This window comes from Streptosporangium sp. LJ11 (genome assembly GCF_051918945.1).
Classification (GTDB): domain Bacteria; phylum Actinomycetota; class Actinomycetes; order Streptosporangiales; family Streptosporangiaceae; genus Streptosporangium.
In genome coordinates this window covers 1-54,997 of sequence record NZ_JBPXMB010000038.1, presented here as the reverse complement: position 1 = coordinate 54,997, position 54,997 = coordinate 1, and the positions used below count along the sequence as shown (strand labels likewise).

At 71.6% G+C, this 54,997-nt stretch carries 56 protein-coding genes and 1 pseudogene (1 of these 57 cut by a window edge); 16 read left to right on the top strand and 41 right to left on the bottom strand.

Features of this window, described 5'->3' with window-relative positions:
* The 3 genes in view from ACTOQ3_RS38785 to ACTOQ3_RS38775 are tightly spaced (at most 53 nt apart) and all read right to left on the bottom strand, a layout consistent with a single transcriptional unit that may run on beyond the window.
* Positions 1–69, bottom strand: partial view of a hypothetical protein gene (locus ACTOQ3_RS38785; protein WP_440088686.1) — the 5' portion only. It extends 1,962 nt beyond the left edge of the window; the window shows 69 of its 2,031 coding nt (coding positions 1–69); it begins with the start codon at positions 67–69; its stop codon lies off the left edge, out of view.
* Positions 66–911: a hypothetical protein gene (locus ACTOQ3_RS38780; protein ID WP_440088684.1), complete on the bottom strand. Its 846-nt coding sequence runs from the start codon at positions 909–911 to the stop codon at positions 66–68. Before ACTOQ3_RS38780 ends, ACTOQ3_RS38785 begins: the two co-directional genes overlap by 4 nt.
* A gap of 53 nt (positions 912–964) precedes the next feature.
* On the bottom strand, positions 965–1,477 hold the full coding sequence (locus tag ACTOQ3_RS38775) for a hypothetical protein (RefSeq protein ID WP_440088683.1): 513 nt from the start codon (positions 1,475–1,477) through the stop codon (positions 965–967).
* A 160-nt stretch (positions 1,478–1,637) separates the two neighbouring features.
* Between ACTOQ3_RS38775 and ACTOQ3_RS38770 the strand changes: the two genes are divergently transcribed.
* Entirely contained in the window at positions 1,638–2,714 is a 1,077-nt protein-coding gene (locus ACTOQ3_RS38770; RefSeq protein WP_440088681.1) for a helix-turn-helix transcriptional regulator, read from the top strand.
* 140 nt (positions 2,715–2,854) lie between these two features.
* Here ACTOQ3_RS38770 and ACTOQ3_RS38765 read toward each other — a convergent pair whose 3' ends face one another.
* From ACTOQ3_RS38765 to zwf, 7 genes are all read right to left on the bottom strand, one after another.
* Positions 2,855–3,181 (bottom strand): cupin, encoded by a 327-nt coding sequence (locus ACTOQ3_RS38765; RefSeq protein ID WP_440088680.1) that lies wholly within the window; start codon positions 3,179–3,181, stop codon positions 2,855–2,857.
* 67 nt (positions 3,182–3,248) lie between these two features.
* Complete coding sequence (locus tag ACTOQ3_RS38760) at positions 3,249–3,869, bottom strand: AAA family ATPase (RefSeq protein WP_440088678.1); 621 nt, start codon at positions 3,867–3,869, stop codon at positions 3,249–3,251.
* Between the two features lie 1,116 nt (positions 3,870–4,985).
* On the bottom strand, positions 4,986–6,221 hold the full coding sequence (locus ACTOQ3_RS38755) for a TIGR03118 family protein (protein ID WP_440088677.1): 1,236 nt from the start codon (positions 6,219–6,221) through the stop codon (positions 4,986–4,988).
* Between the two features lie 262 nt (positions 6,222–6,483).
* Positions 6,484–7,095 (bottom strand): bifunctional 4-hydroxy-2-oxoglutarate aldolase/2-dehydro-3-deoxy-phosphogluconate aldolase, encoded by a 612-nt coding sequence (gene eda, locus ACTOQ3_RS38750; protein WP_440088675.1) that lies wholly within the window; start codon positions 7,093–7,095, stop codon positions 6,484–6,486.
* On the bottom strand, positions 7,092–8,048 hold the full coding sequence (locus tag ACTOQ3_RS38745; RefSeq protein ID WP_440088674.1) for a glucokinase: 957 nt from the start codon (positions 8,046–8,048) through the stop codon (positions 7,092–7,094). The genes eda and ACTOQ3_RS38745 overlap by 4 nt, the downstream gene beginning before the upstream one ends.
* Positions 8,049–8,277: 229 nt before the next feature.
* A complete protein-coding gene (gene edd, locus ACTOQ3_RS38740; protein ID WP_440088672.1) occupies positions 8,278–10,173 on the bottom strand; it encodes a phosphogluconate dehydratase in 1,896 nt (631 codons plus the stop codon).
* A 77-nt stretch (positions 10,174–10,250) separates the two neighbouring features.
* Positions 10,251–11,726: a glucose-6-phosphate dehydrogenase gene (gene zwf, locus ACTOQ3_RS38735; protein WP_440088670.1), complete on the bottom strand. Its 1,476-nt coding sequence runs from the start codon at positions 11,724–11,726 to the stop codon at positions 10,251–10,253.
* Positions 11,727–11,886: 160 nt separating this feature from the next.
* On the opposite strand from zwf, the gene ACTOQ3_RS38730 reads away from it, so the two are divergent.
* The 3 genes from ACTOQ3_RS38730 (at position 11,887) to ACTOQ3_RS38720 (ending at position 14,090) form a co-directional block, all read left to right on the top strand.
* Positions 11,887–13,089 (top strand): ROK family transcriptional regulator, encoded by a 1,203-nt coding sequence (locus ACTOQ3_RS38730; protein ID WP_440088669.1) that lies wholly within the window; start codon positions 11,887–11,889, stop codon positions 13,087–13,089.
* Between the two features lie 114 nt (positions 13,090–13,203).
* Complete coding sequence (locus tag ACTOQ3_RS38725; protein ID WP_440088668.1) at positions 13,204–13,497, top strand: hypothetical protein; 294 nt, start codon at positions 13,204–13,206, stop codon at positions 13,495–13,497.
* Entirely contained in the window at positions 13,494–14,090 is a 597-nt protein-coding gene (locus ACTOQ3_RS38720) for a DUF1349 domain-containing protein (RefSeq protein ID WP_440088667.1), read from the top strand. The genes ACTOQ3_RS38725 and ACTOQ3_RS38720 overlap by 4 nt, the downstream gene beginning before the upstream one ends.
* 65 nt (positions 14,091–14,155) lie before the next feature.
* On the opposite strand, the gene ACTOQ3_RS38715 is transcribed toward ACTOQ3_RS38720, so the two are convergent.
* The gene (locus ACTOQ3_RS38715; protein ID WP_440088666.1) at positions 14,156–14,809 is read right to left on the bottom strand and encodes a MarR family winged helix-turn-helix transcriptional regulator; all 654 of its coding nucleotides are present in this window, start codon (positions 14,807–14,809) and stop codon (positions 14,156–14,158) included.
* Between the two features lie 72 nt (positions 14,810–14,881).
* Between ACTOQ3_RS38715 and ACTOQ3_RS38710 the strand changes: the two genes are divergently transcribed.
* The 3 genes from ACTOQ3_RS38710 (at position 14,882) to ACTOQ3_RS38700 (ending at position 18,237) form a co-directional block, all read left to right on the top strand.
* The gene (locus ACTOQ3_RS38710; protein ID WP_440088664.1) at positions 14,882–16,051 is read left to right on the top strand and encodes a flavin-dependent oxidoreductase; all 1,170 of its coding nucleotides are present in this window, start codon (positions 14,882–14,884) and stop codon (positions 16,049–16,051) included.
* Between the two features lie 48 nt (positions 16,052–16,099).
* Positions 16,100–16,549 (top strand): DUF3237 domain-containing protein, encoded by a 450-nt coding sequence (locus ACTOQ3_RS38705; protein ID WP_440088663.1) that lies wholly within the window; start codon positions 16,100–16,102, stop codon positions 16,547–16,549.
* A gap of 92 nt (positions 16,550–16,641) precedes the next feature.
* Positions 16,642–18,237 (top strand): CocE/NonD family hydrolase, encoded by a 1,596-nt coding sequence (locus ACTOQ3_RS38700; protein WP_440088662.1) that lies wholly within the window; start codon positions 16,642–16,644, stop codon positions 18,235–18,237.
* On the opposite strand, the gene ACTOQ3_RS38695 is transcribed toward ACTOQ3_RS38700, so the two are convergent.
* Together ACTOQ3_RS38695 and ACTOQ3_RS38690 are read right to left on the bottom strand one after the other, a co-directional pair.
* A complete protein-coding gene (locus tag ACTOQ3_RS38695; RefSeq protein ID WP_440088660.1) occupies positions 18,212–18,427 on the bottom strand; it encodes a hypothetical protein in 216 nt (71 codons plus the stop codon). The genes ACTOQ3_RS38700 and ACTOQ3_RS38695 overlap by 26 nt on opposite strands.
* Positions 18,428–18,513: 86 nt before the next feature.
* Positions 18,514–18,963 carry a carboxymuconolactone decarboxylase family protein gene (locus ACTOQ3_RS38690; RefSeq protein WP_440088659.1) on the bottom strand — a complete coding sequence of 150 codons (450 nt, stop codon included), beginning with the start codon at positions 18,961–18,963 and terminating at the stop codon, positions 18,514–18,516.
* An 83-nt stretch (positions 18,964–19,046) separates the two neighbouring features.
* Between ACTOQ3_RS38690 and ACTOQ3_RS38685 the strand changes: the two genes are divergently transcribed.
* Positions 19,047–19,931, top strand: coding sequence for a sigma-70 family RNA polymerase sigma factor (locus ACTOQ3_RS38685; RefSeq protein ID WP_440088658.1), 885 nt, complete (start codon positions 19,047–19,049; stop codon positions 19,929–19,931).
* A 370-nt stretch (positions 19,932–20,301) separates the two neighbouring features.
* Here the strand turns inward: ACTOQ3_RS38685 and ACTOQ3_RS38680 are convergent, their stop codons facing one another.
* The 8 genes from ACTOQ3_RS38680 to ACTOQ3_RS38645 all read right to left on the bottom strand — a co-directional run bounded on the left by ACTOQ3_RS38680 (position 20,302) and on the right by ACTOQ3_RS38645 (position 27,298).
* Complete coding sequence (locus ACTOQ3_RS38680; protein ID WP_440088657.1) at positions 20,302–20,610, bottom strand: MiAMP1 family antimicrobial peptide; 309 nt, start codon at positions 20,608–20,610, stop codon at positions 20,302–20,304.
* A 335-nt stretch (positions 20,611–20,945) separates the two neighbouring features.
* Complete coding sequence (locus tag ACTOQ3_RS38675) at positions 20,946–22,166, bottom strand: cytochrome P450 (protein ID WP_440088655.1); 1,221 nt, start codon at positions 22,164–22,166, stop codon at positions 20,946–20,948.
* 186 nt (positions 22,167–22,352) lie between these two features.
* A complete protein-coding gene (locus ACTOQ3_RS38670) occupies positions 22,353–22,817 on the bottom strand; it encodes a cupin domain-containing protein (protein ID WP_440088653.1) in 465 nt (154 codons plus the stop codon).
* Positions 22,818–23,046: 229 nt separating this feature from the next.
* On the bottom strand, positions 23,047–23,970 hold the full coding sequence (locus ACTOQ3_RS38665; RefSeq protein WP_440088651.1) for an NADP-dependent oxidoreductase: 924 nt from the start codon (positions 23,968–23,970) through the stop codon (positions 23,047–23,049).
* A gap of 147 nt (positions 23,971–24,117) precedes the next feature.
* Positions 24,118–25,854, bottom strand: coding sequence for a hypothetical protein (locus tag ACTOQ3_RS38660; RefSeq protein ID WP_440088650.1), 1,737 nt, complete (start codon positions 25,852–25,854; stop codon positions 24,118–24,120).
* Between the two features lie 233 nt (positions 25,855–26,087).
* Complete coding sequence (locus ACTOQ3_RS38655; protein WP_440088649.1) at positions 26,088–26,417, bottom strand: DUF3140 domain-containing protein; 330 nt, start codon at positions 26,415–26,417, stop codon at positions 26,088–26,090.
* A complete protein-coding gene (locus ACTOQ3_RS38650; protein WP_440088648.1) occupies positions 26,410–26,646 on the bottom strand; it encodes a DUF2945 domain-containing protein in 237 nt (78 codons plus the stop codon). The genes ACTOQ3_RS38655 and ACTOQ3_RS38650 overlap by 8 nt, the downstream gene beginning before the upstream one ends.
* Positions 26,647–26,827: 181 nt before the next feature.
* Entirely contained in the window at positions 26,828–27,298 is a 471-nt protein-coding gene (locus ACTOQ3_RS38645) for a hypothetical protein (RefSeq protein ID WP_440088647.1), read from the bottom strand.
* A gap of 456 nt (positions 27,299–27,754) precedes the next feature.
* Between ACTOQ3_RS38645 and metG the strand changes: the two genes are divergently transcribed.
* A complete protein-coding gene (gene metG / locus ACTOQ3_RS38640; protein WP_440088646.1) occupies positions 27,755–29,314 on the top strand; it encodes a methionine--tRNA ligase in 1,560 nt (519 codons plus the stop codon).
* 107 nt (positions 29,315–29,421) lie between these two features.
* Here metG and egtD read toward each other — a convergent pair whose 3' ends face one another.
* The 10 genes from egtD to ACTOQ3_RS38590 form a co-directional block, all read right to left on the bottom strand.
* Positions 29,422–30,402 (bottom strand): L-histidine N(alpha)-methyltransferase, encoded by a 981-nt coding sequence (gene egtD / locus ACTOQ3_RS38635; RefSeq protein WP_440088645.1) that lies wholly within the window; start codon positions 30,400–30,402, stop codon positions 29,422–29,424.
* Between the two features lie 83 nt (positions 30,403–30,485).
* On the bottom strand, positions 30,486–31,202 hold the full coding sequence (egtC, locus tag ACTOQ3_RS38630; RefSeq protein WP_440088643.1) for an ergothioneine biosynthesis protein EgtC: 717 nt from the start codon (positions 31,200–31,202) through the stop codon (positions 30,486–30,488).
* Positions 31,203–32,582, bottom strand: a complete 1,380-nt coding sequence (gene egtB / locus ACTOQ3_RS38625) for an ergothioneine biosynthesis protein EgtB (protein WP_440088641.1) — start codon at positions 32,580–32,582, stop codon at positions 31,203–31,205. It abuts the gene before it with no gap.
* Between the two features lie 143 nt (positions 32,583–32,725).
* Positions 32,726–33,970 carry a glutamate-cysteine ligase family protein gene (locus ACTOQ3_RS38620; protein ID WP_440088640.1) on the bottom strand — a complete coding sequence of 415 codons (1,245 nt, stop codon included), beginning with the start codon at positions 33,968–33,970 and terminating at the stop codon, positions 32,726–32,728.
* A 159-nt stretch (positions 33,971–34,129) separates the two neighbouring features.
* On the bottom strand, positions 34,130–34,504 hold the full coding sequence (locus ACTOQ3_RS38615) for an anti-sigma factor family protein (protein WP_440088638.1): 375 nt from the start codon (positions 34,502–34,504) through the stop codon (positions 34,130–34,132).
* Positions 34,505–34,568: 64 nt separating this feature from the next.
* Positions 34,569–35,219, bottom strand: a complete 651-nt coding sequence (locus ACTOQ3_RS38610; RefSeq protein WP_362682747.1) for an RNA polymerase sigma factor — start codon at positions 35,217–35,219, stop codon at positions 34,569–34,571.
* A 309-nt stretch (positions 35,220–35,528) separates the two neighbouring features.
* Positions 35,529–37,334, bottom strand: a complete 1,806-nt coding sequence (locus ACTOQ3_RS38605; protein WP_440088637.1) for a DUF2264 domain-containing protein — start codon at positions 37,332–37,334, stop codon at positions 35,529–35,531.
* A 62-nt stretch (positions 37,335–37,396) separates the two neighbouring features.
* A complete protein-coding gene (locus ACTOQ3_RS38600) occupies positions 37,397–38,245 on the bottom strand; it encodes a carbohydrate ABC transporter permease (RefSeq protein WP_440088635.1) in 849 nt (282 codons plus the stop codon).
* Positions 38,242–39,210 (bottom strand): carbohydrate ABC transporter permease, encoded by a 969-nt coding sequence (locus ACTOQ3_RS38595; RefSeq protein ID WP_440088633.1) that lies wholly within the window; start codon positions 39,208–39,210, stop codon positions 38,242–38,244. The genes ACTOQ3_RS38600 and ACTOQ3_RS38595 overlap by 4 nt, the downstream gene beginning before the upstream one ends.
* A gap of 18 nt (positions 39,211–39,228) precedes the next feature.
* Positions 39,229–40,446: an ABC transporter substrate-binding protein gene (locus tag ACTOQ3_RS38590; RefSeq protein ID WP_440088631.1), complete on the bottom strand. Its 1,218-nt coding sequence runs from the start codon at positions 40,444–40,446 to the stop codon at positions 39,229–39,231.
* Between the two features lie 185 nt (positions 40,447–40,631).
* Between ACTOQ3_RS38590 and ACTOQ3_RS38585 the strand changes: the two genes are divergently transcribed.
* The 3 genes and pseudogenes from ACTOQ3_RS38585 to ACTOQ3_RS38575 all read left to right on the top strand — a co-directional run bounded on the left by ACTOQ3_RS38585 (position 40,632) and on the right by ACTOQ3_RS38575 (position 43,159).
* A complete protein-coding gene (locus ACTOQ3_RS38585) occupies positions 40,632–41,984 on the top strand; it encodes an ROK family protein (protein WP_440088630.1) in 1,353 nt (450 codons plus the stop codon).
* 170 nt (positions 41,985–42,154) lie between these two features.
* A pseudogene (locus tag ACTOQ3_RS38580) lies at positions 42,155–42,592 on the top strand (helix-turn-helix domain-containing protein); the annotation flags it as partial.
* Positions 42,593–42,904: 312 nt separating this feature from the next.
* Positions 42,905–43,159: a hypothetical protein gene (locus ACTOQ3_RS38575; protein WP_440088629.1), complete on the top strand. Its 255-nt coding sequence runs from the start codon at positions 42,905–42,907 to the stop codon at positions 43,157–43,159.
* 79 nt (positions 43,160–43,238) lie between these two features.
* Here the strand turns inward: ACTOQ3_RS38575 and ACTOQ3_RS38570 are convergent, their stop codons facing one another.
* The 4 genes from ACTOQ3_RS38570 to ACTOQ3_RS38555 form a co-directional block, all read right to left on the bottom strand.
* Positions 43,239–43,895, bottom strand: a complete 657-nt coding sequence (locus ACTOQ3_RS38570; RefSeq protein WP_440088628.1) for a hypothetical protein — start codon at positions 43,893–43,895, stop codon at positions 43,239–43,241.
* Between the two features lie 312 nt (positions 43,896–44,207).
* Positions 44,208–44,474 carry a hypothetical protein gene (locus tag ACTOQ3_RS38565; RefSeq protein ID WP_362845834.1) on the bottom strand — a complete coding sequence of 89 codons (267 nt, stop codon included), beginning with the start codon at positions 44,472–44,474 and terminating at the stop codon, positions 44,208–44,210.
* Between the two features lie 61 nt (positions 44,475–44,535).
* Positions 44,536–44,925, bottom strand: coding sequence for a hypothetical protein (locus tag ACTOQ3_RS38560; protein WP_440088626.1), 390 nt, complete (start codon positions 44,923–44,925; stop codon positions 44,536–44,538).
* 4 nt (positions 44,926–44,929) lie between these two features.
* Positions 44,930–45,295, bottom strand: coding sequence for a hypothetical protein (locus ACTOQ3_RS38555; protein WP_440088625.1), 366 nt, complete (start codon positions 45,293–45,295; stop codon positions 44,930–44,932).
* A gap of 113 nt (positions 45,296–45,408) precedes the next feature.
* On the opposite strand from ACTOQ3_RS38555, the gene ACTOQ3_RS38550 reads away from it, so the two are divergent.
* A complete protein-coding gene (locus tag ACTOQ3_RS38550) occupies positions 45,409–45,774 on the top strand; it encodes a hypothetical protein (protein ID WP_440088623.1) in 366 nt (121 codons plus the stop codon).
* Between the two features lie 183 nt (positions 45,775–45,957).
* Here ACTOQ3_RS38550 and ACTOQ3_RS38545 read toward each other — a convergent pair whose 3' ends face one another.
* On the bottom strand, positions 45,958–46,152 hold the full coding sequence (locus ACTOQ3_RS38545) for a CsbD family protein (RefSeq protein ID WP_440088622.1): 195 nt from the start codon (positions 46,150–46,152) through the stop codon (positions 45,958–45,960).
* Positions 46,153–46,661: 509 nt separating this feature from the next.
* On the opposite strand from ACTOQ3_RS38545, the gene ACTOQ3_RS38540 reads away from it, so the two are divergent.
* A complete protein-coding gene (locus ACTOQ3_RS38540) occupies positions 46,662–47,240 on the top strand; it encodes a ClpP family protease (RefSeq protein ID WP_440088621.1) in 579 nt (192 codons plus the stop codon).
* A 311-nt stretch (positions 47,241–47,551) separates the two neighbouring features.
* Here the strand turns inward: ACTOQ3_RS38540 and ACTOQ3_RS38535 are convergent, their stop codons facing one another.
* Complete coding sequence (locus ACTOQ3_RS38535; RefSeq protein ID WP_440088620.1) at positions 47,552–48,277, bottom strand: DUF2470 domain-containing protein; 726 nt, start codon at positions 48,275–48,277, stop codon at positions 47,552–47,554.
* 94 nt (positions 48,278–48,371) lie between these two features.
* Between ACTOQ3_RS38535 and rpsD the strand changes: the two genes are divergently transcribed.
* Positions 48,372–48,986 carry a 30S ribosomal protein S4 gene (gene rpsD / locus ACTOQ3_RS38530; protein WP_440071607.1) on the top strand — a complete coding sequence of 205 codons (615 nt, stop codon included), beginning with the start codon at positions 48,372–48,374 and terminating at the stop codon, positions 48,984–48,986.
* Here the strand turns inward: rpsD and ACTOQ3_RS38525 are convergent.
* The 4 genes from ACTOQ3_RS38525 to ACTOQ3_RS38510 all read right to left on the bottom strand — a co-directional run bounded on the left by ACTOQ3_RS38525 (position 48,974) and on the right by ACTOQ3_RS38510 (position 51,831).
* Positions 48,974–50,083 carry an ion transporter gene (locus ACTOQ3_RS38525; RefSeq protein WP_440088619.1) on the bottom strand — a complete coding sequence of 370 codons (1,110 nt, stop codon included), beginning with the start codon at positions 50,081–50,083 and terminating at the stop codon, positions 48,974–48,976. The genes rpsD and ACTOQ3_RS38525 overlap by 13 nt on opposite strands.
* Positions 50,084–50,305: 222 nt before the next feature.
* On the bottom strand, positions 50,306–50,818 hold the full coding sequence (locus ACTOQ3_RS38520) for a pyridoxamine 5'-phosphate oxidase family protein (RefSeq protein WP_440088618.1): 513 nt from the start codon (positions 50,816–50,818) through the stop codon (positions 50,306–50,308).
* A gap of 46 nt (positions 50,819–50,864) precedes the next feature.
* Entirely contained in the window at positions 50,865–51,482 is a 618-nt protein-coding gene (locus ACTOQ3_RS38515; protein ID WP_440088617.1) for a glyoxalase, read from the bottom strand.
* A 16-nt stretch (positions 51,483–51,498) separates the two neighbouring features.
* A complete protein-coding gene (locus tag ACTOQ3_RS38510) occupies positions 51,499–51,831 on the bottom strand; it encodes a VOC family protein (RefSeq protein ID WP_440088615.1) in 333 nt (110 codons plus the stop codon).
* Positions 51,832–52,004: 173 nt separating this feature from the next.
* Between ACTOQ3_RS38510 and ACTOQ3_RS38505 the strand changes: the two genes are divergently transcribed.
* Positions 52,005–54,785, top strand: a complete 2,781-nt coding sequence (locus tag ACTOQ3_RS38505; protein WP_440088613.1) for an ATP-binding protein — start codon at positions 52,005–52,007, stop codon at positions 54,783–54,785.
* Positions 54,786–54,997 lie beyond the last annotated feature (212 nt).

The window sequence follows — 54,997 nt, the reverse complement described above, 5'->3', positions numbered from 1 at the left end:
CATCGTGAGCGCGAGCCCGCGCTTGAACGGGGTGTCGAACTCCTCCGTCGTACCGGGTCCCTCCGTCATACCGGGGCCAGGGAGAGCCACAGGGCCAGGACGGTGAGCAGCCCGTACCCGCCGAGGGAGGCTCGCAGGAGCCGGTCGCGCCGCGGCGGCGCGACGAGGCGGGCGACGGTCAGCAGGAGCACGATCGCGAGGGTGCCGCCGACGGTGAGGGTGAGATGGCCGACCCGGTCGTGCAGGGCGTCGGCGCGTCGCGCGGTCCGGGCGGGCTGGTCGCCCGGAACCGTGAAGATCTCGTAGTTGCGGATCACGGCGGCCTCGCTCATCTCGTAGTCCCACTTGGCGGAGGCACCCGCGCCGGGAAGGTGGCGGCGGTCGATGTACTGGTCGACGAGGAAGCCGTCGGCGACCTCGCGAAGGGTCCTGGCCTCGTCGGGGTCGACGGCCTCGATCGCGTCGGCCTGGGCGTGGAGGGCCCGGTAGTGCACGACCTGGCCGCCCCTCGACCGGCTGCTCATGTGCGCCACCACGCCCGCCGTCCGCACCTGGATGGTCTCCACCACGGCCTGCCGGTCGGTGTCGATGGCCTGCGAGTTCAGCCGCACCGCCGCGTACGAGGCGGCCGCCCCGGTGATCGTGGACAGGCCGATCGCGATCGCGATGATCCGCTCGTACGGCCGGGCCCCGCCCCGCTCCCCGCCGCCCCGCCTCGGGAAGCGGAAGCGCCGTTTGCGGAGCGGCTTCCTCGGCTCCGCCGCACCGGCCCTGCGGAGGGTCGTGATCCTTGCCCGCAACGACCGGACGGCGCCGTGCTGGGGGCGGCCGTTCCGGTCACCCGCGGGGACGCCGCCCGAGCGCTCGGCGTGGCCGGGATCGGGCGCGTTCCCTTCGGCTTCGGGGGGCATGCGAGACCTCCGGCTCAGGGGCCGGCAGGCGCGGTCACCGTGCCGGTCCGTGGTCAGTTGATGACGATAACGGCATCGAACCACGGAGTCGACAGGGACGACAGCGGGCTGCGCAGTTTCTCCACGCCCAGCCGGTAGGTGCCGGGGTTCAGCCCGCCGAGCGGCAGGTAGCGGCCGGTGAGGTTGGAGGCGCTGCCGGTCCAGAAGCCGTGCTGCAGCGAGCGGAGGACCGTCACGGGTCCCGACGCCAGGCGCGGGTGGACGGCGGAGAGGTTGCCCGACAGCCGGAAGCGGGCGCCCGCCGCCGAGTTCCGAGCGGCGGTGCGAACGGTGGAGAAGATGAAGTAACGGTGGTTGTACCCGGCGCCCGACGTCAGCGGCGGGCAGCCCACCGCCACGACGGTGCCGCGGACGGTGCCCAGCCGCAGCGGATCGGAGTAGGAGCCCGAGCCGGCCAGGGAGCGGCAGCTCACCGTGGTCACCGTGGTGGCCGTGGTGGCCGGGGCGCCGGCGGTCTCCGCCGACGCGTGGGCCGCCGGCCACTGCGCCGACGTGAGAATCAGCAACGCGGTCGCTCCCAGGCGTGCGAAGCCCGTTCTTTTCATTATTCCCCCATTTGTACTATTTGGTGCGAGTGTCTGTGTGACCAGATGTATCGGGGAAAGGGAGCCGCCGTATATCCCAACTTTCTGGGATGGGCGGTGGATCGGCTTTATGATTTGCGGCATGCTCCCTGATTCGGCCGGTTTCGAGCAGCGGCTTGCCCGGCAGCACAGCGCTCTCGACGTGCTCGACGTCACCGCTTCCGCGGTCCTGAGGCGGGTGCCCGCTGACGTGTGGTGCACGGTCCTGATCGATCCGTCCACCCTGCTGGACACCGGCGGGCAGAACGAGGCGGGATTTTCCCCGGAATATCTCCCTCGCCTGTTCGAGATCGAACATGTCGAGGCTGACGATCCGGGTAATCTTCGCGAGCTGGCGAATGGCGCGTCCACCACGAGTCTTCTCAGTCGCGCAACAGTCGGAAATATCCACTCTAGTAAGTATTATCAGGACATTTTGCGCCCGCAGGGACTTGGCGACGAACTACGGGTCGCCCTTCGTGACGGCCCGCACGTCTGGGGCCTGCTGGTGATGTGCAGAGAGCACGGTGCCGCGCCGTTCACCGACGCCGACGAAGCGGCCGCCGCGCGGCTGGGCCGCCCGGCGACGGCCGCGCTGCGGCGCTCGCTGCTCCTGTCCGGAGTGGACACCGGCGCGGTCCCTGACGCGCCCGGCCTGGTCGTCGTCGACCGGGAGGGGGCCACCCGGTCGATGTCGCCGACGGCGCGCACCTGGCTGGAACTCCTCCAGGACGGATCGCCGGAGCACGCCCGGCCGCTGCGCGCGGTGGCCGCCGCCGCGCTCTCGTCGGGAACGGCACGTTCCCGCGCGCTCACCCGGTCCGGCCGATGGGTGGCTCTCCAGGCGTGGTCGATGGGGCAGGAGGAGGAAGGGCTCGTCGCCGTCTCCCTCGGCCCTCCCGAGCCGGGAGAGCTGACCGCGGTCATCCTCGGCGCCTACGGTCTGAGCGAGCGCGAGCGGCAGATCACCCAGCACGTCATGCGCGGCCACTCCACGACACAGATCGCGGGCCGGCTGAACATCAGCCCCCACACGGTCCAGGACCATCTCAAGAGCGTCTTCGCCAAGACCGGCCTGGGCAGCCGGCGCGCGCTCGTCGCGGACATCTTCTTCCGCCACTACCTGCCGCATTTCGGCGAGGGACCGTTGTCGACGGACGGGCGCCGCCTCGCGGGATAGACGGTCCGGACCGTCACGCCGTCGCGCGGGTGCCGGAACCCGCCCGCGCGGGACGCGACGGGCCGCCCGTGACCGCCTCGGCCGCGCCCTGGCCGTTCCGGACCGCCCCACGTCAGGTGGGGCGGTCCGCGCCGGCGCTCTCAGCCGCCGATGTTGACGACGCTGGTGAGGATGACCACCGACTCCTCGTCGGCCTCCAGCGAGTGCCGCCGCTGCGGGATCGGAGCGGTCTGGCCCGCGCCGAGCGCGACGGTCCGCTCGTCGTCGATGAGCCGGACCCGCCCCGACAGGACGTGCAGGCTCGCGGCCGGTGGGGCGTCGTGGTCACCGAGGGCCGTCCCCGCGGTCAGCGCGATGATCGCCTGACGCAGCGTGCCCTCGTTGAGGTAGGTGTGGGCGCTGCGGCCGTGCAAGCTCGCCCTGGCGAGGGCGAGATGCTCCGCGGCGAGAGCCAGTACGTCGATCATTCGGTTCCTCCTGGTCGCTCTGAACCTGCCCTGGGCGGGCGAGGCGCAGAGCCAGGTGAAGGTAAAGTCATCCGTCCCGCCGTGCGGCGGGCCGCTCGTCGAAGCGTATGGCCCTGAGCAGGTTCGCGGCGGGGCGGTCGAGGATCGTGACGCTCGCGGCCGGGGGGAACGAGCCGCCCCGGGCCCGGTCGATGATCACTCGCCAGCGGCGGCAGTGCCGGGCGAAGGTCGCGCTCGTGACGACCCGGCCGCGCGAGAGCTGTCCCTCGCGGGCCGTCCTCGGCTCCACGTCGAGCAGGATCAGGTGGACCTCGCTGCCGACCCTGCGGGCCAGCCAGGCGAACCCGTACAGGATGTGCGGCCACGTGCCGCGGGTGTGCGCGACGACGGCGTGCCCCTTCAGCAGGGCGCGGGCGATCCGCACCACGTGGGTGGTGTGCACGAGCGGGATGCGGGCTCTCGGAGGGACCGGGCCCAGGTAGCGGGCCCACCAGTTGCGGGACTGGCGCGAGTCGATGACGCGGGCCTCACCGGCGCGCACCGGCTCCCTCTCGTCGCCGCGCAACCCGTACAGCCGGTCGAGCAGGGTGCTCTTGCCCGCGCCGGGGAGCCCCGCGAGGAGCACCAGCGATCCCGCCGGGTAGTGCAGATCGTCGACGGAGGACCGGCTGGCCGGTGTGGTGGCCATCACGTGCACCTCGCTGGTATGGGGAACTTCTCTCATAGTGCGTCTCGCAGCCTTCCAGTGGCGGGATCGAGTTCGCCGTCGGTCCGGCGGGCACCGGAGGGGACGAACCTGGCGAAGATCGGACCGAGGGCTACTCGTGAGGCGCGTCCGGAGATGACGGCGGACGACGGCCGGGACGGTACGGGCCGGCCACGGCCACGGGGCGGGTCGCGGTGGGGATGTGGCGGGAGGGGGCGTCGCGCCGGACGGCCAGGAAGGCCCCGGAGACCCTGGAGACTCCGGAAATCCGGGAAACCCGGGAAACCCGGGAAACACGGCTCCGGAGGGGGGACGCCGGTGAGGTGGTGCCCGGAGGGGGAGGGGACTGTCAGGGGCATGCTCGCTCCTCGAATGCGCTCGGCCATTCGAGGTCTCCTTCACCCGCACCTCACGGGCGACCGTCCGGGGACGCCACAGGGCGTCCGTATTGACCGGGCCGGTTCTTGGGAAGTACTCCCCTCGTTCGTTCAAGGTTAAAGGAAACCGGGCGGTGGCGCGGTCACCGACGGGTGACTCTCCCGGGCGGCGTCGTGCCGGGGCGCCCGCGGAGGGAGCCGGGAGCCCGGGAGCCCGGGTCCCCGACCCCCGTTCCGATCCCCGGTTCCGGTCCTCGGCCCCGGTTCTTGGTCCCCGGTCCTCGGTTTCCGGTCCGGACGCGCCGCGGCGCCGGCACCCCTCCGGCGCTCCGCGCGGGCCGGCCTGTCGGCTCGGCCTCGCGGTCCGCTGGGGTGGGGGTGCCGGCGCCGCCGGAGAAACCTCGGGCACTGGCGCCCGCCGGTGGTCCGTCAGTGGTTTTGACGCGCTCCTCGGCATGAATTCCGAGGATTCAGCCCGTGTCGCTCTCGGGACACCTCCGCGGCTTCCTGCTTCACCGACCCGAGCCATCGAGATGGTCCTACCGGGTCTCCACAGGCTTTCGAGCCCTCACGAACTCCGTTCCCGCCCGCCCGGCGGTACCCGGCGCGAGCGCCTTACCGAGCGCCGGTCCGCAAGGAGGGCGAATCGGCGCCCCTTGCCCCGCTACGAGGGAGAGTCCACATCACCTCCGGCGTGAACACCGGAACACCACGGACGAACTCAGTAGCCGGAGTTGTTGGACCCGGAGTTGTTGGATCCGGAGTTGTGGGAACTCGGGTGCGAGGAGGAGGGGGAGGGGGACGCGTTGCCCGTGGGGGAGCCCGTCGAGGTGGCCGCTCCCGAAGGCCGGATCAGGCCGAGCAGGCCGTGCGTGCCGCCGTCGCTGCCCGCGCTGAACCACAGGGCGTTCGTGCCGCCGACGGTCTCGGTGCCGGGCTCCAGGTCCCACAGGCCGCCCAGGGTGATGGCCCTGCCGTCGGAGGAGCGCAGCGGGCCGAGCGGGCGGCCGTTGCGCGGGTTGTAGGCGTTGATCCGGCCGTCGCCGAAGTTGCCGACCAGCAGGGCTCCGGAGTGGGCGCCGAACCCCTTCGGAGCCAGCGTCATCGCCCAGGGGGCGTTGAGGGCTCCGCGCGCGGCGAAGCGGCCGACGAACCGGCCCGAGCCGTTGAACTGGCTGACGAACCCCTTGCCCTGCCCGGCCACCGACTTGCCGGTCTCGGGGTCGCGCTTGGCGTACGCGACGAGGATGGAGTTGCCCACGACCTCCACGTTGAACGGCGCGTAGTCCTCCGGCAGGCCGGGGTCCCGGAACGCGCGGCGGCCGAAAGAGATCCGGTCGAAGTCGCCGTCGAAGACGTGGACCCGGTTGTGGGCGAAGTCGGCGGCGAGCAGCATCGGCCCCCGGTTCGTCTGGGCGAGGGCCAGGCCCTTGAAGTCGGCGCCCTTGACGAACGCGCTGATGATCGCGTCGTCCGGGTCGGCCTCGGCGTTCCAGCCGGTGATCGCCCCGCTGGGGCTGGCGAAGATGAACGTCGCCGGCCCGGCACCGCCGGGGCCCTTGACGACGAACTCCTCGCCCGTGTTGACGACCTGCCCGGTGGGCCTGCCGCCGGGGACGCGTACCTGCGTCTTCTCCTGCTTCACGGTGCCCGCGCCGCCGGAGTAGACCGTGGCCAGGCCGGTGCCCGCGGCCGAGACCCACAGGGTCTTGCCCATGGCCAGTCCCCATGGGTTGACCAGCGTGGGGTCGGTGACCGCGGCCCGTCCGCTGACGTCCGAGACGAGGTTGGTGACCGCGAAATGGTTTCGCAGGGTCTGCCGACCGGCTTTCTCCGGGCCGCTGCCGGTCTTGGTCTGTTTCGCTCCGGCCTGCGCCTGATGGGTTCCGGCGGACGCCGTACCGGCGACGCCCATGACCAGGACCGTGGCGCAGATCGTGACGATGCGTACTCGCATTCATGGCTCCTCTGTGAGGGAGTGCCTTTCGCCGCGAGATACGCGTGGGGTTCGTGCGCGGTTCAGTCCGTTTCGGAAAGGTCCGGACCTGGGAGGAGCCGGGCGGGCGGAAAAAGGGCGGCCCGCGACCGCCGGGTGGGGCGGCCACGGGCCTGATCCCATGAGCGTCACACCGGGTCACGGCGACTCATGGCCGCGGCGCGCGCCAAGGGAGGAGGAGGCGCGCTCGCGGGGTCTTCGAGGCCCCGCCGGGCGGGAGGGGTCAGCGGAGGGCGGCCGCCTCGGTGGCCAGTTTCTCGATCCTGGCGTAGTCGCCGCTGGCGAGCGCGTCGGCCGGGGTGAGCCAGGTCCCGCCTACGCAGCCGACGTTCGGCAGCGCGAGGTAGTCGGGGGCCGTCGCGAGCTTGATGCCGCCCGTCGGGCAGAACCTGACCTGCGGCAGCGGGCCGCCGAGCGCCTTCAGGTACGGCAGGCCGCCGGCCGCCTCGGCGGGGAAGAACTTCATCTCGGTCACCCCGCGCTCGGCGAGGGCCATGACCTCCGACGCGGTCGCCACGCCGGGCAGGAACGGCACCCCGCTGACCTCCATGGCGTCGACCAGCCCCGGCGTGGTCCCCGGGCTGACCAGGAACTTGGAACCGGCCGCCACGGCGGCCGCCACGTCGGCCGGGGTGCGGATGGTGCCCGCGCCGATCACCGCCTCCGGGACCTCGGCGGCGATGCGCGCGATGGCGTCCAGGGCGGCGGGGGTGCGAAGGGTCACCTCGATGACCGGCAGGCCGCCCGCGACCAGGGCGCGGGCCAGGGGGACCGCGGTCTCCGGATCGTCGATCACGACGACCGGGACGACCGGGGCGATGTCGAGCAGACTCATACGAACTCCATGGTGGACAGGCGCTGGTTCAGCCAGGCCGCCGCGCCGGTCAGGGCGGGCTGGGGGGCCACGATCAGCGCCGTGGCGATGCCGGAAAGGTAGTCGTTCAGGGTCGGGGTGGCCTCGAAGCGACGGCGGAAGTCGCTGGAGCGGACCCGGTCCACGATACGCGGAAGCACGCCGCCGCCCAGGTAGACACCGCCCCGCGCGCCGAGGGTGAGGGCGACGTTCCCGGCGAAGGTGCCGAGCATGGCGCAGAAGACCTCGACGGTCTCCGCGCACAGCGAGTCGTCCATCCGGGTCACGATGTCGGAGGCGGACAGCCTCGGCGCGTCCGTCCCGTGGACGAGCGCGAGCCCCCGGTGCAGGCGCGACAGGCCCGGCCCTGACAGCAGGTGCTCGGCCACCACGTGCTCCAGGCCGTCCGCGCGCAGTGCCCGGACGATCTCGTGGTCCCGCCGGTCGAGGACGGGCGCGGTGACGTGCCCTCCCTCCCCGGGGATCGGCACCCACCCCTCGGCGGCGGGCACCAGGCCGCCCACGCCGAGACCGGTTCCGGGTCCGAGGACGGCCTTGACGCCGTGCGAGGGCTCGGGGCCGCCCAGGGAGACCAGGTCGGCGCCCCGCAGGTGCGGCAGGGACGCGGCCAGGGCCTCGAAGTCATTGAGCAGCCAGGCGTTCGGGATGCCGAGATCGCGTACCGACCCCGTCCACCCGGCGTTGGTGAGCCGGTAGCGGTCGCCCTCCACGGGCCCCGCGATCGCGACGCACGCGGCTCCCGGCTGAACTCCGCCCGCATGATCTGCGATATAGGCGGCTACGGCTTCGGGTAGGCCATCGTGTTCCGCGCCCGCGAGCACGGCCACCGCCTCGGGCTGTCCACCGGGCTCGGTGACCAGCCCGAACCGGGCGTTGGTGCCGCCGATGTCGGCGACGAGCCAGGGAAGGCTCACGAGATCTCCTTCGCGGGTCGGGCGGCCGTGGCGGGCCTCCCGAGGTTCACCGGCCGTGCGACCCCCGCGGGCCGTGCGACCGGCACGGACGGAGACCGTACGACCTCCACGTGCCGCGCGCCCCGCGCGACCGGCGTGACCCGCGCGGACGTGGGCCGCGCGGAGGGAGGCCGTACGAATGTGGATCGTGCGAATCCGGATCGTGCGAAGGAGACGGTGGTGTGTTCCCTCACGCACGGATTCCGCTCTGGGCGGTCGCCAGGCGCGTGCCGTTCGCGACGGCCTCGGCGTGGCCGTTCAGGGCGAAGACGCCCGCGCCGCGCTCGGCGGGGCCCGCCGCGCGGCGGAAGGCGCCGAACAGCTCGCGGCCGGTGCCCACCCACTGGGCGTCGGTGAGCGGCGCGCCCTGAACGGGCCTGGCGGCCAGTTCCGCGGCGGGGACCAGCAGCTCCAGGGTTCCGGCGGCGGCGTCGAGGCGGATCGGGTCGCCGTCCCGCACCAGCGCGATGGGGCCGCCGTCGGCGGCCTCGGGCGACAGGTGGATGGCGGCCGGGACCTTGCCGGACGCGCCGGACATGCGGCCGTCGGTGACGATCGCCACCCGCTGGCCCCTGTCCAGCAGCACCGCCATCGGCGGGGTGAGCTTGTGCAGCTCGGGCATGCCGTTCGCGCTCGGCCCCTGGTAGCGGATGACCGCCACGAAGTCCTGCCCGTCCAGCTCTCCCGCGTCGAAGGCGCGCAGCAGCTGCAGCTGGTCGTCGAAGACCTTGGCCGGGGCCTCGATGACCAGGTGCTCGTCCTTGACCGCGGAGACCTTGCTGACCGCGCGTCCCAGGTTGCCGTCGAGCATGTGGATGCCGCTGTCGGCGGAGAACGCGTCGGAGACCGGGCGCAGCACGTCGAGGTCGGTGCTGCCCTCGGTGCGCTCCTGCCAGACCAGCTCGCCCTCCTTCAGCTCGACGGCCGAGCGGTAGTGGTCCAGCCCGCGCCCGGCGACCGTCAGCACGTCGCCGTGCAGCAGCCCGGCGTCCAGCAGGTCGCCGATGAGCACCTGCATGCCGCCCGCGGCCTGGAAGTGGTTCACGTCCGCCTGGCCGTTGGGGTACATGCGGGTGAGCAGCGGCACGGCCTTCGACAGCGCGGCCAGGTCGTCCCAGAGGAGCTCGATGCCGGCCGCCGCGGCGATGGCGACGATGTGCATGGTGTGGTTGGTCGAGCCGCCGGTCGCCAGCAGTGCCACGCAGGCGTTGACGATCGCCTTCTCGTCGACGACCTCGCCGACGGGGGTGTACTCGGGGCCGTGCGCGGTCAGCTCGACCGCGCGCCTGCCCGCCGCCTTCGTCAGGGCCTCGCGTAGCTCGGTGCGCGGGTTGACGAACGTCGAGCCGGGCAGGTGCAGGCCCATGACCTCGATCATGACCTGGTTGGAGTTGGCGGTGCCGTAGAAGGTGCAGGTGCCGGGGGAGTGGTACGACTTCGCCTCGGCGTCGAGCAGCTCGTCCTTGCCGACCTTGCCCTCGGCGAACAGCTGCCGGGTGCGTGCCTTGACCTTGTTGGGCAGGCCGGAGGTCATCGGCCCGGCGGGGACGAACACCGTGGGCAGGTGGCCGAAGTGCAGCGCCCCGATCAGCAGGCCTGGAACGATCTTGTCGCAGACGCCGAGCATGAGGGAGGCGTCGAACATGTCGTGCGAGAGCGCGATCGCGGTGGCCATCGCGATGACCTCGCGGCTGTAGAGCGACAGCTCCATGCCCGCCCGGCCCTGGGTGACGCCGTCGCACATCGCGGGCACGCCCCCGGCGAACTGCGCGACGCCGCCCGCCTTCCTGACGGCCGCCTTGAGGATCGCCGGGTAGGCCTCGTACGGCTGGTGCGCCGACAGCATGTCGTTGTAGCTCGACACGATCGCCACGCCCGGCTTGACGTTGGCGCGCAGGTCCCGCTTGTCGCTCTCGCCCACGGCGGCGAAGCCGTGCGCCAGGTTGGCGCAGCCCAGGCTCGCCCTGGCGGGCCCGCGCAGGCGGGCCGCCTCGGCCTCGGCGTGCAGACGGTTCAGGTACGCGGTGCGGCTGGGACGGCTGCGCTCGACCAGACGGTCGGTCACCTCCTGGATCACGGGATGCATCCGGCCTCCTCGGTCGTGGTATGCGTCGTCGTTTCCGGTGTCGTGGTCGTTCTGGTGAGGGTGCCCGGCTCGCGCGCTCACGCCTGCCCCTCCTCGTGCCAGACGCGCCCGCTGCGGCCGACGAGCTCGTGGGCCGTGGCGGGGCCCGCGCTGCCCGCCGGGTACGGCTCGGGCGGGGTGCCCTGGGAGTCCCACTCGTCGAGGATCGGGTCGATCCACCGCCAGGCGGCCTCGACCTCGTCGCGTCGCATGAACAGGGTCGGGTTGCCGGTGAGGACGTCCATGAGCAGCCGCTCGTAGGCCTCGGGCACCCGGCCGGTGAAGGTCTCGGCGAAGCTGAGGCTCAGCGGGACCGGCTTGAGCGCCACCTCGCCCGCGCCCGGCTCCTTGGCCATGATGTTCAGCTGGATGCCCTCGCTCGGCTGCAGCCGCAGCACCAGCCGGTTGGGCGTGCTGCCGGGGAAGATCGAGTGGGGCACGTCCTTGAACTGCACCACGATCTCCGAGCAGCGGTTCGGCATGCGCTTGCCCGTCCGCAGGTAGAACGGCACCCCGGCCCAGCGCCAGTTCTTCACCTCGGCGCGGATCGCGGCGAAGGTCTCCACCCGGCGGGAGTCCTCGGTGGGCGCGGTGCTGTCGGGCTCGTCGAGGTAGCCGGGCACTCGGACGCCGCCGGACTCGCCCGCCGTGTACTGGCCGCGCACCGTGAAACGGTCCACCTCGCCGCCGGTGACGGGCCGCAGCGACTGGAGGACCTTGACCTTCTCGTCGCGGATCGACTCGCGGTCGTTGCGCGACGGCGGCTCCATCGCCACCAGGCACAGCAGCTGGAGCAGGTGGTTCTGCACCATGTCGCGCAGCGCGCCCGCGTGGTCGTAGTAGCCGCGGCGGCCGGGGGTGCCCACGGTCTCGGCGACGGTGATCTGGACGTGGTCGATCCAGAGGGAGTTCCAGATCGGCTCCAGGAACGCGTTGGCGAACCGGAGCACGAGGAGGTTCTGGACCGTCTCCTTGCCGAGGTAGTGGTCGATGCGGTAGATCTGCCGCTCCTCGAAGATGGCGCCGACCTCGTCGTTGATGCGCAACGCGCTGGCCAGGTCGCGGCCGAGGGGCTTCTCCAGCACCACCCGCGAGGCGGGGGTGACCAGGCCGGCGCGGTGCGCCTCCCGGCAGAACGGGCCGAACGTCATGGGCGGGCTGGCCAGGTAGAACACCCGGTCGCGCTGCTCGTACCCGCCGAGCATCCCGGTGAGCCTCGCCCACCCGGTCGGGTCCTCGCCGCCGATGTCGACGGTGACGTGGTGCAGGCGGCCGAGGAAGCGCTGCCAGGTGTCGAGGTCGTCCACCGGCACCGAGCCGCGCACCTCGGCGTCCACCTTGCCGCGGAAGTCGGCGTCGTCGAGCCCGCCGCGGGACATCGCGATCACGCGGGTCTCGGGGGCGAGACGCCCGTCGCGGTCGGCGTGGTAGAGGGCGGGGAGGAGTTTCCGCATGGAGAGGTCGCCTGTGCCGCCGAAGACGATGAGGTCGGCGGGTTGAGGGGTCTCAGACATGGGGCGGCGCTCCGTAGTGATCTACCAGTAGTGATCTACCAAAATTGGGTATAGATCGGACACTAGCTACATCTTGCGCTCTACACAAGCGGAGTTTTGTAATTTGAGATGAGAAAGTAGGAAGTTTTCATTTCCTAAGTGGGTGTGATTCACTTGGCGGATGCCTCGACGTCCCGCTGCCGCGCTGGCCACCAGCGGTGAGGTGCTGCGCCTCATCCGCTCCGGTGAGGCCGTCACCCGCGCGGACATAGGGCGTGTCACAGGCCTGTCCAGACCCGCCGTCTCCCTGCGCGTCACCGAGCTGCTGGACCGGCGCCTCGTCGTGGAGGACAGCGAGGGCCCCTCCACCGGAGGCCGCCCGCCCACCCGCCTGGCCTTCAACGCCTCCGGCGGGGTCGTCCTGGTCGGCTCCCTGGGTGCGAGCCGCGCGCAGATCGCCGTCTGCGACCTCGCGGGCGAGGTACTGGCCAGTGCCGCCCTGGCCGTGGACGTGGAGGAGGGGCCGGACGTCGTCCTGCCCCTGGTCATGCAGACCTGGAGCGAGCTGCTCGGCGACCGCCCCGTCTCCCTGGTCCGCGGGGTCGGCCTGGGGGTCCCCGCCACGGTGGAGTTCGCGGCCGGCCGCACCGAGAGCGCCCGGATCATGGCCAGCTGGACCGGCGTGGCCATCCCGCCGATCATCGCCGAGCGCTTCCCCGTCCCCGTCTTCCTCGACAACGACGTGAACGTCATCGCGATCGGCGAGCACCGCGAGATCTACGCGGGCGAGGCCGACGACCTGCTGTTCATCAAGGTCTCCACCCGGATCGGCTCCGGGGTCATCGCCGGGGGCGAGATCCTGCGGGGGGCCCTGGGCGCCGCGGGGGAGATCGGGCACATCCCGGTCCGCGACGGCGGGGGAGTCCTCTGCCGCTGCGGCAACATCGACTGCGTCGACTCCATCGCCAGCGGCACCGCGATCCTGCGCCGGCTCCGCGACCTGGGGCACGAGGTCGACACCCTGGCCGACGTGGTGAGCCTGGTCAGGGCCGGGGACGCGGAGACCATGACCGTGGTCCGCAACGCCGCCCGGATGCTCGGCGAGGTCGTCGCCAGTGCGGTCAACCTGCTCAACCCCTCGGTGGTGGTCCTCGGCGGCGACGTCGCGGAGACCTTCCAGCCGATGGTCTCGGGGGTGCGCGAGGTCATCCACCGCCGCTCGACGGCCCTGGCCACCCGCAACCTGCGCATCGAGCGCAGCCGGCTCGGCCCGAGCGCCGGGATCATCGGCTGCGCCCACATGGTCCTGGACCACATCCTGTCGCCCGAGGCCGTCGACTCCGCCGGCTGGCAGCCGCTCCGCTCCGTCCGCTCCCTCGCCTGAGCGGTTCTCGTGCCTGGGCCGGTCTCGTTCCCGAACCGCTCCTTCGTCTGGCCGGTTCCGGCCCGACGCCGCGCTTTTCCAGACTCCGCCCCCTAAAACGCTTAAGATCGCCATATGTCCAGACCGGGACTGAGACGGGGGATCGCCGTATCCGGTGACATCGTCAGCGGGAAGGCCCTGCTCGCCCTGCTCGCCCTGCCGCCTCCGGGCGAGACCGTTGCCTGTACGCGGGGCAGGGACGCCGCGCGGGTCCCGCCGGAGAGCCCGTCTCTCTCCCTCATGGCCGACTTCGCCCGTAGCGTCAGGGGCGGGAGCGATCCGGTCTGTCCCGTCCGCGACACCGAGGTCGTCGACCGTCTCATCACGGACGCCCACGCGTTCGCAACCCGTCCGGAGGAACATCCGTGAGCGAAACCGTCTCCCTGCCCGCCTTCCCCACGCCGCTGCGCTGGCTGAACCGGCCCGAGGACTGGAGCGCCGACGGCGACGCGCTCTCCATCGTCGCGGGAGCGGGCACCGACCTCTTCTCCGACCCCGGGGAGCCGAACCGCTACGCCAACGCCCCCGCCCTCGTCGGCCGTCTGGACGGAGACTTCACGCTCAGCGCGCGGGTCAGGCTCGACCTGCTGTCCACCTACGACGCGGCCGTGCTGCTGCTGTACGCCGACGACGACCGGTGGGCCAAGTTCTGCCTCGAACTCTCCCCGCAGGGCAGGCCCACGATCGTCTCGGTGGTCACCCGCGGGGTGTCCGACGACTGCAACTCCGTGACCATGGACGGCCGGGACATCCGGCTGCGGATCTCCCGCATCGGCTCGGCCTTCGCCTTCCACGCCGCCGACGAGTCCGGGTTCTGGAACCTCATCAGATACTTCGCGCTCGACGGGGACCCCGAGGTCGGCTTCCTCGCGCAGAGCCCCACCGGCGAGGGCTGCACCGTGCGCTTCGAGGACATCGAGTACTCGCCCAAGCGCCTGTCCGACCTGCGCGGCGGGGAGTAGCCCGCTCTCCCGCCGGCCCGGGCGAGCGGTGCGCGGGAGCTCCACGGAGTGCCGGCCGGGCGACCCTACGGAGTGTCGGCCGGGCGGGCGGTGAGGATGCGGGCGAGCAGACCGCTGAGATCGGCCTGCTCGCGCGGGTCCAGGGGGGAGAACCACTCCTGCTCCCTGCGGGCCTGCTCGGCGAACGTCTCGCGGACGGCGGCCTCCCCCTTGCCGGACAGCGCGACCACCACCGCGCGCCGGTCGCCGGGCATCGGGCGACGCTCGACCAGGGCGTCGCGCTCCAGGGTGTTGACCACGTTCGTCACCGCCGAGCGGGACATGGCGGAGATCTCGGCGAGCCGGGCGGGCTGGGTCGGGCCGAGGATCCAGAGCTTGAACATCAGCCGGAAACCGGGCAGCGTCCAGCCGCGCGGGCGGTGGATCCGTGTCTCCAGGTCCGTCACCAGCAGGTAGGCCAGCTGCAGCAGGTTGTAGGCGAGCTCGAATCCCTCCGGGTCGGCGGGCGGCGGCATGCCGGCCAGGCGTTCCCGCGCGTAGGCGGCATACCGGAGATCCGCCCTGCCCGCCGGCTCCACCCGCGGCGTCCCGCCGTCCCCGGCCGCGCTCGGCTCGTCCCCGGCCGCGCTCGGCGCCGCGGCCCTTCCCCGGTCTCCGGCGCGACGGCCGGAACCCGCGCGCGTCGGTCCTCCGCCCGCGGGCTCCACTGATGGTTCCACCGCACAAGTCTTGCGCAGGAGCACCCTCACCGTGAATATTGTTATGGCCATAACAATCGGCGGGAGGCACCCGTGGACATCGTCATCGCCGGTGGCGGTATCGGCGGCCTCGCCACCGCGCTCAGCCTGCACGCGGCGGGCTTCGAGAACCTCACCGTCCACGAGGCCGCCCGCGAGATCCGCCCCCTGGGCGTGGGCATCAACCTGCTGCCCCATGCCGTACGGGAACTGACGGAGCTCGGCCTCGCCGACCGGCTGGCGGCGATCGGCGTCGCCACCGCCGAACTCGCCTACTTCGACCGGTACGGCTCCGCGATCTGGTCCGAGCCCCGGGGCGTCGACGCGGGGTACAGGTGGCCGCAGTACTCCGTCCACCGGGGACGGCTGCAGATGATGCTGCTGGACGCCGTGGTCGAGCGGCTCGGCCCGCGGTCGGTCGTGACCGGCAGCCGCGTCACCGGCCCGGGCACCGAGGACCTGCTGATCGGGGCGGACGGCATCCACTCGGCGATCCGCGCGCGCCTGTTCCCCGACGAGGGGCCCCCTCCGTGGAACGGGCTGATCCTGTGGCGTGGCACAACGTACGGCGCGCCGTTCCTGACCGGACGATCCATGATCATGGTCGGTGACGGGACGCAGAAGTTCGTGGCCTACCCGATCGAGACCGGCGAGCGGACACTGGTCAACTGGATCGCGGAGAAGCCCTCCGGTGGCGCGGCTCCCGGCCGGGGCGACTGGAACCGGCCGGCGGACCTGGCCGAGGTCGAGGAGCACTTCGCGGACTGGCGGTTCGACTGGCTGGACGTGCCGCGGATCATCGCCGGAGCCGAGACGGCCTACGAGTATCCGATGGTGGACCGCGATCCGCTGCCGCACTGGACCGAGGGGAACGTCACGCTGCTGGGCGACGCCGCCCACGCGATGTACCCGATCGGTTCCAACGGCGCCTCCCAGGCGATAATCGACGCCCGGGTGCTGGCCCACTCCCTCGCGCACGGCGACCTGGCGGCGTACGAGGCCGTGCGGCGGCCCGCCACGACCACCCTGCAGCTGGCCAACCGGCGGATGGGCCCCGAGATCGTGATGAAACTCGCCCACGAGCGCGCCCCCGGCGGGTTCGACGACATCGAGCAGGTCATCCCCTACGCGGAGCGGGCCGAGATCGCCGCCTCCTACAAGCGCACGGCGGGGTTCGACCCGGCTTCGCTGAACGGCTCCCCCTCCTGGAGCGTCGTCCGCTGACATCCTCCCCGGGGCTGAAGCCCGGGGTCCCCACGCCGGAGGTATCCGATGGACCTCGAACACCTCGCCACGTTCACCGTGAAGCTGGACCCGATCCTCGAACTCGGCGGCACCCACTGGGGCCGGCGACGGGTGATCAACATCGTGGGCGGATCGTTCGAGGGCCCGCGGTTCTCCGGCGTCGTCCTGCCGGGCGGGGCCGACTGGCAGATCGTGCACGCCGACGGCATGGCCAGCGTCGACACCCGTTACACCCTGCGCACCCACGACGGCGCGCATCTCTACCTCTCCACCTCCGGCGTACGGCACGGCCCCGCCGAGGTCATGGCCCGCCTCGCCCGAGGCGAGCCGGTGGACCCGTCGGAGTACTACTTCCGGCTGTTCTGCCGCTTCGAGACCGGTGACGAGCGCTACCTGTGGCTCAACAGAACCCTCGCCGTGGGAAAGGCCGGCCGGCTGCCGGACGCCGTCCGCTACGACGCCTACACCCTGACCTGACCCCTCCCGAACCGGACCACCGCACTCCGGGCGCCCACACCACGGCCCCGGCGTGACCCCCGAGGTCCGACGGACACCCTGAGGAACTCGCGATGCCGAAGCTGAACCGCCTCCCGCTCCCCATCGTCGCCGAGCACGACACCCCGATGCCGGTGCGCGACGGCACGATCCTGCGCGGCGACGTCTACCGCCCCGCCTCGGGCGGGCCGTTCCCGGCCCTGCTCGTCCGCACGCCGTACGGCGAGGGCTCGTTCCCGACGGCGCCGAAGATCCCCGCGCTGGAGGCCGGCTTCGCGGTGGTGCTCCAGCACTGCCGGGGGCGCGGAAGCAGCGACGGGGAGTTCCGGCCGTGGCTGGACGAGGGCGACGACGGCTACGACACCGTCGAGTGGATCACCTCCCAGCCGTGGTCGAACGGCGAGGTCGTGGCCTTCGGGGTGTCCTACCTCGCCGGATGCGCGCTCCAGGCCGCCGCGACGCGCCCGCCGGGGCTCAAGGCCGTGGTCGCCTCGATGACCCCGCACGACTTCCACGACGGGCTGAAGTACCACGGCGGCGCTCTCGCGCTCGGCTCGGCGCTGAACTGGGGCCTGCTGCAGGCGATGCTCGGTCTCATGCACGCGATGGAGGCCGGTGAGGACGTGGGCGCCGGCTTCGGCGCGCTCCTGCCCGTACTGGGCGACCAGGCCACCGCCGTGCGGACGCTGCCGCTGCGCGACATCCCCGGGGTGCCGTGGTGGAGTGACTGGATCTCTCACCCGGCCCGCGACGCCTACTGGGAGGGACTGGCCGAGACCCTGCGGCACGACCGGATCGAGGTGCCCGTGATGCACGTCGCGGGCTGGTTCGACCTGTTCCTCGCCGGAACCCTGGAGAACCACCGGCGGCTGGGCGGCCCGCTGGTCATCGGCCCCTGGTCGCACGGTTCCGGCGCGACGGGCACCGGCCACCTGGACTTCGGGTTCGCCGCCTCGGCGCAGGCGGCCATGCTGCCGCAGCGGCAGCTGGACTTCCTGCGCGGCGAGGACACCGGCCCGGCCGTGAAGATCTTCGTCATGGGCGACAACGTCTGGCGGGACGAGGAGGAATGGCCACTGTCCCGCGCGGTCGGCACCCGCTACCACCTGCACACCGGCGGCCTGCTCTCCGTCGAGCCCCCCTCGGACGCCGCGCCGTCCACCTTCACCTTCGACCCCCGCGACCCCGTGCCCACGACCGGTGGCCCTCTCCTGCTTCCCGACGTGACGAACATCGGCCCTCAGGACCAGCGCGACGTCGAGCTCCGCCCCGACGTGCTCTGCTTCACCACCGAGGCGCTCGCCTCCGACGTCGAGGTGACCGGCCCCCTCTCCGTCACCCTGCACGCCGAGACCTCGGCGGTCTCCACCGACTGGACGGCCAAGCTCGTCGACGTCCACCCCGACGGCCGGGCGATGAGCGTGACCGACGGCATCGTGCGGACCTCCGTCCCGTCCGGGGTGCACGAGATCGACCTCGTCGCCACCAGCCAGGTCTTCAGGACCGGCCACCGCATCCGCGTCGAGATCTCCAGCTCCAACTTCCCCCGCTTCGACCGCAACCCCGGCAACGGCCGGACCTCCGCCGACTCCACCGAGGCCGACCTGGTCGTCCAGCACCAGACCGTCTTCCCCGACTCCTACGTCACCCTCCCGATCGTCCCCCGGTGACAACCCCGGGCCGGACGACCACCTGCCGCACCCGTACCCGCGCCCGTAACCTCCCCTCGGCACCGGTTCCGGAGCGTTCCCGGACGAGGTGGTGGGCGCGGGCCGCGGTGGAGTCCACGCCGGCCAGGGCGAGGTCGACCTGGCCGCGAGCAGCGGCGCAGGCGAATCCCCTGATCTCCGTTCCGTGCATGGGTCGTGCTTCCGACGTCTTGCCGCCGGGACGTCGTCCCTCGCCTCGGGAGGCGCGGTCTCCGGATGGACGACGCCCCGCCCAGCTCACCGGGTCTTGCCGGCCTGCTCGCGAATCGTACGGTTGATCCGGTTGAAGAAGTTGGTCAGCGCGATCTCCAGGTTGAGCGCGGACAGTTGCTTGTTGTCGAAGTGGGCGGCGGCGCCGTCCCAGATCTCGTCGGTCACACCCGGCGCGCCGTCCTGGATCCGGGTGGCGGCCTCGGCCAGCGCGAGCGCCGACCGCTCCGCCTCGGTGAAGAACGGCGTCTCGCGCCAGGCGACCACGTTGTGCAGCCGCTCGTCGGTCTCCCCGTGCTTCCTGGCCGCCGTGACCCCGGCGAAGACACACGGGCTGCAGCCGTTGATCTGACTGGCGCGCACGTGGACCAGCCCGAGGAGGCGCGGATCGACGCCACCGGCGTGAATCGCCTTGTAGAGGTGCTGGACCGCCGTCATCACGTCGGCGTTCGCCTGGCTCTTCATGCGTGCTTCCATCGGTCTTGCTCCTTCATCGGTTACCTGTGCCCGTCCGGGCCCGTCATGACCTATGACGGAGCAGATCCGAGGAAGGTAACAACATGTCCGACACCATCCCGGCGGACCCGGTGGGCGAGGCGTTCGAGGCTCAGCGCGACCGGTTGCGCGCGGTCGCCCACCGGATGCTCGGCTCGCATGCCGACGCCGAGGACGTGGTCCAGGAGGCCTGGCTGCGGCTCTCCCGTCAGGACACGGCGACCATCCACAACCTCGCCGGCTGGCTGACCACGGTGGTCGGCCGGATCAGTCTCGACGTCCTGCGATCACGCCAGGCCCGCCCTGAGGCGTCCTACGACGACCGGTTGCCCGAACTCGTCGTGACGGTCGACGACAGCCTCGCGCCGGAGGACGACGTGGCGCTCGCCGACTCGGTCGGGCTCGCGCTCCTGGTCGTCCTGGAGTCGCTCGGACCGAGCGAGCGGCTGGCGTTCGTGCTGCACGACCTGTTCGCGGTGCCGTTCGACGAGATCGGCCAGATCCTCGGCAGGTCCACCGACGCCACCAAGATGCTCGCCAGCCGCGCGCGCAGGAAGGTACGGGCGACCGAGCGGCCGGCGGTCGCCGGACGGGAGCAGCGACAGGTGATCCAGGCCTTCCTGGCGGCGGCCCGCCGCGGCGACTTCGAGGGGTTGCTGCGGGTGCTCGACCCGGAGGTGAGGCTGACCGTCGACACCCCCGGCGGCGTGGTCGTCATCCTCGGCGCCACCAAGGTCGCCACCGGCGCGTCCGCGCGAGTCGCCGCCGGCGCGGCCGCGCGAGGGCGGGCGGTGCTCGTCGACGGCCTTCCCGGGTTCGTCTCCTGGCGCGAGGACGGAACCCCGCTCTCGGTCATGGTGTTCACCGTCGTCGACGGCCGGATCGTCGCCATCGCGACCGTGATCGACCCGGCCAGGCTCGCGTCGATGGACCTGCCGGATCCGGGGTGAGTCACCGCCGGGCATGAGATCGCGGCACCGCAGGCCACCCGCGCCCTCATCTGCGCGAAGCCATCTTGCGGAGCCGAGGCCTTTGGCCTGTCCCGGGTTCTGCGGAGGCTGTGATGTGCCCCGGTTTCGTGGAATCACCTTGGTCGACCTACCTGCCTACCCCCTCACCGACCCTCACCGATCAGATCGGGACTTGTCGCGAAGATCGTGAAGATCTCCCTGCCGGCCGGAGGTCGTCTTCCCGAGGCTCCCCTGGACGGCAGGTACCGCTGCTGGGCATGGCTCCGCGCGATGATGGCCTGGACCCGTCATGGCAAGCGCGTGACCGGAAGGCGGACGGGCTCCGGCTTCCGGCCACGCCTTCCGGGCGTCAGCACACGATGAAGATGCTCTTCCAGCCGACGGGCGTCCTCTGCTCCGCGTTGCGGTCGGCCGCCAGCTCGAAGTGCGTCACCCCCTGCGCGTCGGGCTGGTTGTACATCCGGCCGCTCTGGCCGTCGCCGTACCACTTGTACGACCCGTGGAAGGGGATGTTGGACGGGCCGCACCGGTCGATGACCACCGACCGGCCGGTGAAGCCCGGCCCCTCGTAGGCCACGTACTGCGAGGCATAGGCGGCACCGCCCATGAACACGACCATGGCGGCGGAGATGGCGGGGACGAGGGCGATTCGCTTCACGATGATCCTCTCGATGACCTCAGCGCTCTACTGAGAGTGGTTAAAACATTACCCTCGGTAGGCAAAGTGTGCCGCGTATGGTCTGGATCGCTCACGGAAAGTGTCGCCGGGGCGATGCGTCAGGGCGGGTGGCGAGGCGGTGCGCCGCCTTCCCCGGCTCCTGCGTGACCCTGCCGATCATCCTTCGGGGAGAGGCCGGACCGGACGGTCGCCTGCCGTACCCGTGCCCGCGAACCCACCTCGACGCCGGCTGTCACAAGAGGCCGAGCGGGTCTGGAGCCGACCGCGGTCCCGCTGCGGCTGAGATCGATCGGTCACCGGCGCCGCGGTCACCGTCACGCACGTTCGCCGGTCGTGACGCGCATGGCGACCGGCCGGAGGGTCAGGCCGTCGGTCCAGGTCACCGAGTCGGGCGAGCCGGTCAGGCGGAGGCCGGGCCGCCGGGTGACCAGGGCCTTGATCGCCTCGGTGAGCTCGACCCTGGCGAGGCTGGCGGCCAGGCAGCGGTGCGGGCCGTAACCGAACGCCACGTGCGGGTTGGGGGGATGCTCGGTGAAGCGGTGGATGTCGAACCGGCCGGGATCGGGAAAGGCCCGCGGGTCGTGGTTGGCCGCGTTCAGGTTCGGCATGACGACCGTCCCCGCGCGGAGACAGCCGCCGGGGAGGTCGGTGTCCTTGGTGATCCGGCGCATGAAGGCGCTGGCGGGCGGCCCGTCGAAGCGCAGGATCTCCTCGACGGCGGTGGCCGTCAGGGCCGGGTCCGCGACCAGTTCGGCCCACTGGCCGGGGTGCAGGAGCAGCCGGAAGACACCCCGGGCGATCATCGAGGCCGTCGTCTCGTGACCGGCCGTGATGAGGGAGAACACGGTGTTGACCAGCTCGCCCTCCGACAGCCGGTCGCCCTCGTCCCTGGCCTGGATGAGCAGGTCGATGAGGTCCCCGCCGGGCTCCGCGCGATGCTGGGCGACCAGTTCGGCGGCATAGGCCATGAAGTCGGTGTAGCCCTCGTAGCGCGCCTGCTCGTCTGCCGTGGAGGTGGTCAGGAACATGTCCGTCCACCGGACGAACCGCTCGTAGTGATCCATCGGCACGCCGAGCATCTCGCAGATGACACGGCCCGGCAGCTGCAGCGCGTACCCCTCGACCAGATCGAAGTCGTCGCCCAGGCCGTCGAGGAGCTCTTGGGCGATCTTCGCGATGCGGGGGCGCCACGGTTCGATCTGGCGCGGGGTGAAGGTGCCGTGCATGATCCGGCGGTAGCGGGTGTGCTCCGGCGGGTCCTGGTTGATCAGCGCGTCCGGGTCGTCGTCGATGCCGATGCCGCTCACCAGCCGCGGCAACCCCGGCAGCCGCAGGTTGCGGCTGGAGGTGGGCGAGGCCAGCAGGGCGCGGACGTCCTCGTACCTGACGGCCACCGGGACGCGGTCGCCGCTGGGCATGGCCGCCGGCTCCAGCGGCCCCGACTCCTGCCTGCGGGCGAACTCCGGCGGCGGCGTGGCGAGCGGTCCCGGCACGATGTCCGGCCAGGCCCCGTCCGGATCCAGCTCGGCGGTCATGGCAACCCCTTCCGGTCCGGGGCGCCCGGGAGACGGCCCACGCGGAACGTACGAAATGCCGTGCCGCCCGTCAACAGGCGAATCGGTCCCGCTCGGGTTCGCCGGTCCCCGTACCCGCTCCCCGGCGGGCCCGCGCCGTCACTCCCGGCCGTGCCCGCCCGTGACCGGCCGTGCCCGCCCGATGCCCTACCTCGGCGGATCGTCGACCTTGATCTTGTCTCCCGTGTCGGAGATGAAGACGACCAGCAGCTTCGCCGGTTGTGTCCGGCTGATGTTCTCCGCGAGCACATGGTGGGCGCCCGGCGGCTCGACCCAGTTCTCGCCCTGGCGGTACGTACGCACCGGCTCGCCACCGAGCCGGCTGCGCACGGCGCCCTCGAGCACGTAGGCGTAGACGAAAGCCCTGCCGTGCCGATGCGGCGCCGCGCGCGCGGCGGGCGGGAAGTCCACGATCGCCGAGGTGAACGTCTTGCCTTTCACATTCGGAAGCGCCTGTTCCACAAGAGGCGACAACTTGTCGGACGGCGGCTGCGAAACCACGGCGGCGACGGGCGTCTCGCCGGTCGCGCGCTCCACCGCGGGAGCGTACGCGGTGGCCGCGGCCACCATGCCGCCGACGAGAAAGCCACCGGCAATCCGTACCCGGATCATGACAGCCCTCCTGTCCTGCCTGGACCTTCGGGGCGCACGGGAACCGCGAGGTGTCTCGGCTTTCGCCCGAGAGGTCCGCGTCGTCGCTCGAGTATCGTGTCCAGAGTATTTCGATGCCTGACACGGGCGAATCCAAGCCTTGGCGACGGTCTGCTCAAGTTACGCTCAAACGGAAACTCGTAACTGAGCGTCAACACCGGCACGTGGCACTCGGCTCGCGCGTAACCGGCTATTCCCCTTCCGCGACCTTGATGATCGTCTTGCCGGGGGTGCGCCGGGCGGGCGCGAACGCGGAGGGCGCCTCGGCGAGCGTCAGCGTGGCCCCGACGATCGGGTGGAGCCGTCCCTCCCGGACCCTCCGGACCAGGTCCGCGAGCCGGGCGCGATCGGGCTCGACGACGAAGAAGATCGCCTGCCCGTCCCGGGGCCGGACCGTGGGTGGCGAGGCGATGGTGACGAGCGTGCCGCCGGCGCGCACCAGCGCGGCCGAGCGGTCCAGGACGTCGCCGCCGATCACGTCGAGCACCACGTCGACCTGACCGGCGTCCTCGAGGGGGTCGGCCTGCAGGTCCAGGAAGGCGTCGACGCCGAGACCGAGTGCCGTGTCCCTGTCGCCAGCCCTGCCGGTGCCGATCACCCGGGCTCCCGCCTCGCGCGCGAGTTGCACCGCGATGGAACCGACGCCGCCCGCGGCGCCGTGGATCAGGACGGTCTGCCCGGCGGCGAGGCGGGCGTGTTCGAACAGGCCCTGCCACGCGGTCAGCCCCGAGATCGGCAGCGCGGCGGCCACGGTGTGGTCGACGTCGGCCGGCAGCGGCGCGAGGTTGCGGGCCTCCACCGCGGCGTACTCGGCCAGCGAGCCGTTGCGGGTCCAGTCGGTCAGCCCGAACACCCGCCGGCCGACGGTCAGGCCGGTGGTTCCGTACCCCAGCTCGGCGACGACACCCGACAACTCGTGCCCGAGGACACTGGGCGTCCGGTCCCGGCCCGCGCGATCGGACCACGTTCCCGGCCAGTCGAGCTCTCCGGGGGTGAACCCGGCGGCATGCACCCGGACGACGACGTCGTTCTCGGCGGCATGGGGATACGGCTCCTCTGTCAGGGAAAGCCCGGCCAGGCCGGCGGCGCGGTCTCGGACGGTGATGGCTCGCATGACAGGTCCTCGCCGTCGGCGGAGATGTCGAACAGGACGAACGTACAGGGCGTCGACCCGATTCACCGGGAGCGCGGGCCGTCGGCAAGGCGTACTTTTGCCTACCCCTACCTGCGCGGACGCGGCGCCCGGACGGTTCCTGATCGGTCACCGCCACGGGCGGTGGATGATCTTCTTTGTGGAACGGCCGGGGTAGACGACGATCAGGTGCTCCTCGGCGGGCGCTTCGGGGTCGTCCTCGTCCCATTCGAGCTCGCGGGCGTAGACGCGCATCCGGTAGCGGCCGGGGCCGTCGACGGCCAGACTGGGCAGCGGCCCGATCGCCCCGCTGTCGCCGCCCTCGGGGTACGGCGGTACGACCAGGCGGCCGCTGCGGCTGAGAAGACCCACCTCGACCACCTTGTCCCAGCCCTTGAGCCGGAGCGGCGGGGCGGCGCCGAACGCCTTGACCGTGAGGCACATCGCCTCGTTCTCGCCATAGGTGGTGATGGCGGCGCTGCTGCCGGCGGCGTCGATGAACCCGTCGTCGATGGCCGCGAAGATGTCACCGGCCGGGCCCTCGACGCTGTCCCGGTCGTCGGAGATGTAGTAGCCGCCTCCTTCGAAGAGCAGGTACGCGGCCGTGCCCTGCCGCCCGGCCCGTAGCTCCGGCCAGGGGTCGGCGCACCGGGCGTTCATCTCGGCTTCCCATGCGGCCAGTTCCCGCTCCTGCTCGGCCTCCCTGCGCGCCTGTTCGCGCGCCTGGTCCGCCCGTTGCGCGGCGACGACGCCGGGGCACAGGAACTCCAGGGCGTCGCCGAGTTCGTCCGTGGTCGCCGACCCGCCCGCTCGCCGGAGCAGCGCCTGCCGCTCCTCGGCGCCGGGCACCGCGCACAGTTCCTCGCCATGGGCCAGGATGCGCTGTTCCGGCAGGTTCCCGGGGAACATCGCCGTCCCTGTGTGGCCGTCGTCCCTGGCGAGGCAGAGGAACGACCGGCGCCGGTCCTGCGGCCGGGTGTCGGCGTAGGGCCGGATCCGCTCGCGGCAGCCCTCGTCCAGGCCGGTGAAACCGAACCGGGCGCCTTCCTCGGCGCCGACCACGACGAGCGGCAGCACGAGCGCGGCGGCGACGAGCAGCCGTGGCTCGCGGCGGGTGGCGGACCGGGAGGTGGTTTCGGTGGCGGGCATGCCCGCGGGCCCGGCGAGCTCGTGCGCGGTACGAGCCAGCCACACCGTGCTGAACACGCCGAGCGCGTTCACCACGAGCAACGAGCCGTCGAACAGCAGCCAATCGCTTTCGAAGGCGAGGCCGAGCACGGGGAAGGCCAGCGAGGCGGCGAGGGCGAGCCTCCCGACGGCGATCGTGGCGCCGCTCCATCGGCCGTCGCGGCGCTGCCCGATGAGGGTCATCACCGTCCAGCCGAGGCTCGCCAGTGACCACAGGCTGAACACCCGGAAGTCGGGACTGTCGAGGAAGAACAGCAGCGCCGGGGTCAGCGTGCCGATCAGTCCGAGCACGAGGGTGATCGCCCGGAACCGGGCCGAGACCCCGGAGACGACCCGTGCCAGCAGGATCAGCGTGGCGACCCACAGGGCCAGGCTCGCGACGTACTCCACGGTGTTGGACAGCTCTTCGACGAGTTCCCAGAGCACCAGGTCGCCGGCGATGCCCGCGTAGAGCAGGCGCCGGAGCCAGACCACGCCGCGCGGCGACCCTTCGGCGCGCGGCGGCGCGGGACCGCGCAGCACCTGCCACAGCGCCCACGCGTTGAGCCCGCAGATCCCGGTGAGCAGGGGGACCGTCCAGGCTCCCTGCATGAGGCGTGCCCAGGTCGTGGCCGTCGCGGCCACCGACAGCGCCGACACCTCGCCGGACACGACGGCGAGCACCGCGGCGACGGCCACGACGGCCAGGTAGAGCGCGACGACGACCGCGGCCGCGCGCCCGAAGCGGTATCGGCCGACGGCGGCCCGGATTCGAGTGACGATGCGGATGATCTTAGCGACGTACCCGAGATGACCGTCACGTCGTGTTGTCCACCCACGCGCTCAACCGCCACCTCACCGGAGTCGGCCGCGGACTGACCGGCATGCCGCTCGTGATGGCCGGCACGGCCTTCGAGGCCGGGACACACCGCTCACCTGAGCGGGTCGTGTCCCCAGTTCATGAGGGAGTATCGCCACCGGGTCTCCTTGACGTCCCCGGACGGACGCTGCTTCAGGTGGCGGCGGACGTAGCCGGTCACCTTGCGCATGTGGGCGTAGTCGTCCTCGTCCAGGTCGTCCTTCCGCTTCCGCAGGATCTCGGTGATCCGGCGGCCGGACCGGTGACCTGTCGACTCCTCATCGCCCGACTTGTCCCCCACGCTCTTGGACTCCTCCGTCTCCAGCCAGCTTTCCAGCTCCGCGGCCGTCATGTTGACCGCCTGGTCGAAGTCCGCGGCGATCCGCTCGCCGTCCTCAGTCATGGCGGTCTTTCCTGTGCAGTGCCGATGCCTTGTGCACGGCGGTCTTGCCGCTCTTGTCGCTGCGCACGAGGTACTGCGGATCGTCGGCCGAGGCGTCCACGGTACGTCCCGCCTCCTCGGTACGCTTCGTGATCTTCTTCTCGACCTTGCCCGAGGTCGACGAGCCGTGGCTCTCCCACGTGACGGCGTCGCCCACCTCGGGTTCGTCCTGCTTGCGCTTGTCGGTCATGGCCTCCCCATACCCCGTACCCCTCCGGAACTCATCGTGCCGGCCCTGAACTGGTGCTTCGCTGGATCGGATCGCCCCCAACGATCGATGGGGGCGGGGTGGCCGAGGGCTCGTCTTTGGCCGGTGGTTACTCGCCGATTGCCGCCTTGGCCCGGCGTCGGCGGACGGGAACCAGGCAGGGCTACGGCGCCGGAGTGGTCCGGCCAGGACGGTCATCGGACGAGGGCGTGACCAACGATCCGGCCTCAGCGGTCTCGCGTTCGTCGAAGGCCCGGAACACTCGCACGGTCGGATCCGGCGCCCCGTCGTCTCGAAGGCGATCGGTGAGGAGGAAGCCGGCCAGTTCGAACTCGGAGGCGTGCTCGTTCTCGCTCAGAAAGAAGGTCCCGCCAACGAGGTCGGGATCCCAGCCGTGTGTCAGGGCGTAGTCGATGACCGTCCGCACATCCATGGAGGTCGGATAGGTGCCGTCGGTCGCACAGCCCCACGGCAGGACCGCCTTGGACAACAGATCCGCCTGGAGTGCGCGGTTGTTCTTCCCGGCGCCCCAGACCCGCAGGCGAACACACCTGTGGCAGTCACGCTCACCGGCCACATGGTGGATCTTGCCGGCCCATACGAACTCTCGTCCACCCGCGTACAGCTTCCGCAACCTCGTTCGCATGCCGCCCACCTCACCTCATCGGGGCTGAAGCCTACGATCACTCACCTGCGTACCGCGCGGATTTATTCGCTTCCCGGCGTGCGGGATGACGGCCTCCGGCGCTGTCCGGCAACCTCGGCGGCGTACCTGATCACCTACGGTTCGGCGTATCAAGCCGCATTCGCGCGGGGGCGCGGTGTGAGGCCGAAGACCGTTCCAACGAGGGTCTCGTCGTACCGGTCGCGTGCCCGCTGGACGGGAAGCTGAACCGTGATGGGCTGTAAAACCACCGGCTCCCGCCGGACGGCGGATGTTAGCCTGACCGCATGAACGCGTCCGCGCACCAGGTGACGATGCCCCGCCCACGGGGCCGCTGACGCCGCACGGACGATCGTTTCCGAGGCCCGCTCACGGGGCCTCGACGTGTTCTCGCCGGTCGGAGCCCCCGTTCTCCCGGAGGTTCCGATGACCACACCGCACACCTACGTCACCACCACCATCCCGTACGTCAACGCCCGTCCCCACCTGGGGTTCGCGCTGGAGCTCGTGCAGGCCGACGTGCTCGCCCGGTTCCGCCGGGCGCGGGGCGACCGGGTGCGGTTCCAGACCGGCACCGACGACAACTCGCTGAAGAACGTACTGGCCGCCGAGGCCGCGGGTGTCGCCGTCCAGGAGTTCGTCGACCGCAACGCCGAGGCGTTCGTCGCGCTGCGCGAGCCGCTGGCGCTCGCGGTCGACGACGTCATCCGTACCAGCCGCGACCCCCGCCACCGGGTCGGGGTGGAGCGGCTCTGGCAGGCCTGCGCCGACGCCGGTGACCTCTACCGCAAGCACTACGAGGGTCTTTACTGCGTCGGCTGCGAGCAGTTCTACACCCCGGCCGAGCTCGCCGGCGGACGTTGCCCGGAACACGGCGTCGAGCCCCAGCGGGTCGCCGAGGAGAACTGGTTCTTCCGTCTCTCCCGCTACGCGGACCGGCTCCACGACCTCGTCTCCAGCGGGCGCCTGAGGGTCGAGCCCGCCGAACGCCGCAACGAGGTCCTCGGCTTCATCGCCGGTGGCCTGGAGGACCTCTCGGTCTCCCGGTCGACCGCGCGCGCCCGCGGGTGGGGAATCCCCGTTCCCGGCGATCCCGGCCAGGTCGTCTACGTGTGGTGGGACGCGCTCGGCAACTACGTCACGGCCCTGGACTACGGCACCGGCGGGGAGAACTACCGGCGCTGGTGGACCGGTGCCGGCCGCCGCGTCCACCTGGTCGGCAAGGGGGTGTTGCGCTTCCACGCCGTCTACTGGCCGGCGCTGCTGCTGTCGGCCGGGCAGCCGCCGCCCACGGACGTGGTGGTGCACGACTACCTCACCGCCGGAGGCCGCAAGATCAGCAAATCCGGCGGGGGTACGGCCGACCCGGTCGCCCTGGCGGGGGAGTACGGCACCGACGCCGTCCGCTGGTGGCTGCTGCGCGAGGTGCCCCGCGTCGGGGACGCCGACTTCACGGTCGACCGGCTCGTCGCCCGCGCCAACGACGAGCTCGCCAACGGGCTGGGCAACCTCGTCAACCGGGTCGTCACCATGGTCCACCGTTACCGCGAAGGGCGTGTTCCCCGGACGGAGTCCGGAACCGGCGCGCCGGGAGGGGAGGGTCTCGAGGCGGCCTGCCGCCGGGCGCCGGGTCTCGTCCGCTCGGCCCTGGACGACTTCGAGTTCCGCCGCGCCACCGCGCCGGTCTGGGCGGTCGTCGACGAGGCCAACCGTTACGTCGACCACAGCCGGCCCTGGGCACTGGCCCGGGCCGAACGCGACGGCGACCCGGGCGCCCCCGGCGCCCCCGGCGTCACGGCCCGGCTCGACGCCGTCCTCGCCGCCCTCGTCCGGGCGTGCGAGACGCTGGGCGATCAGCTGGCGCCCTTCCTGCCGGGTACGGCGGCCCGGATCGCCGCGCAGTGCACGGCCCGGGACGGCAGGCTTCCCGAACCGTGCCCGGTCTTCCGGAGGATCACCGTCCCGGAGCCGGGAGCCGTGCCCTGACCGTCATCGCGTACGACGGCCGGGAGCCGTGTCCCGACGACCCTCACCGTGACGCGACGGCGACGGGCGGCGTGGGCGCGTCGCCGTCGCGTCACGGCGGCCACGGATCACGGGTGGGCCAGGACGAGGACGAAGTCGCCGGTCGGGTCGATGTACTGGCGGATCATCCCGAAACCGGCCGTGAGGAGTTCCCGCCGCAGTCCTTCCGGGCGGAACTTGGCGCTGATCTCGGTCCGCATCTCCTCCCCTGTCGCGAAGGAGACCCGCAGGCCGAGGTCGCCGATCCGCACGCGCATGGCGCGGCTCGCGCGCAGCCGCATCTCGATCCACTCGTTCCGCGCGTCGTACAGCGCGACGTGCTCGAAGGCGTCCGGCTCGAAGTCGGCGTCCAGCTCCCTGTTGATCACGTGCAGGACGTTCCGGTTGAAGGCGGCGGTCACCCCGCTCACGTCGTCGTACGCGGCGATCAGCCGGTCGGTGTCCTTGACCAGGTCCGCGCCGAGCAGGAAGGTGTCGCCGGGGCGGAGGGTGGCGCGCAGCTCCTTGAGGAACACCTCGCGTGCCGCCGGGGCCAGGTTGCCGACGGTCCCGCCGAGGAAGGCCACCATCCGCCGTCCCGTACGGGGCAGCAGGGCCAGGTGCACCTCGAAGTCGGCGCAGATCGCGCGCACGGTCAGGCCCCGGTAGCGGGAGGCGAGCCGGTGCGCTGCCTCGCCCAGGGTGACCGCGTCGACGTCCACCGGTGTGTAGACGCGCAGCGTTCCCGCGGCGGAGAGGGCGTCCAGCAGCAGGACGGTCTTCTCGCTGGTCCCGGAGCCGAGCTCGACCAGGGTGTCCGCGCCGCCGCGCACGGCGATGTCGAGGGCCTCCCTGCGCAGGATGGCGAGCTCGCGGCGGGTGGGGTAGTACTCGGGCAGCCGGGTGATGCGGGAGAACAGCTCGCTGCCCGCCTCGTCGTAGAACCACTTGGGCGGTAGCCACTTCGGCGTCGACGTCAGCCCGGCGCGGACGTCGTGTTCGAGTGCCTGGCGAAGATGGTCGCGGCCGAGATGGTTGACCAGGCTGATGGCTGTCTGGCTGACGGACACGGGGCCTCCTGGGTGTGTGGGCCACGGTCCCGCTCGCCGGTCCGTGGCCGGGTTGTGCTTTCCTGTGGTCTCGCTCCGCCCGGTCACAGGGGCTGGACGCGCACCCCGTCGGGTGAGGCGAGGACCAGGCTGTGGTCCGGTACGGCCTGCCAGCCGGGCCGGTCGTCCAGCGGCTCGCTCGTCACGAGCACGCCGTCGTGCGGGTGGCCGTCGAGGCGGAGGAAGAGCGTGTCGCCCCAGGCGGTCGCGGCGATCGACGTACCGTCGCAGGCGAGGAGGTTCAGGCGGGCGCGGGGATCCTTCAGCCCGGCGCGGGTGACGACCTCCGCGAGGGCCTCGCCGAGCGGATCGCCGGCCCGGCGCCGGAGGAACACCGCGGCGGCGAGCCACGCGGAGTCGCACGTGCTCTCCGCGTCGTCGGCGAGCTCCCTGACCACCTCCCGCGCGACACGGCCGTTGTGGCTGAGCAGCCACGGCCCGTCGGTGAAGGGCGCCGTCGCGGTCTCCTCGACCGGCATCCCCGCGCTGGCCGACCGCACGGCGGCCAGCAGGCAGCCGGAGCGGGCCGTCCGCGCGAGACCCGCCAGGTTGGCGTCCGTCCAGGCGGGGATCGTCCGGCGGTAGCGGACCGGCTCCGCGCGGGCGGCGTCGTACCAGCCCATGCCGAAGCCGTCGGCGTTGACCGTGCCGTGGCGCTGCAGGCGCGGGGCGTAGGACTGCCGGAGCAGGCCGTGGACCGGCTCGTGGATCAGCGAGGCGAGGGTGCGGGGAGCGCCCAGCCAGGACGCGTGCCGGCACATCTACCGGCGCTCCGCCGAGCGTCCCGGGGAGTGCCCGGGGGAGCGCTTCGCGGAGTCCGGAGGGTGTCCGGGGGAGTGCTCGGGGGAGGCCGAGCGGGCGCACCGGAAGCCGGAGAAGATCTGCCTGCGGGCCGGGCGGTCCCAGTTCCTGAACGTGGTGCGGACCACGGCCGGGTCGGAGGCCCAGGATCCGCCGCGCAGCACCCGGTACCGGGAGCCGAAGAACACCTCGCTGTACTCGCGGTAGGGGAAGCTGCGGAAGCCGGGATGGGGCAGGAACCACGAACCGGTCCACTCCCACACGTCCCCGATCATCTGCTCGGCGCCGCAGGGGCTCGCTCCGGCGGGGAAGGCGCCGAGCGGCGCGGGCCGCGCCTCCCGGTGCCCGAGGTTCGCCATGCCGGGCCCCGGGGTGTCGTCGCCCCACGGGTACGTCCGCGACCGCCCGGCCTCGGCGTCCCAGCCGCAGGCCTTCTCCCACTCGGCCTCGGTGGGCAGCCGCCGCCCCGCCCACCGGGCGTAGGCGTCGGCCTCGTACCAGCACACGTGCTGTACGGGCTCGTCCATGGGGACGGGCTCGGTCCTGCCGAAACGGGTGCGCCACCAGGTGTCGCCCTCCCTGGTCCAGAACAGCGGGGCGAAGGCGCGGGTCCGCCGCAGCCAGCGCAGGCCGTCCGGGGCCCACCAGCGGGGGTCGTCGTAGCCGCCGTCCTCGATGAAGTCCGCGTAGGCGCGGTTGCCGACGGGCAGCCTGTCGATCCAGTAACCGGGCAGGTCGAGCCGGTGGGCGGGGCGCTCGTTGTCGTAGGCCCACGGCTGGGTGTCGGTGCCCATCATGAAGGGGCCCGCGGGGACGAACACCTCGTCGGCGCCCTGCGCCCGCCAGGACCGGCCAGGCGGCAGGTCGCCGTCGCGGACCAGTCCCGGCCGCCCCGACAGCTGCAGGGTGGCGAGCATCGTCTCGTCGTGCTGGTGCTCGTGCTGGATCACCAGGCCGAAGACGAAGCCGTACCGCCGCAGCGGGTCGGGGTCGTGCAGGTCGACCGTGTCCAGGACGTCCAGCACCCGGCCGCGCACGCCCTCGATGTAGTGGCGCGCCTCCACCGGTCCGAGGATGGGCAGGGACGGGCGATCCGCGCGCGGGTGCCTGAACGCGTCGTACAGGTCGTCGATCTCCGGGCGGAGCGGGGTGATCCCGCCGACCTGCCGCAGCACCCACAGCTCCTCGTAGTTGCCCACGTGGGCGAGATCCCACACCAGCGGTGACATCAGCGGTGAGTGCTGCGTGACCAGCAGGTCGTCCTCGGCGTCGGTGTAGGCCGTGGAGCGGTTGCGCGCGGCGGTCAGCTCGGCGGCGATCCGTTCCTTGAAGTCGCTCATCAAATACCTCCAGCGTGGAGACCCCGGGCTCTTCCGGCCCGGGCTCCCGGTCCGGTCTGCGCCGGTCCGGTCCGGAACCGATCCGGTCCCGGGCCGCTTCCGATCCGGCCCCCATCCGGTTCCGGGCCGGTTCCGGGGAGAGCTCAGATCCGTCCTTCCTCGGCCAGCCAGTCCGGCAGGCGCCCTCCCGGTCCTCTCGCCAGATCCAGCAGGTCCGCGGCGGGGGCACGGCCGGGTGTCACGTGGCGGTCGGCGAACGCGGCCACCTCGCAGACCAGGGCCGGGCCCGCCCCCAGCCGGGGCAGCGCCGAGAGCGCGGCGCGGAAACAGGCTCCGGCGGCCCTGCGCAGCCGGGGCTCCGACAGGCCGTGGCGCGCCGCCGCCGACCACATCCCCGCGCACGGTCCGGCCGCGGCCAGCGCCGCGTCGGCCGCGCGGTCGTCCATCACCAGGGCGTGGGTCACCGCCGCGCACACCGGCCAGCTCGCCGGGTGCTGGGCGTCGAGGTAGCGGATCTCCAGCCAGCCGCGCGGCCGTACGGGCGGGAAGAGCGTCGTGGCGTGGTAGGTCAGGTCCGCCAGGGTCGGCGGGTGTTCGGACGAGGCCAGCCGGTCGCGGAAGGTCGAGCCGTCGAGGACCGGGCGGTACGGCTCCGCGCCGTCCCCGTTCCCGGCGCTCTCGCGCACGGCCATGAGACGGGCGTCGAGCAGGTAATCGGCCCACGCGGCGCCGGGGTCGCCGCTCGCCGGGACGGCGGCCGTCCGGGTGCGGTCGAGCCGCTCCCACACCGCCTGGCGCCCCGACATCCACCCGCACGGACGGCCCTCGCTGAGCGGTGAGTTCGCGAAGGCCGCCACGAGGACGGGCCCCAGCAGGTGGGCGCGCTCCCACCGCGCCGCGGGCCTGTCGCCCAGGTCCAGGTTGACCTGGATCGACGCCGTCGAGCACATCATCAGCGACCCGTACGGCGTGCCGAGGAACCGCGCCATCACCTCGTACCTGGGCAGGCGCAGCTGCCGCCTGGCCGGGCGCAGCGGGTCGAGACCCACCCCGCCCAGCGCCAGGCCGGCGTCCCGCAGCGCCCGGCGCACGGCGTTCACGTCGGCGGCCAGGAGGGCGATCGCGCCCGGCAGCGAGCCGGGTGGCCCGGAGAGCTCCAGCTGGCCCCCCGGCTCGAAGGTCACCAGGCTCCCGCCGGGCAGCGGGGGCAGGGCGCCGGCGATCCTGGCCACCGGGACCTGCCGGGCGGGGGCCGTACGGTCGAAGACCAGGAACTCCAGCTCGATCCCCACGTGGTCACCGGGAGAGCCGAGGAAGCATTGTCGCGCGAAGGTCTCCACATCCGAGGCGTTCCGGATCAGTGTGTCCTCGGTCGCCAGACCGGTCATCCCCATCCCCTTTCGCCTGATATATGCAGATGTGTACGGATTTATAGAGTCGCGAGGCGCTCAGGCGTTACAGAAGGACGGGGTCGGGCCCTCGCGGCGGCAGGATGGGGCCGGGGCCGGGGCCGGTACGGCGTTGCGGGAGGCGGGGTCTCCGGCGGCTCAGGTGGGCCGCCTGGCGCGGAAGGCGGCCCGCAGCCGGTCGCGCGTCTCCTTCGGCAGACCTTCCGGCCGCGGCGGGCCGGTATCGCCGGTATCGCCGGCGTCACCGGCGTTGTCGTGGTGCGGGTCGTCGGTCTCGGTAACGTCGTCGGCGCCGCGGAGCCGGTCGGGGGCCTCGGGGGCCTCGGGGGTCCGGAGGCGGCCGAGGGCCTCGACGGTGACGCGGAACTGGTCGAGATAGCGCTCGCAGCCCTCACAGCCGCCCAGGTGCTCCTCGAACCGGCGCCGGGTGGGCTCGTCGAGTTCACCCTCCAGGAAGGCGGTGACGAGTTCCACCGCCTCCTCGCAGCTGAACCGCTTCACAATCGTGACCACCTCACCGTCCCGATGACCGGACCTGTAATCGACCCCTTGACCCGACCCGCCGCGCCGCCCGGCGCTACGCCGGCCGTCTCGCCGTCTCGAAGTAGTCCTCCAGCCGCCCGCGCACCGCCGTGCGGGCGCGGTGCAGCAGGACGCGCTGGTTGGCGGCGGAGATCTCCAGGATCTCGCAGACCTCCTCGGAGGTGCATCCCTCGACGTCGCGGAGCGTGATCACGGTGCGCTGCCTGATCGGCAGCTCGGCCAGGGCGGCGGCGATCCGGCCGCGCACCTCGGCGGCGAGCACCTCGCTCTCCGGGGTCGGCCAGGCGGCGGGAAAATCCTTCCAATGTCCCGGGAGGGGGTCGTCCACCCCCTGGAAACACGAGCGGTCGACGGTCTGCCTCTCCTGCTCGAAGGCACTGCTCCAGGGCACCGTGCGGTTCTCGCGCACGCCTCGCTTCCTGGCCGTGTTGACCAGGATCCGGTAGACCCAGGTCTTGACCGACGAGCGGCCCTCGAAGCCCTCGATGCCCCGGATCACCGCCAGCCAGGTGTCCTGCACGACCTCCTCCGCCGAGTCGTTGGTGGACACGTGCGCGCGGGCCAGCCAGAGCATCCCCCGCGACCAGGTGTCCAGCAGCGCCGTGAACATCGCCTCATCCCCGGCGCGCAGGGCCGCGACGACGACATCGTCCGAGGGCAACGCGCCGTCTGTGAAGGACTTCACGGTCGCCTCCTCCCGGTGGGGCATCTGGAAGATCCATGGCCGTGACGCGCGCGGCCGGCGCGCGGCGCTCGCGGGTCGTGACGACGCGGCGCTCCGTCCGGCGTCCCGGTCGTCGTGGCACCCTCCCGGTCGAGAGCGTAGCCGGGAGAAAAGGTAGGTCTGGGAGGAAAATTCCCATTCTGACCTGCTTCGACACCTTTTCGTCCTTGGCTTCGCCCGTACGGCCGCGATCCCCGGTCGTGCCGGGGGTCGCGTGCCGTCGGACCCCGTTCGAACCTGTTTTCCGCAACCGATCGCCCTGCCGGCCGGTCAGCCGGTCCCGAGGGGGTGGCCGCCGGGGAGGAGCGCCAGGACGCCTTCCAGGCCGGGCGGTTCCGGCCAGTCCGCGGGCTCCTCGGCGCCGGAGAGACCGAGGACCGCGCAGGCCAGCCAGTGCTCGCCCGGCTCGTGCTCGCCGCGCAGCGTGGGGATGACCGTACGCGGGACGACGACGTTCGTCCCCGGCAGGGGACGGACGAGTTCCCCGGCCCTTCCCGCTCCGGGCGTCCCGCCGAGATCCTCGATCACGCACAGCCCGGCGGGGGAGTCGAGGCGGGCGTGGCCGGGCCCCTCGGCGACGCGGCGCGCGACGGGGTCGCGGTCGACCGCGAACGCCCCCTCGGCCGACAGCAGCCCCCGCCCCGACCGTACGCGGTGCACCCGCACGTGCCACGGGGAGCGGGCGAGCAGCCAGGTGTCGACCTCCACGTCCGGCCACGGCGCCCACCGGGCGTGCAGCACCCCGTCGCGCGCGGAGAAGTCCCCGGGCGCCTCGCAGGGCCGCCAGTGCGTCCCGTCGTCGCTCAGGGCCAGGGTGCTGTCGAAGGCGCCCTGTTCCAGCCCCCACGAGCCGGCGGGCACGCTGAACCCGAAGGACGTCGAGTAGGCGAACTTGGCGTACTTCGCCGCGCCGTGCCGCACCCACGTGTTGTGCTGCCCCGCGCTCAGCATGACGACCTGCCGCCCCTCCTCGCACCGCATCAGCGCGACACCGGCCTGCGGCTGGACGCCGGTCTCGGGGAGCTCCCGCGCGGGCTCCTCGCCCGCCGCCCAGAAGGGGTGGCCGTCGGCGAGCGCCAGCGGCAGGAACGCCTTCATCGCCCAGTACGGGGAGCCGGGGGCGTTGTACTGCTCGGCGAGGGCGGGCTGGGCGTAGCCGTACCCCAGGGTCAGCAGGCCCGAGGAGTCGAGGAGCGGCCGCCGCAGCCACCAGCGCAGGTGCCGCATCAGGTGGCCGCGCACCTCCCCCCACGGCAGGGCCTCGACCCCGGCGAAGCCCAGGGCGCCCCAGAAGGCCCCCTGGGCGAAGCGGTAGGTCAGGCTCCGGCCGAAGGGCACGGCGGCCCCGTCCGAGGTGAACCAGTGCTGGAAGTCGAGCGCGAACGCCGACGCCCGCTCGCGCAGGCGCTCAGCCCGGCCCGGGTCGCGGTCGCCGGCCAGGGCGGCGTAGACCAGGCCGTAGAAGTGCATCGCGAAGGGGACGTAGTAGTCGCGCTGCGCGGTGGGGCCGTCGCCGTACCAGCCGCCGCCCAGGGCGAAGGACTCCAGGCGCTCCAGCCGGGCGAGGTTGGGCCCGGGGTCGAAGGGCACCCCGACCCGGTCCAGCCCGAGCCCCACCAGCACGGGGAAGAACCGCCAGTTGTTGTCGGCGGTCTCGCGGGTCATCGCGTGGAGCAGCCAGGCGGCGAGGTTGTCCCGCTCCGCGCCGCTCAGCGGGTCCCACACGGCCTCGGGGGCGAGGGCGAGCGCCAGGCCGATCGCGGCGGTCTCCACCAGCCGCTGGTCGACGTCGGTCGCCGCCCCCCAGAACTCCCCGTGCCCGGGGTCGGTCCCGGCGGCGAGCCCTCGCCGCCACAGCTCCCAGTGCTCGAAGGACCCCCCTCCGGCCGCCAGCGGTGCCAGCCCCCACAGCGGGCGGGCGAACGCCTCCAGCTCGGCGGCCTCGTCGCCGTAGTGGGCCGCGTTCGCCCCGAGCCGCAGGCGCGCCCGCCCGGGGCTGAAGCGGGGGACCAGCGGCTCGGCCAGCTCGGTGACGAGCCGGCGCATGTCCTCGCGGCCGCGCATCGACTCGCCCACAGCCGGCGGATCCTCGCGGCCGCGCGGCGCCCCGCCCGCGACGGGCGGGGCCGGGGGAGGGGTCAACTCTTGAGCCCGGTGAACGCGATCCCCTGCATGATGCGGCGCTGGAAGATCAGCAGCACCACGATGACCGGGATGACCGCCAGGGCCGCGCCCGCCATGATGTAGTACGCCCGCCCGGACTCACTGCTGGCCAGCTGCTGCAGGGCCAGCGGCAGCGTGTAGAGCTCGGGGTCGTTGAGCACCACCAGCGGCCAGACCAGGTCGTTCCAGTGGAAGATGAAGCTGGTGATCGTCACGACCGCCAGCACCGGCTTCGACAGCGGGATGATGATGCGCCAGAAGATCTGCATCCGCCCCGCGCCGTCGATGCGCGCCGCCTCCTCCAGCTCGGTGGGCAGCGACATGAAGAACTGGCGCAGCAGGAAGATGTCCAGCACCGAGGCCACGTTGGGCAGGATCAGGCCCCACCCGGAGTCGAACATACCGAGCGCCTGGGTGACGTGGATGCGCGGCACCAGCAGCGTGATCGTGGGGACCATCATGCCCGCGAGCAGGACGACGAACAGCTTGTCCCGGCCGGGGAAGGGGATCCTGGCGAAGGCGTAGGCGGCCAGCGCGTCCACGAGGAGCTTGGCGGGCACCAGGATCAGGCAGACCCAGACGCTGTTGACGAACGCCTGGCCCAGCCCGCTGACCTGCAGGACGTGCTCGTAGTTCTCCAGGGTGGGGGAGAACTCGCCGGTCTTGCGGTCGAGCGGCAGCAGGCTGGGCACCTTGGTGTAGACGTCCGAGCCGTGCTTGAACGAGGTCGCCAGCATCCACAGGAACGGGACGACCGACACCAGGGCCAGCAGCACCAGCGCGATGTAGATGGGCGCGAGCCGTACGTTCCTCGCGGCCTTCACGACGCCTCCTGCTTGACGAACTTGAACTGCAGCGCAGTAATGATCATGATGAAGACGAACAGGATGAACGACATCGCGCAGGCCGCGCCCATCGCGTCGTAGCGGAACGCGAACAGGTACAGGTGCAGGACGTAGGTCAGGCCCGACTGCTCGGGGCCGCCGGTGACACTCCTGCCGCCGCCGCCCGAGAAGATCACGTACACCAGGCCGAAGACCTGGAGCGCCGCGATCACGCCGGTGACCAGCAGGTAGAAGGTGGTGGGCCGCAGCATCGGCACGACGATCTTCCAGAACCGCTGGACGGGTCCCGCGCCGTCGATGATCGCCGCCTCGCGGATCGAGTCGGGGATGCCCTTCAGCCCGGCGAGATAGATGATCATCGAGATGCCGCACTGCCAGGCGGCGATGAACGACAGCGCCGGGATGACCAGGTCCGGGGTGTTGAGCCAGTTCTGCGGCGGGATGCCGACCAGTCCGATCATGGTGTTGACCAGGCCGTACTGCGGGTCGTAGAGCCAGCGCCAGATGGCGCCCACGGCTGCCTCGGCGGTCACGACCGGCAGGAACAGCAGCAGCCGGAACATGTTGGAACCCCGGCGGATCGCGTTGATCAGCAGCGCCTGGACGAGCGCGGTGCCCAGCGTCAGCGGTACGGCGATCAGCGTGTACTGCAGGGTGACCTGGACCGACTTCCAGAAGTGCGGATACTTCACGTCGTCGAACAGCAGGTCGGTGTAGTTGGCCAGGCCCACCCAGTTCGGCGCCGTCCGCAGGTTCCAGTCGGTGAAGCTGTAGTAGAGGGCGGCCAGGGCGGGGTAGAGCAGGAAGATGACGAAGTAGATCACCGCGGGGGCGATCAGCAGCCACCCGATGACGTGGTCGCGTCGCCCGAACCCCGGGCGACGGCCTCGCCGCCCGGGAGGAGGCGTCACGGCGGGCTTGTCAGCCAGCACCGGAGATGCCACGTTTGCCTCGCTTTCGCGTTAGCCGTTCCAGCCGAGCAGCGCGCGCGTCTTGTTCGCGGCCTCGGTCAGCGCCTCCTGGGAGGTGACCTTGCCGCTCAGCGCCGACTCGATGGCGGGTGCGATGATCTCGTCGTTGATCTGGATCCACTCCGGCAGCGCCGGCCTGGCCTGGGCGACCTTGAGCTGCTCCAGGAACGCCGCCTGGTCGGGCCCGAACGTGGCCGCGTCCCGCTCGGCCGCCTCGATGTTGGTCGGGAAGCCGCCCAGCGCCTGCGCCAGCGTGGTGTTGTTCTGGGCGTTCGTCAGGAAGGTCAGCCACTTCCACGCCAGCTCGGCGTTCTTGCCCTTGCTGAAGACCACCGCGTTCTCACCGCCGATGTTGCCGGCGGGCTCGGTCTTGTACGGCAGCGGGGCGGTGCTGAACTCCAGGTCGGGGAAGTCCGCCTTGATGGTGGCCACGTCCCACGGGCCGGAGATCATCATTCCGGCGAGGCCGTTCTCGAAGGGCTTGTCCGAGTCGGTGATCTGCCGGGGCGACGAGGGCAGCAGGTCCACCCAGAGCTGGAGCGCCTCGACCGCGGGCGGCTGGTCGAACAGGATCTTCTTGCTCTTCTCGTCGACGAGGGAGCCTCCGGCGCCCCCGACGAAGCCCGGCCACATCCAGCCGCCGTAGCCGTCGCCCTTCGGCACGACCATGCCCGCGGTCTTCGGGTCGGCCTGGTGGATCTTCGCGGCCGTCGCCTTGAGCTCGTCCCAGGTCTTGGGAGGCGTCGGCACCAGCTTCTTGTTGTAGAAGAGCGCCACCGCGGTGTGGTCGAGCGGCAGCCCGTAGAGCTTGTCGTTCACCTTGTTGGTGTTGAGGGCGCCCTCGTAGAAGATCTTCTCGTCGACCGTGCCGGCGGGCATCTCCTTGATGGTGCCGTCCAGCGCGTACCTGGCGACCAGCGGCTGGTCCAGGATGCCGACGTCGGGGACGGTCCCGGCGGCGACGGCGCTGCCCAGCTTGGTGTTGTAGTCGTCCTTGGGGATCTTGACGATCTTGACGGTGACGTTGTTGGCCTTCTCGAAGTCGGCACGCAGCTTCTCGATGACCTCCCCCGCCTGCGGGGTGCGGTCCTGGAACATCCAGTAGGTCAGTGTCGTGGCCTCCGAGGCCGTCCCGTTGTCGCCGCCGCAGGCGACGAGTCCGGCGAGCAGTGCCATACCGGCCGCAGCCCCTGTGACTCTCCTGATCATTTCTTCCTCCTGATGGGGGGTGCAACGGACGATAATGTAAGATGTGAAAAAAGTTCAGTCCCCTTAAGAAACGCTTTGGTAACACGGAGGAGAGGCGGGCGTAGGTCACCCGTGGGGCAGGGGCCGTCCGGAGGCTCGAGGGCGGGGCGAAGATCTTCGAGTTCTCAATTACCATGTGCCGTGACATGGGGAGGTGGGCCATCGTGAGGCCCGAGCGCAGGACGGTCCGCGACGTGCGCAAGGGCAACCGGGCCATGCTGCTGCGGACCCTCTACTTCAGCGGCCCCGTGACCCGCAACGAGCTGACCAGGCTCACCGGCCTCAGCGCCGCCACGGTCAGCAGCATGACGGGCGACCTCCTCGCCGAGAACATCGTCGTCGAGGCCGGCCAGGCCGAGTCCGACGGCGGCCGCCCCCGCGCCATCCTCCGCGTCAACCCCGTGTACGGCCACGTGGTCGGCGTCGACGTCGCCGAGACCCACGTGCGCGTCGAGCTGTTCGACCTCGAGATGAACGAGCGGGCGAGGGTCGAGTACGCCCTGCGTCCCGGCGGCCACCAGATCGAGCTCGTGGTGCGCCACATCCTCGCCGGGGTCGAGGTCGTCCTCGACGAGGCGGGCGTCCCGGCCGATCAGGCCCTCGGCGTGGGGGTGGGCGTTCCCGGCATCGTCGAGGACGGTCCCGACGCGCTCATCCACACCAGGACCTTCGGCTGGGACGGCGTACCCATGGGAGCGCTCCTACGGGCCGGCACCACGCTCCCGCTGTTCGTCGAGAACGGTGCCAAGGCGCTGGGACGCGCCGAGCTGTGGCCCGCCCTCCGCCGCGGCGGCGACCCGGGCCGCGACGGCGCGGGGCGCGGCACCGGCGGCACCGGCGGCACCGCGCCCGGTTCCGGTGGCCGGGGTGGTTCGGGTGGTTCGGGCGGCTTGGCGGGCCCGGGTGGTCCGGGGCGCGAGAGCGACGGCGCGGGACGCGGGTCCGGTGACGCGGTGATCGTGCTGATCGGCTCCGGCGTCGGGGCCGCCATCGTCTCCGACAGCGTGACCTTCCGCGGAGTGAGCAGCAGCGCGGGGGAGTGGGGCCACACCAAGATAGTGGTGAACGGCCGGATCTGCCGGTGCGGCGGGCGCGGCTGCCTGGAGGCCTACATCGGGGCCGAGGGCATCCTCGACCGCGCCGGGGTGCCCACCCGGACGACCGACTGGCAGGCCGAGCTGGCCGCCCTGGTGGAGTCCAGATCGCCGGTGATCACCCAGACCGTCACCTACCTGGGCGTCGGCCTGTCCAACCTGATCAACCTCATCAACCCCGAGCGGATCGTCATCGGCGGCTGGCTCGGGCTCCTGCTCGGCCGGCACCTGCTCGACGACATCCGCGCCGCCTCGGCGGAGAACTCCCTGCCCCGGCCGTACGCGGCGACCTCCATCGTCCTGGGCCGCCTCGGCCCCGACGCCGTGGCCCACGGAGCCGCCACCCTCGTCCTGGACGAGTTCCTGAACGCCCACCCCTCCGCGCGGATCCCCGCGTCCCGCTGACCCGGTTCCGGCTGATCCGGGGGGAGTCATCCGGCCGGAAGGGGCCCCGCCGCCCTGGACGGCTTCGCGGGCCGGGCTCGCGAAGCCGTCGTGCCCTGACCGGGAAAGACGGGGGTGACACAAGGTGGGTGCCTGTTAGATCCTATTTGCCCAGGTGAGAGCCTTAAAGTATGAGATATTCAGACAGGGGCGGTGGGCTGTCCGCCCAGGAGCGGGCCAGGCGCGAGAGGCTGCGGTTCCAGGCCGCGGACATGTTCGCGGGGGAGATCGCGCCGGCGCGGGTGGCCCGGCTGCTGGGAATCACCCGGAAGTCCGCCTACGAGTGGTACGCGCTCTGGCGGCGGGGCGGCAGGGCGGCACTGGCCTCCAAGGGCACCGGTAGCGGCCGCAAGCTCACCGACGAGCAACTGGCGCGGTTGGAGGAGGCCCTGGACGAGGGCGCCGCCGCCCACGGCTGGGCCGACAGCCGCTGGACCACCGAGCGTGTCGCCGCGCTGATCGCGGAGAGGTTCCAGGTCTCCTACACCGCGCGCGGGGTGGCCTACCTGCTGGACCGGCTGGGGTGGACCGGCCGTTTCCAGCTGCCGGTACGCCGGACGGGGCGGCGGACGGGATGACCGGAGGGGCGGCGGACGGGGTGGTCGGAGGGGCGGCGGACGGGGTGGTCGGAGGGATGGCGGACGGGGTGCGGATTCCCGGTGCGGGCGGGTTCGTGATCTCCACTCCGGTGTAACCTCCGCCTTTCCTTTCCGGCGACAATCCCGGACCAAGGCTTTGTCCTCTCTGGGGAGAAAGTCCTTATGCCTGTGAACTAGCGTCTTACGTGTCGTCGATTCAGCATATTTCCTGGAAATCTGTTCGGCGCCCTGTAAGTCCTGGCGGCACGCCGGGTTAAACCATCAGACACGGAGTGATTCTTCATGTTCAAGCATGCTCTCGCCGCCGGAACCTTGGTGGCATCCACCCTGATCGTCGGCATGACGGTGTCGGCTCAGCCCGCCGGCGCAAGCGCGATGACCCAGCAGGTCTCGGCGGTCGCCGGAAGCAGCAGCCACGACCCCTTCAATCCTTTCGGCTTCTACCCTCGCTATTCGCCCTTTGGTTTCTACAATCACCACGTTCCTTTTGGCTTCCAGTCCTATCACCGTCCCTTTTTCTTTCACACCCACTGGTAAGACAGGAAACGGTAGAACACGGTAATGGCCGAGGCGCGGCGGCGCCGGGTGTGGTGACCACGCCCGGCGCCGTTCGCCGTCACGGTGCCGGTGGCACCGATGGTGTCGCCGCCGCCCGTCGCGGCCCGGCCGCACGATCCGGCCGGGCCGATCGTCGCCGTCCGTACGCCGTCCGGCCGAACGGCTTGAAGACCGAGAGCACCACGTTGAGCACGTAGAGGGTCAGCGCGACGCTCGGCGCGATGACCAGGACGCGGTCCACGCCGCCGAGATCCAGGGAGAGCAGCTCCCCGGGGAGGGCCTTCGACACCGTGGCGGCGGCAGTCTCGATGTGGGAACGCAACGCGAGCACGGACGCGGTGGCCGCGACCAGCGTGGTCACCAGCTTGAGCAGCACCCAGCGGTACCTGACGAATCCCCACGGCGTGCCCAGGCAGAGCAGCACGCCGGTCAGCAACGCGCCGAGGCTCACCGGGACGATCAGCACGTCACCGAAGACGTCCATGGCCAGGTAGGAGGCCCGCAGCACCTCCGGATCCCCGGTCGTCAGCGCGGCGACCCCGAGGCTGAGCAGGCCCAGGTCGAGCCCGAGCCAGCCGACCGAGATCACCACGTGCAGGGTCAGGACGGTCTTGCGGACCGGAGGCGGCATGACCGGCACGGGGCGGCGGGCGGTACGCCGCGCGGTGCGGTCGTCGAAGGCGGTGCGGTCGTCGGAGGGGGCGGTCGGGGGCATGGGCGCCTTCCGGGCACGTGCCGCGCCGCGTACCGGACCCCGCCTCGCGGGCCGTCAGGGGGCCTCAGGGCGTGGGGAGGACCGGCGAAACGGCCCGGCGGGAGCGGGACGGGATCGTCATGGTGTCCACTCCACTCTGGCCGGGAACGTCCACCGGGCCGTCCTCCACCGGTTGGCCTCTCACGTACGCCCTCCGTCGTACGGGGACGTCATCCGTGAGGGCGGCCCGTCTTCGTACCGCCCCGCGCGGGGCGGAAGGTGTCCGGGCCGGGGACGCGCGGCGGGCGCGTCCCGGGAGCCGCTCGCGGCGGCTCAGCCCGCTTCCGTCGTCGTGCCCGGAGCGGTACGTGACTGCCGGCGCATCGCCAGGACGATGTCCGCGATCGCGATCACGGCCAGCACGGCCATCGCGACGGTGAGCCAGGTGATCCCGGCCACGACGCCGAGCACTCCGAGGCCGATCACCGCTATCAGGGCGAACGAGCCCAGGCGAATGTGAACGACGTCACGCGGGGTGGCCGCGACCATGGGCTTCCCGCTCGCCGAAGTCTCCTCCGGCATCTGTCCTTCGGCCGTCATGTCTTCCCTCCTTGGTTGAGACGCACCCTTTACCCGGATGCTCCGCTGTCATGTGTCCAGCTCACGTCCGTCGTGGCTGCTCGAGGGCCTCCACCAGTTCTTCGGGGTCGGAGACCGTCAGGGTTGCGCCCGGATGGGCCAGGAAACCGCCGGGCACCAGAGCGGGCACCGGAGTGTGGAACCGGACGCACACGCCCCGCCTGGTGTTGGTGCCGAACGTCACCCCGCGGTCGGCCAGCGACAGGTGTGGCCCGATGGCCTTCCACGGCGCGTACGGGCCCGTCACGGTGGTGCCCGCGACGTTGGACAGGGGCGTGCGCAGCGACCAGAAGCCGAAGCGGACCGAGAACTCGCCCTCGCGGACCTCGGCGAAGGCCCTGCCGGGTCCCACCCCGAACAGCAGCAGCGGTATCCGCCACGCCGGGTCGAAGTCGAACGCGAAGCGCGTCATCCCGTCAGGACTCCCACGGGGCGGTCTCGCCCATCTTGGCGTAGTACTTGGCCAGGTGGGCCTTGATCCGGCCGAGGTCCTCCTCGGGCACCTTGACCCCGCCCCTGGCCCCCTGCAGGATCCCTCCCGCGGCCCGCACGGCATGGGGCACCACCTTGAGCCTGCCGTCGATCACGTCGGCGATGGGGAGCTTGTAGCTTCCGAAGTTCTCCGGTTCGTCGCCGTCGTACCAGAGGTGGGCCTCCCGGTAGCGGTCGTTGGGCTCCTCCGTGGCGCCCGACCACGAGCGGACGCGTTTCTCGGCCGCCTCACCGTCCCAGGTCCTGTCGCGATCGGCCAGTGGCAGATCCTGAAATCGGGTGACCGTCATGAGCTCGCTCCCTTCGTCGAGGGTTTTCCTACCCGGGTGACCGGACCCATGCCTGCCGGCGACATATTTGGACTTTCCCAGGGGAGGGGATCGGCATGACCGAGACTCCTGAGGTGAGCGAAGACACGGCCGAGCGTGACACCCCCGAGCAGGACCCGCCGCCCGCGGGCCCGCGAGGGGCCGACGGCGAGACCCGGGTCGTGGCGGAGCGGTCGGGGTCGGACACGACCTTCCCCGAGCGGCCGCTGCTGGCGGACCCCGACGACGCGCGCCGTACCCCGGAAGAGGAAAGCCCCGAGGGTGCGAGCCAGGCGGCGGCCGACGACAAGGCCGACGACGGGGTCGGCGACGGGGCCGAAGCCGAGGTCGGTGCCGAGGACGGCGATGGCGGTGATGGCGGGGCCGAGGAGAGCGAGGGGGACAGGAAGGGCACTTCCGGCAACGGGACGCCGGAACCGGAGGTCGGCCCGGCCTCCTGACCCCGGCCTTCCGGGAGTCACCCTTCCGAGTCACCCTTCCGGGAGGTACCCGGCCTCCTGGGAGTGCTCTCTCCGAAGCCTTCCGGTTCGAAGCCTCCCGGCCCGGCGGCCTCCGGGGAGTCACTCCCCGAACGCGGCGGCGGGGGTCCCGGAGAACCGGGACCCCCGCCACACGGTCGAGGTTCAGCTCTTGAAAGCGTCCTTGACCTTCTCCGCGCCGTCCTTCAGCTTCTCCCCGGCCTGCTTGAGGCGGCTGTCGGCCTGGTCGGTCCTGCCTTCGGCCTCGAGTCGCTCGTCGCCGGTGGCGCGTCCCGCGCCCTCCTTGACCTTGCCCCCGAGCTCTTCGGCCTTGTTGGCAATCTTGTCGTCGGCACCCATGGTGCAATTCCTCCCGTTGTGGAATCTTGTCCATGCGGTGGTTCCCCTCTCCTGCAGAAGAGGGGGTAAACATGCCCGCCCCGGAGGCCGGGCCGATCCGGCACCGGCCGGCCGATGGGGACGCCCGGAGGACGGGTGCGCGGGTCATGCCCGCTCCCCGGGGCCGCCGGTCGGCCGGTACCGGCCGGGTCGCCTCCGCCGCCGGAAGCCGCCCGTACGGCGGGATCACATCCCTCGCCGGAGGCGGGGCACGCCCCGGCCGCGAAACGCCCGTGCCGTGCCGTGGCCGCGAAACGGCCACACCGGCTTCGGAACGGCGCCGTGTCCGGTTCCGGAGCGGCCGGGTGCGGTTACGGAGCGGCCGGGTCCGGCGGGAAAACGGAATGACGGACGCTGCGCTTTCAGCGGAAAGCGCTGACAGCGAACGAGCGGAAAACGCGGTCCCCGGCGGGACTATGGTCGCGAGTATTCGTTATTCGAAAACCCCGGGTTCGGAGTAGGTGGAAGACATGAGCGGTCCCCAGATCGTCCCCGAAGACCAGCTGTACCAGCGGCTGCTGCGCAAGCGGATCGTCGTGCTCGGCGGCGAGGTGAACGACGAGGTCGCCAACCGGATCTGCGGGGAGCTGCTCCTGCTCTCCGCCGACGACGACCGGCGCGACATCTGGCTCTACATCAACTCGCCCGGTGGCTCGGTGTCGGCCGGAATGGCCATCTACGACGTGATGCAGTACATCTCCAACGACGTCGCCACCGTGGCCATGGGCATCGCGGGGTCCATGGGGCAGTTCCTGCTCTGCTCCGGCGCCCCGGGCAAGCGCTACATCCTGCCGCACGCCAGGGTGATCATGCATCAGCCCTCGGGGGGCCTCGGGGGCACGGCCGCCGACATCGCCATCCAGGCCGAGCAGATGCTCTACACCAAGCAGACGATGCGCGAGCGGATCGCCTTCCACACCGGCCAGCCGCTGGAGCGGATCGAGGAAGACTGGGACCGCGACCGCTGGTTCACCGCCACCGAGGCCAGAGACTACGGTTTCGTCGACCAGGTCATCCGGAACACCAGCGAGGTGGTGTCCGAGGGCTGACATTCCGTTCCCGAGGCGACTTTCTCCCGGGACGATCGCACCCTGGGAATAATTCCGCTTCCGGGGTGGTTTCGCGCGGAATGGCCTGGCGCCATTTCCCGTTGAGGCAGGAAACGGCGCCACGGCGATAAAACATAAGACATCGCCCCGCCGGCCATTGAACGGCTGCCGCCCGATCGCTTGAACGGCAGTCTTCCGGCCGCCCTCCGATCGCCCTCCGGTCACCCACCTCCTGACCGCTTCCCGGCCACCTCTGGCCGCCCCCCGCCCGTAGTGGCTCCGGCAATGTGGCGCCGTCGGTGGTGGCGCCGTCAGTGGTGGCAGAGCAGGCAGCGCACGGCGTGTTCGAGAGACTCCGCGTCGGTGACGGGTGAGGGCCAGGGGAGCCGGATCAGCGTCGGGTCGTCCACGCCACAGCGCACGGTCGCCCCGAAGCGGTCGAGCTCCCAGAGCCAGGCCTCCGGCACCGGCGCGGCGAGCAGGGAGCCCAGCGCGGTCTCCAGCTGCCTGCGGTGGACGTCGTTGACGTGGCGGAGCATGCGCTCGGCCTCGCCCATCAGCGGATCGGGGGCGGCGCCGAGATACTCCTCGGCGTCCAGCACACCCGACTCGGGCCCGGCGAGATAGATCACCCTGCCGATGTCGACGCGGAGCAGCCGGGGGCCGTCCGTCCCCTCCAGCACCTCGAACAGGGCCTCGTCGGGGCAGCGCTCGGCGATCGCCACCGCCGTCTCCCTCACCTCGGCCTCGGGCACGGCCTGCACCCAGCCCTGCACCTTGAGCAGGCCGCGCGACAGCTCGTGCTCTCCCAGCGAGCGGTTCGACGTCAGATCCACGGTCACCACGGGCTCGTCCCGCGTGTCATGGAGCGGGTCGCCCGGCAGGACGAGAAGCACGGGCCGGCCGGCGCCGTCCACGCCGCCCTTGGCGGGCCTTGCGGGGCCGATGGCTCCGGAGACGGACACGTGGGTGGGAGCGGCCGTGGCGGCGAGGGTGCGGACCCGCTCGGGGATCGGCGGAGCGGTGACGGGCTGCATGGACCGGCTCTCCTTGAAGGTCGGGAGATACAGCTGTTGCTGTGTAAGATTAGCCTTGCCTAACTAAGGTAGACCTAACCACAAAGGAGTGAGCATGCGCTACACCGGACCGAAGGTGCGGCTGTCCCGGAGGGCCGGCGTGCCGCTGACCCGCAAGGCCGTTCGCTACTTCGAGGAGCGCCCCTACCCGCCGGGTGAGCACGGTCGCAAGACCAACCGGCGGCAGACCGGTGACTATGGGCTGCGGTTGATGGAGAAGCAGAAGCTCCGCTGGTACTACGACGTCTCCGAGCGGCAGATGCGCCGCTACTGGGACCTGGCGTTGCGCGGCACCGGACGTGCGGGCGCGGAGCTGGTGGTGCTGCTGGAGACGCGCCTCGCCTCCCTGGTCCTGCGCTCCGGCCTCGCCCCGTCCATTTACGCGGCCCGCCAGTACGTCGCCCACGGCCACATCACCGTGGACGGCCGCAAGGTCGACATCCCCAGCTACCTGGTCAAGCCGGGTCAGGTCATCGCGGTGCGCGAGAAGTCACGCCGGATGCAGCCCTTCGTCGCCGCGTCCGAGGGCGTGTACGCGGACGACCGGATCGCCGCCTATCTCGACGTCGATCACGCCGAGCTCACGTTCACCCTGTTCAGCCGCCCGCTGCGCGAGCAGATCGTGGTCCCGGTGGACGAGCAGCTCGTGGTGGAGTTCTACTCGCGCTGACCTGACGCCGATCCGCGGCGCCGGCCCGCTGCCCCCCGGGTGGCGGGCTTTCTCGCGCCACCGTTCCTTCGCGCGCCCTTGGGGTCCGAACCGCCGCCTCCCTCCGGGCGCGCGTCGCCGTTCGCCGCGGTTCTCGACGGGGTGTTCCGGGCGTCGCCGCTCGCCGTGTCCCCGGAGTCCAGGCCGCCGTTTCCCTCCGGGCGCGCGTCGCCGTTCGCCGCCGTGTTCCCGAGGGGCGGCCCGGGGTCCGGGGCGCCGTTTCCCGCCGCGCGCGGGCGGCCCTTCGCGGCCGGGCCCGGACCGCCGTTCGGCGTCACCGGGACCCGGTCCCGCAGCTCCCGCACCTCGGCCCGGAGCGCGGCCAGCTCGGTGAGCACCGCCCTGCCCAGGTCCTCGGTCGCCTGCATGGACTCCTCGGCGTGCTCCTCCTCCATCGCGCTGACCACCACCGCGATGAACAGGTTCAGCACCACGAAGGTGCACACCAGCATGAACGCCACGAAGAACACCCACGCCGAGGGGTGCTGGGCCATCACCTCGCGGGTGATGTCGGACCAGGCGTCCCCGGTCATCATCTGGAACAGGGTGAACAGCGAGGTGGGCAGGTCGCCGAAGTACTCCGGGGCGGTGACGTGGTAGAGCTTCGTGCCCATCACCGCCGTGACGTAGAGCACCAGTGCCAGCAGCAGCACGATCGAGCTCATCCCCGGCAGCGCGGTGAGCAGCGCGGTCACCACCCGGCGCAGGCTCGGCACCACGGAGATCAGCCGCAGCGCCCGCAGGATCCGCAGCGCCCGCAGCACCGAGAGCCCGCCCGCCGTGGGCAGCAGCGAGACCGTCACGATCGCGGCGTCGAAGAGGTTCCACGGGTTGCGGAAGAACCGCCAGCCGTAGGCGTAGAGCTTGGCGGCCAGTTCGGCGACGAAGACGTAGAGCGCCAGGTGGTCGACGAGGGTGAGCAGCGTGCCGTACCGCTCGACGGCCGACACGGAGGTCTCCAGCCCGAGGGTGGCCGCGTTGATCACGATGACGGCGATGATGAACTGCTGGAAACGGTGCGTTTCGAGCAGGCGGCGGAGACGCTCGCGCGGTGGCACGGGGGGCTCCCGGGGGTCGGAGAGGCCAGGGACAAGCCAAGATCATAACGGACTGGTGAAGTTCCGGATCCGCCGTTGATGTCATGAAACATTACGGTCATTCGATCTTTGCCGTCCGGAAACATGACATGTTCCGAAAATGTGCACCGCGCACGCTGTTTCCCTGGCACGGCGGCCCGGCCCGCGCGGCCCGCGTCCCCGGTGTTTGTCGGAACCGAGGCTCTACGTGACCGCGGCTCTTCGGGTATCGGGGGCCTCCCGTCCTGGCGTCGCGTCACCGGTGAGCCACCTGCCGTCGGTCATGAGGTCGCGGCCGATGAGCTCATTCACCTCGCGCCAGGCTTGTACCTGGCGCGGGGCCAGGCGGAAGTAGGGGTAGCCGCCGCGTTGTTCGCGGGGGTCGAAGCCGGTCTTGGCAGTGAAGGCGTCGCCGACCTCGTCCGGGATCTCGGCGGTGGGGATCGTCTCGCGGAGTTCGGCGTTGATGAGGACGACGTCGCGCGTGTGGCCGAGCGCGATCCTGATCGTGCCCGTCGCTTCCAGGAACCGGGCTGTGGGGTTGGTTCCGGCTGTGGAGATGAGCAGGGTGTGGCCGTCCCAGAGGAACGACAACGGCACGAGGCAGGACGAGCCGGCCGGGTCGGCGGTGGCGAACCAGGCGTCGATGTCGTGTTCGAGCCGGTCCAGGGTGTCGCGGATCCGCTGGTCGAGGGGGCGGGCCGGAGGGCCGGCCATGCTCATGCTCATCATCTCCACAGCCAAGGGAGGGGGTGCGGTGGGTTCACCGGACGAGGCGGGAGGCGGCCTCCCAGGTGAACCCGTCCGGGTCGGTGAAGGTGCCGGCGTCGGTGTCGATGATGAGCCGGTGTGAGCCGGTTCCCTCGATGGGGACGCCGGCGTCCTTGGCGGCGGCGCGGCGGCTGTAGAGGGCCAGCCTGACGGGCGCGGTGGCGAACTCGACGTACTTGCGACCGAAGCTCCTGGTCACCGACAGGCCGCGCTCGACGTAGAAGCGCTTGGTCACGGCGACGTCGTCGACGCCCAGCAGGAGCACGATGTCGTCGATGTTCCGGGTGGCCGGTCCGGTGTCCTTCTTCGACGACGATGCGATCTTCCAGAGCGTGCCGTACGGATCACGCAGGACACCGCCATACCCCCAGAAGCTCTTCGCGGGTGGTTTCAGGGCGGTCGCACCGCCCTGCAGAGCGGTGCCGAAGAGGCTGTCCACCGTGCTCGGCTGGGACACCACCAGCGACATGAGGTACCCGCGGAAGCCGGTCGTGGGCGCCTGCGAGGCGCGGGCGAGTACGTGGGCTCCCACGCCGAAAGCGGTGGCGTAGAAGTCATCGGCGGACGCGGGGTCGGGGACTTCGAACGTGACGGAGTGAATGGAGGTCATCGCGGTTTCCTTCTCGTCAGTCCTGGATGAGGCCGAGGACGTTGCCATCTGGGTCGGTGAAGGTGGCCACCAGGCGGCCGCCGCCGACGTCGTGCGCCGCCTCCCGCACCGTGGCCCCTGCGGCGGTCACCTCGGCGAGCTTCGCCTCGATGTCCGGCACGTGCCAGTAGGCCACCGGGGCGGTCATGCCCTGCGGTCCACCGTTCGGCACCAGTCCGATGTGCTGACCGTCGGCCTCGAAGCCGACGTAGTAAGGAGTGTCGTTCTCCGGCTGGAGGCCGAGCAGGGCTGCGTAGACCTTTTTGGCCCTGGCCAGGTCGGACACGGGGTGCAGCACGGTCTTGATCATGGGTTCTCCCGTAGCGCGATCTGTTGTGCTCCTAGCTTTCATCCCGGCCCGGTCGGTGAGCATCCGTGGCGACCACGGAACCGACCACGGAACCGACCACGGAACCGACCACGGAACCGGCCACGGATCGCTGGCCCGGATAGAGCACGGAGCGGATGCGACAGAATGCGACCATGGCGGCAGAAGGTGATATCTCTCCGAGGGAGGCCGAGGTGCTGGAGCTCCTCGGATCTCGCTTCAGCAACGCTGAGATCGCAGCGCGGCTGTTCATCTCGGTACGCACCGTCGAAAGCCACGTTTCCTCACTTCTGCGCAAGCTGGACGTGCCGGATCGGCGAGCTCTCGCCCAGCGCGCAACCGTCGATCGGCCTCATCGGGAACCGGTCCCCCTGCCGGCCCCGCTGACCTCGTTCATCGGCCGGGCCAGGGAGCGGGCAGAGCTGTCCGAGATGATCATGGCGCACCGCCAGGTGACCGCGACCGGTCCTGGCGGCGTGGGCAAGACCCGGCTCGCGTTGGCGGTGGCAGCGGAGGTGGCCGGCCGGTACGCCGACGGGGTGTGGTTCGTCGACCTGATCCCGGTCACCGATCCCGGCATGATCGCGACCGCTGTCGCGGGTGCGCTGGGACTCGGCGAGCAGCCCGGCCGCGACTTGACCGAGTCGGTGGTCACCGCGCTGGCCGAGCGTCAGGCGTTGCTGGTGTTCGACAACTGCGAGCACGTTGTGGACGGGGTGGCGCCGTTTCTCGAGCGGCTGCTCGCGGCCTGCCCTCGAGTGACCGTGCTGGCGACCGGTCAGGCCCGGCTGATGGTGCCGTTCGAGCGGGTGTATCAGGTCCCGCCGTTGTCGCTGGCCGGTGAGTCGGACGCGGTCGCGTTGTTCATGGAGCGGGCGCAGGCAGCCGGCCGGCCTCTGGATACGCCACAGCACGACCAGATCGCCGCGATCTGTGCGCGGCTGGACGGCATGGCGCTGGCGATCGAGCTGGCCGCGGCCCGCTACCCGACGCTCGGGCTGGACGGCATCACCGCCGCCGTGTCCCACCCGCTTCGGATGCTCACCGGCGGCTCCCGTGCCGATCAGCGGCACCGCTCGGTTCGGGCCGTGCTGGACTGGAGTCACGCCCTGCTGGAGCCGGTCGACCAGGAGCTCCTGCACCGAGTGTCGGTCTTCGTGGCGCCGTTCACCGCATCGGCGGCGGCCGAGGTCACCGGATCCGCGATAGGCGTGGTCACCGACGGACTGGCCCGGCTCGCCGAGCAGAGCCTGCTGGGGGTGACGGCGTCCCCGCAGGGCACCTGCTACCGGGCATTGGAGACCATCCGCCAGTACGGGACGGAACGGCTCAGCCAGACCGGTGAGCTGGCCGGTGCCCGGGCCCGGCACTTGCGCTGGTGCCTCACCCAGGCCGTCGACCTGGCGGCGGCCGGGCAGGACTGGCGGGCCCGGTTCGACGCGGCCGCCGATGACCTCCGCGCGGCGCTGAGGTGGGCGGCGAGCGAACCGGAGCAGCGCGCGGACGCCTACCGCCTGGCCCGGCACCTGGCTGAGCTGACGTTCACCCGCCATCTGATCGGGGAATCGCAGCAGCGATACGAGCAGGCCTCCGCGCTCGCCGACGACCCCGCCGCCACCGCGTCCATGCTCCGGCAGGCCGCGGAGGTGGCCGGCTGTCGTACGCGCGGCGATGACATGTACCGCCTCTACCGCGCCGCCGCGGATGCCGCCCGCCGTACCGGGGACACCGCCGGCGCCGCCGTGGACCTGGCCACCGCCGCCACCGCCGCGTACCGGTTCTCGAGCACGTTCGTGCAGATCCCGTCCGAGGAGGAGGCGGTCGCCCTGGTCTGCGAAGCGCGGGAGCTGGCCGGTGGCGACCCGGCCGCCGAGGCGGCCGTGGCGCTGGCGGAGGCCGGGGTACTCAGCGACGCGTTCGGCGCGGTTCAGGGCCCGGCCGACAACGCCGTGCCGGAGACGCTGGCGCGCGCCGAACGTGCGGTCGAGCTGGCTCGCCGTATCGGTAACCCGCTCGCAGAGTCCGCGGCGCTCGACGCGCTCACCGCGGCACACGCCTGGGCCGGTGACACGTTCGCCTGCGCGGCCACAGCCGGGCGCAGGATCACGCTGCTCTCCTCCATGCCGGACGAGCCGGAGACGCCGGGCGGTGTCCACGAACTGATCGACGGGCTCGGCATGGCCGTTCAGACCAGCCTCGGCGTGGGAAACCCGGCGGACGCCCTCCGGAGGGGGCGGCAACTGGCCGACCATCCGGCACTGGCCGAGGTGGGCCATCGGGCCACAAGCTGGCTGCTGGTCGCCGGCGCGCTGGCGGGCAACGTCCACGAACTGCTCTCTGGCAGCACGCGCTTCCTCGATGCGTGGCGGCGTGCCGGCAGCCCGGCCAAGGCGGCCCTCGGCCCGGCGGCCGCCGCGGTGGCGATGATCCACAACTTCCGAGGCGCCCATGACGACGAGCGCGAATGGCAGGTGGTTCTGGATCGGCTCGGCGACTCATCCGAGCGCACGTACGGCTACGGGGCGCTTTTCGACGCGATGCGGATGCTCCATCACGGGCACGCCGGAGAGGCCATGGAGCGGATGGCGCCCGAACCCGGCGAGGTGTGGAAGTGGGTGACCTGGATCTGGCTTCACTGGTACGTGGCGATACGCGCCGAGGCTACCGTTCTCGCCGGGAGTCCCGACGCGCGCGACCGCCTGGCCGACGCCCGTACTGTCACTGCCGGCAACCCGGTCGCCGGCGCCATCGTGGAGCGGGCGGAATCCTTCCTCGACCAGGACCACAAGCGCCTGCTCGCCACCGCGGACGTGTTCGAGGCCGCCGGTTGCCGCTACCAGGTGGCGCGGACGATGATGCTGGCCGGTGGCGAGCATGCCGCCCGTGGCGCCGCCGTCCTGACTGATCTCGGGCTCGCCCCCATGACCGTTACCTGAGTACGTACGTTGAAGACCGTTCTGATCGTCTCAAGCTCGTCGATCGTCACGGCTTGGGAGGAACCGTCCCGTCACCAAGCACCTGCAGCGTGGATGCGCCGTCCTTCAGGGCGGGGAGGAAACGCGGAACGGTCGCGGATGAGGGTCTCCGGGTTTTGTCGGTGGGCTTCGGTAGGTTGATTGACGTGTCCCGCTTTCGGCTTCAGCCCACG

Coding starts and splice junctions, on each gene's coding strand:
- ACTOQ3_RS38780 (WP_440088684.1), bottom strand. CDS start 911: ATGCCCCCCGAAGCCGAAGGGAACGCGCCCGATCCCGGCCACGCCGAG.
- ACTOQ3_RS38770 (WP_440088681.1), top strand. CDS start 1,638: ATGCTCCCTGATTCGGCCGGTTTCGAGCAGCGGCTTGCCCGGCAGCAC.
- ACTOQ3_RS38765 (WP_440088680.1), bottom strand. CDS start 3,181: ATGATCGACGTACTGGCTCTCGCCGCGGAGCATCTCGCCCTCGCCAGG.
- ACTOQ3_RS38760 (WP_440088678.1), bottom strand. CDS start 3,869: ATGGCCACCACACCGGCCAGCCGGTCCTCCGTCGACGATCTGCACTAC.
- ACTOQ3_RS38755 (WP_440088677.1), bottom strand. CDS start 6,221: ATGCGAGTACGCATCGTCACGATCTGCGCCACGGTCCTGGTCATGGGC.
- eda (WP_440088675.1), bottom strand. CDS start 7,095: ATGAGTCTGCTCGACATCGCCCCGGTCGTCCCGGTCGTCGTGATCGAC.
- edd (WP_440088672.1), bottom strand. CDS start 10,173: ATGCATCCCGTGATCCAGGAGGTGACCGACCGTCTGGTCGAGCGCAGC.
- zwf (WP_440088670.1), bottom strand. CDS start 11,726: ATGTCTGAGACCCCTCAACCCGCCGACCTCATCGTCTTCGGCGGCACA.
- ACTOQ3_RS38730 (WP_440088669.1), top strand. CDS start 11,887: ATGCCTCGACGTCCCGCTGCCGCGCTGGCCACCAGCGGTGAGGTGCTG.
- ACTOQ3_RS38725 (WP_440088668.1), top strand. CDS start 13,204: ATGTCCAGACCGGGACTGAGACGGGGGATCGCCGTATCCGGTGACATC.
- ACTOQ3_RS38705 (WP_440088663.1), top strand. CDS start 16,100: ATGGACCTCGAACACCTCGCCACGTTCACCGTGAAGCTGGACCCGATC.
- ACTOQ3_RS38700 (WP_440088662.1), top strand. CDS start 16,642: ATGCCGAAGCTGAACCGCCTCCCGCTCCCCATCGTCGCCGAGCACGAC.
- ACTOQ3_RS38695 (WP_440088660.1), bottom strand. CDS start 18,427: ATGCACGGAACGGAGATCAGGGGATTCGCCTGCGCCGCTGCTCGCGGC.
- ACTOQ3_RS38690 (WP_440088659.1), bottom strand. CDS start 18,963: ATGGAAGCACGCATGAAGAGCCAGGCGAACGCCGACGTGATGACGGCG.
- ACTOQ3_RS38685 (WP_440088658.1), top strand. CDS start 19,047: ATGTCCGACACCATCCCGGCGGACCCGGTGGGCGAGGCGTTCGAGGCT.
- ACTOQ3_RS38675 (WP_440088655.1), bottom strand. CDS start 22,166: ATGACCGCCGAGCTGGATCCGGACGGGGCCTGGCCGGACATCGTGCCG.
- ACTOQ3_RS38670 (WP_440088653.1), bottom strand. CDS start 22,817: ATGATCCGGGTACGGATTGCCGGTGGCTTTCTCGTCGGCGGCATGGTG.
- ACTOQ3_RS38665 (WP_440088651.1), bottom strand. CDS start 23,970: ATGCGAGCCATCACCGTCCGAGACCGCGCCGCCGGCCTGGCCGGGCTT.
- ACTOQ3_RS38655 (WP_440088649.1), bottom strand. CDS start 26,417: ATGACTGAGGACGGCGAGCGGATCGCCGCGGACTTCGACCAGGCGGTC.
- ACTOQ3_RS38650 (WP_440088648.1), bottom strand. CDS start 26,646: ATGACCGACAAGCGCAAGCAGGACGAACCCGAGGTGGGCGACGCCGTC.
- metG (WP_440088646.1), top strand. CDS start 27,755: ATGACCACACCGCACACCTACGTCACCACCACCATCCCGTACGTCAAC.
- egtC (WP_440088643.1), bottom strand. CDS start 31,202: ATGTGCCGGCACGCGTCCTGGCTGGGCGCTCCCCGCACCCTCGCCTCG.
- egtB (WP_440088641.1), bottom strand. CDS start 32,582: ATGAGCGACTTCAAGGAACGGATCGCCGCCGAGCTGACCGCCGCGCGC.
- ACTOQ3_RS38620 (WP_440088640.1), bottom strand. CDS start 33,970: ATGACCGGTCTGGCGACCGAGGACACACTGATCCGGAACGCCTCGGAT.
- ACTOQ3_RS38590 (WP_440088631.1), bottom strand. CDS start 40,446: ATGATCAGGAGAGTCACAGGGGCTGCGGCCGGTATGGCACTGCTCGCC.
- ACTOQ3_RS38585 (WP_440088630.1), top strand. CDS start 40,632: ATGGGGAGGTGGGCCATCGTGAGGCCCGAGCGCAGGACGGTCCGCGAC.
- ACTOQ3_RS38575 (WP_440088629.1), top strand. CDS start 42,905: ATGTTCAAGCATGCTCTCGCCGCCGGAACCTTGGTGGCATCCACCCTG.
- ACTOQ3_RS38570 (WP_440088628.1), bottom strand. CDS start 43,895: ATGCCCCCGACCGCCCCCTCCGACGACCGCACCGCCTTCGACGACCGC.
- ACTOQ3_RS38565 (WP_362845834.1), bottom strand. CDS start 44,474: ATGACGGCCGAAGGACAGATGCCGGAGGAGACTTCGGCGAGCGGGAAG.
- ACTOQ3_RS38560 (WP_440088626.1), bottom strand. CDS start 44,925: ATGACGCGCTTCGCGTTCGACTTCGACCCGGCGTGGCGGATACCGCTG.
- ACTOQ3_RS38555 (WP_440088625.1), bottom strand. CDS start 45,295: ATGACGGTCACCCGATTTCAGGATCTGCCACTGGCCGATCGCGACAGG.
- ACTOQ3_RS38545 (WP_440088622.1), bottom strand. CDS start 46,152: ATGGGTGCCGACGACAAGATTGCCAACAAGGCCGAAGAGCTCGGGGGC.
- ACTOQ3_RS38540 (WP_440088621.1), top strand. CDS start 46,662: ATGAGCGGTCCCCAGATCGTCCCCGAAGACCAGCTGTACCAGCGGCTG.
- ACTOQ3_RS38535 (WP_440088620.1), bottom strand. CDS start 48,277: ATGCAGCCCGTCACCGCTCCGCCGATCCCCGAGCGGGTCCGCACCCTC.
- rpsD (WP_440071607.1), top strand. CDS start 48,372: ATGCGCTACACCGGACCGAAGGTGCGGCTGTCCCGGAGGGCCGGCGTG.
- ACTOQ3_RS38520 (WP_440088618.1), bottom strand. CDS start 50,818: ATGGCCGGCCCTCCGGCCCGCCCCCTCGACCAGCGGATCCGCGACACC.
- ACTOQ3_RS38515 (WP_440088617.1), bottom strand. CDS start 51,482: ATGACCTCCATTCACTCCGTCACGTTCGAAGTCCCCGACCCCGCGTCC.
- ACTOQ3_RS38510 (WP_440088615.1), bottom strand. CDS start 51,831: ATGATCAAGACCGTGCTGCACCCCGTGTCCGACCTGGCCAGGGCCAAA.
- ACTOQ3_RS38505 (WP_440088613.1), top strand. CDS start 52,005: ATGGCGGCAGAAGGTGATATCTCTCCGAGGGAGGCCGAGGTGCTGGAG.